The sequence below is a fragment of the Amycolatopsis sp. VC5-11 genome, assembly GCF_037034185.1.
In the GTDB taxonomy this organism is placed as follows: Bacteria; Actinomycetota; Actinomycetes; order Mycobacteriales; family Pseudonocardiaceae; genus Amycolatopsis; species Amycolatopsis nivea.
In genome coordinates, this window is record NZ_JBAGKF010000004.1 from 56,599 (window position 1) to 112,472 (window position 55,874).

Sequence of the window (55,874 nt, forward strand, 5' to 3'; positions counted from 1 at the left end):
GTAGTGGAAGCGGTCCGGGTCGGGCGACGACCAGCCGTCCTCGGTGAACACCATCGCGTCGTTGCCGGGCGAGTCCGGGAACTTGCCGTTCAGCGCAGGCACGTTCTCGCCTTCGTCCGGGACATACGCCGCGAAGTAAGCCAGGGCGTTGACCTGCGGATTGTCCTTCGCTGCACCGGAAATCACCGCGCCGCCGTAGGAATGGCCGGCCAGCACGACCGGCCCGTCGAAGGCGGCGGCTTCCCGGCGAACCTCGGCGATGTCGTCCGCGAGCGAGGTCATCGGCAGGTGCGCGGCACGGACCCGGTGTCCTTGCCGGTGCAGCGCGGGGATCACCTCCAGCCACGCCGACCCGTCGCTCCAAGCGCCGTGAACCAGAACGATTTCCGCCATGAATGCCTCCCCTTCGTCTGAAGACAAGCCAACCACGGGCGGTGTCCGGGGATTCCCGGTCCCCGCGGAAAAAGGAGGATTCCGACCTCAACCCGGGCCCGAACGGCGCTATCCGACTCGGAGGCCTTGACAGCGAAGCGGCGGCCGGGACGCACCCGGCCGCCGCTCGCTCAGCTGTGCGTCAGCCGACCGGCGAGTGGTCGTAAATCCGCTGCTGCGGTCCGGAGACCGCGCTGAGCCCGTTGGCCCACAACCGCTGCACGCGGGAGGCTTCCTGGGAATTCGGGTTGGCGTTGTGGCAGGACGGGCCGGGGCCGCCGCCCGACATCAGTTCGGAGCACGGGCCCGAGTAGTGGTCCGGCAGGCCGAGCGCGTGGCCGGTCTCGTGCGCGGTGATCCTCGTGTTGTCGTATTGGCGGGCCTGGGTGTAGTCGATGAAGATGGTGCCGTGGCCGTGCCCGTCGGTCTGCGCGTACGAGCCGCGCGGGTCGTTGCCCTCGACGTACCGCAGCGTGGCCCCGGACGAACGCTCGACCAGCTTCACGTTGGTGACCGCGCGGTTCCAGTTCGCCGCGCCCGCGTTGATCGCGGCCCGGAACGACGGTGCGCCGGACGTCGAGTAGTAGACCGTGGCGGACGCGACGGCGGAAGGAGCCGGAGCGGCGACCGCCACGGCGCCCGAAAGCGGGGCGGCGGCCAGCGCGAGCGCCACCGCGCCGGACAGCACGAACTTCCTGGACATAAGAAAGCTCCTGGGGGGGATCGGGGAGTTTTGCCGGGTTTGCGCGCGCTCAACCCAAAGTAGGCAGAAGCTCCCGGTCTGTGACCCCCCATTCGTACGGTCCGGCAACTGGTGATTTCCCAACACTAACGACGGGTTGACAATCCGGTCACCACGGCTGCATCTCGTCGTCGTCCTCGCCGGCGGCGCGCCTGCGGTGCGGACCGGACGTCGGCCGGGGCGGTTCGGGCGCGGCCGGGGGCGGCGGCGGGGTGGTGCCGGGAGGCGGCACCGGCGGACGGCTGTGCGTCGCGCCGCCCGGTGGCGGCATCGGGCGTCCGTAGGCCGCGCTGCCCGGCGGGGTGGTGCTGCCCGGCGGAGGTCCCGCGTAACGGGCGGGCGGTTCGGGCCGCGGCGGCTCGGCCGGAGGTTCCGGCTCTTCCTCGGGCTCCGGCAGGTACGACTTGACCACGTTCATCATCTCGCTGTCGCCGGCGATCGGCTCGAACGCGTCGATGACGTCGCGCGACACCTGGCGCTGCGCCTTCCCGTAGGCGTCCATGATCGCCGCGGTCAGCCGGGCGCCGCCGTGCCGCAGGGCGCGGTCGTCGATCTCGAGGTTCTTGAGTGCGCCGTTCGGGGTCACCGCGACCGACACCAGCCCGTCGCCCGACTTGGCGCGGCCCTCCGCGGTGCTCAAGGTTTCCTGCAGGGCAACGCTTTTCGCCTGCATCTCGTCAATCCGCCGCTGGAAGTCGTCCAGCCACCCCTGATCGTCCACCGGCGAACGCTATCGGCCGCCCGCGCCCAGCCGGTGAACCTCGGATGGCTGACGGGCTACGAAACGACCGACATCCGCGGCGGGCCGGAGCGGTGCGGGGCAGCGCGAGCGGTAACAATGGGCAAGTGTCCGAAGAAGTCCAGGCCCGCACGCGCAACCGCTGGGGCGAGGGCGAGCGGCTGCGCGGGGAAATCCTCGCCGCGGCCAGCAGGCTCCTGTCGGAACTCGACGGCGAGGACGCGCTCACCATCCGCGGCGTCGCCCGCGCCGTCGGCATCGCCCCGGCCAGCATCTACCAGCACTTCAGCGACCGGGCCGCGCTCGTCACCGGACTCGCCGAGCACGAGTTCGGCCGCCTGCGGCTCGCGATGGAAGCCGCCGAATCCCAGGTTCCCGCCGACGACGCGGTGGGCAGGCTGCGTGCGCTGCTGCACGCGTACTGCCGGTTCGCGATGGACAACCCCGGCCATTACCGGCTGATGACCGCCAACGGGTCGAGCCGCACCTCGCCGGACGTCCGGCCGCACGGTCCGACGATCGATTTCGTCGACCAGATCAGCGCCGCGTTCGCCCGCTGCGCCGAGGCCGGGGCCGCGCTCCGGGTGCCCGCCGACCGGGCCGGGGTGATCGCGTTCGTCGGCGCGCACGGCCGCGTCGCGCTGTTCCATTCGTCCGGGAGGCAGCCGGGCGAGGACGCCGTGGTGAGCTTCGCCGACGAGCTGCTGGCGCTCATTTTCGCTTGAGCCACGGGCGGTTTCGCCCGCTTTCCCCCTCTTGTCCACGGCCATCCCGGTGATCTTTGGACCCGAGTCTGGGCAATTGTTCACGAAGTCGCCTAACATCTGTTCGGTAAGTATCCGAACACTCGTTTGGTGACTTTTCCAGGAGGCTGTGATGGCCGACGCCCGGCCCGTAGAGCAGTTCCCGATGTCGCGCGGGCGCTGCCCGTTCGACCCGCCGCCCGATCTCGACCGCAAGCTGCGCGACGAACCGGTGTCGCGCGTGCGGATCTGGGACGGCAGCGAACCGTGGCTGTTCACCCGCTACGAAGACGTCCGCGCGATGCTCACCGACCCGCGGGTGAGCGCCGATCCCGGCCGCGCCGGCTATCCGTCGCAGACGCCGGGCCTCAAGGTGCGGCGCAGCCGGTTCAAGTCGTTCATCGGCATGGACGATCCGGAGCACGCCGCCCAGCGACGGCTGCTCACCGGCGATTTCATGGTGAAGAAGGTCCAGCGGATGCGGCCGCGGATCCAGCAGATCGTCGACGAGCTGCTCGACGAGATGCTGGCCGGTCCGAAGCCCGCCGACCTCGTGCAGGCGTTCGCGCTGCCGGTGCCTTCGCTGGTGATCTGCGAGCTGCTCGGCGTGCCGTACGAGGATCGCGATTTCTTCCACCGCTGCAGCAAGATACTGGTCTCGCGGGAAGCGACCGCGGAACAGTCGCTCGCCACGGCCGAGGAACTGCTCGACTACCTCGGGCGGCTGGTGGAGAAGAAGATCGACGACCCGGCCGACGACGTGTTCAGCCGCCTCGCGACCGGTCAGGTCGCCACCGGCGCGATGACCGTCCGGGAAGCGGCTTCGATGGGGCAGCTGCTGCTGGTCGCCGGGCACGAGACCACGGCGAACATGATCGCGCTCGGCACGGTCGCGCTGCTGGAGAACCCGGACCAGCTCGCCGCGGTCCGCGACGGCGACGACGCCTTGCTGGCCAACGCGGTCGAGGAGCTGCTGCGCTACCTGACGATCGTCCACTCCGGACGCCGGCGCGTCGCGCTCGAAGACCTGGAGATCGGCGGGCAGACCGTGCGCGAGGGCGAGGGCATGGTCGCGGCCACCGATATCGCCAACCGCGACGCGACGCAGTTCCCCGAGCCGGACAAGCTCGACGTCACCCGCAAGGCACGCCACCACGTCGCGTTCGGCTACGGCGTGCACCAATGCCTCGGCCAGCCGCTCGCGCGGGTCGAACTGCAGGTGGCCTACCGGACGCTTTACCGGCGGATTCCGACGCTCCGGCTGGCGAAGCCGCTGGAGGAGCTGAAGTTCAAGCACGACATGGTCGTCTACGGGGTGCACGAACTCCCCGTGACCTGGTGAAAGGAGCCGCGAGATGAAGGTGGTCGTGGACCAGTCCCGCTGTGTCGGGGCCGGGCAGTGCGTGCTCGTCGCGCCCGAGGTGTTCGACCAGCGCGACGACGACGGGATCGTGGTGCTGCTGCAGGAAAACCCGCCCGCGGAACTGCATGCGCAGGCCAAGGAAGCGGCGCAGCTCTGCCCGGCGCTCGCGATCGAGGTGGACGGCTGAGCTAGCGGCCCCGGCGGTCCTTTATCCTGTAAGGGGAAAGGGGTCGCCGGTGGTCGTGTTCGCGGGGCAGGGCGACGCCCGCCGTTCGATGGAGCTGCTGTGGCGCGCGGGCAGCGAACCGCGCAGCGCGCCGGGGCCGAAACCCGCGCTGAGCGTGGATCTCATCGTGAACGCGGCGATCGAGCTCGCGGACGCCGAGGGCATGGCGGCGTTGTCGATGCGCGCGGTCGGGGAGCGGCTCGGGCGCACGGCGATGGCGCTGTACACGTACGTGCCGAGCAAGACCGAGCTGATCGACTTGATGTGCGACCAGGTGTTCGGCGATCTGCGCGACGACCACGAGCTGTCCGGCGGCTGGCGGCCCGCGTTGCTCGAACTGGCCGGCGACCTGTGGGACTTCCATCTGCGTCACCCGTGGCTGCTGCAGGTGTCCTACGCGCGGCCGGTGCTCGGTCCGGGGGAGTTCCGGATGCAGGAAACGGTGCTGCGGGTGCTGTTCGCGACCGGTCTGCCCGCCGGCCAGGTGCGGCGGCTGGTGGGCGCACTGCTCAACGTCGTGCGCGGCGCGGTGCAGATCGCCGCCGAATCGCGGTTGGCGCTGAAGGAAACCGGACTGTCCGATGAGGACTGGTGGCGTGCGCGGACGTCCGCGCTCGGCGAGCTGGCCCCGGATCTGGCGGAGCGGTACCCGAACGTCGCGCGGCTGGGCGAGGAAGGGGCGCCGCCACCGCCCGCCGGAGTGTCCTATTTGGAGCACGAAGCCCGGCTGAGCTTCGATGCCGGCGTGGCGGTGCTGGCGGACGGGATCGAGGCGGCTATCGCTTGCGCGCCTCGATCAGATACCGAGTAGTCGTCGCGACGAACGGGCCCTTCTGAAGTTCCTCGTGCAGCTCGCGCAGGCGCGGCAGGTATTCGTCCACAGTGAATCCCGGCACCATCCAGATCACCTTGCGCAGGAAGTAAATCACCGCGCCGATGTCGTGGAATTCAGTGCGGAGTTCCTCGAAGCGCAGGTCCACTACCTCGAGCCCGGCCCGCTCCGCTGCGGCTTTGGCGTGGTCTGGATGGCGGCCGTTGCGTACTTCCGGCGGCTGCGGTCCGAGGAAGTACTCGACCAGCTCGAACACGCTCCACGGCCCGACCTGTTGCGACAGATAGCGGCCGCCGGGCTTGAGGACGCGCTTGATCTCGTCCCACCACACCGTGACCGGGTGCCTGCTGACGACCATTTCGAATGTGTTGTCCTGAAACGGAAGCGGCGGCTCGTCCGTGTCCGCGACGACGGTCGCGCCGCGGGGTTCCAGCAACGCGGCCGCCTTCTCGAGATTCGGCGGCCACGATTCGGTGGCGACGGTGAGCGGGGGCAGGACCGGCACGCCGGCCAGCACTTCGCCGCCGCCGGTCTGGATGTCCACAACGGACTGGACGTCCCGCAGTCGTTCGCCGAGCAGCCGCTGATATCCCCAGGACGGCCGCTGCTCGCTGGCCCGGCCGTCGAGCCAGGAGAAATCCCAGCCGTCGACCGACACCGACGCGGCCTCGTCCACCAGTTCGTCGAAGGTGCGCATCCGGTGATCGTCACAAATTCGGCGCGGGCGAGCCACTCGATTTTTGCCGCTGCCCGCTGAAGAACTCCCGCGCCGACGGGGGCGCCCACAGCAGGGCAACGATGACGAGCTGCACCGCGCCGACGACCGGGACGACCGCGTGGAACATCGGCGAGGACGACCAGGAGAAGGCGCTGAACACCACGGACAGCAGCTGGGAGACCGTCGTGAGACGGCGGGTCCACCGTCGCGCGGTGGCCAGCTTCCAGACCAGCAGCGCGCACAGCACCAGCAGGACGCCGTGGAACAGCGCGCCGGAAACCACCGCGACATCGACGGACCGGTCGATCTCGGCCGCGGCGAACTCGGGGTGCTGGGACGCGATCTGCGTGCGCAAGGTGCCCCGGCTCGACCACATCACCACGGGCACTACCAGATGACTGATCGCCACGACGGCCAGCAGCACCCGCGCCCACTGCACTGGCGTCGGCACTGGTCGCTGCCGGATCACTGCTCCTCCTCGCTTTCCCGCACGTGCCGCGTGCGGCGCCAGCGAGGACCGGTTCCGGGCGGGCTCGTGACCGTGCCGCCGCGTTCCGCCCACGCCTGGTTGAGCCGGGTGACCAGCTCCAGCGCGGTGGTCACGTCCCGGTCCGGCCAGTCGGCGATGACCTCCGAGAAGACGGCGGCGCCCGCCTCGATCGTGGTGGCGATCTCGGCGCGGCCCTCGTCGGTCTGCCGGACGAGGAACGTGCGGGAATCGCTGGGATCGGGCTCCGCGACGACCTGTCCCGCTCGCTCCAGCGCGGCGATGTGGCGGCTGGTCGCCGAGGCGGTGAGCCCGAGTTCGGCGGCGATCGCGGCGGGCCGGACGGGTTCCCGGGCGGCGACGGTCCCGAGCACCTGGATCCGGGTCAGGTCCAGGCGCCGGGAGAGCTGGCGGTGGCCCCGGTCGATGAGTTCCATGACCGCGCGGGCCAGGTCCGCAGAGTCGTTTCGTTGCGACACGAAACGACTTTACCAGAACGCGGCGGTCTACCTCCGCTGCGGAGCTGGCGGCACGGGTTTGGCGGCGACCACCGCGGCCAGCGGAACGACGACCAGGCCGCGTTTGGTCTCGACGGTGCAGGTGTCGGCGTCGCGGGCACGCAACGGACCGAGGGCGTCGGTGAACCCGCCCTCGATCCGGTATCGCACGACAACCCGCGTGCCCAGCGGGAGTTCCGTCAGCGGAGTCACTGCGCGAGGTGCGCGTTCAGCTCGTCGTCGCTCGGCTCGACGAGGTGGCTGCCGTCCGCGAAGACGATGGTCGGGATGCGGCGAGCGCCGTCCTGCAGTTCGCGTACGCGGGCTTCTGCGGCGGGGTCGGCCTCGACGTCCACGTAGTCGTACTCGACGCCCTTCGCGTCGAGCAGCGCGCGGCTGCGTTTGACGTCCGGGCACCAGCTCGCGCCGTAGACGATCGGGTTGCTCATGACACTACCTCCGAGGGGACGACAGCGGGTTTGTCTTCGGCCGCACCGGGTTCCGGGTGGCCGAGGAAGGTGAGCCAGTCGCGGAACACGCGGTGCACGGCTTCCGCGCCGACGGGTTCGCCGGGTGCCGGGAATTCTCGCGGATGCAGCAGGAAGCCGCGTTGCTGCGGTCCGCCGAGCCCGCCGTGCGAGCCGACGTGCCGTTCGAACGGCGAGGACTGGTCGGAGTCCGCGTCGTACCGGCTGTTGATCATGATGTCCGCGCAATGCGGGAAACTGTCGACGCGCTGGACCAGCTCGGCGGCGTACGGACCGTAGTCGGCCAGCGGGTCTTCGCCGATCACGATCCCGGTGGCCAGCCGCTTCAATCCGTCGCGGCCGAGCACCACCGGACCGAATTCGCGGCTGCGGACCAGCAGGAACCCGACGCCGTCGTGGTCGACCAGCGTCGGCAGCAGGTCCGGGTACTCGCGTTCGATCGTCTCCAGTTCGACCCTGCCCTCGTGCTCGGTGAACGACACCATCGCCAGATGCCCGGACACGACCGCGACGACCCCGGGAGCCACCCGCGTGACCTGCCCCGGCGAGCCAGTCGCGGTGCGCGGCCGGTTGTCGGATCCTTCCGCGCCTTCGACCCGGGCCCGCAACCGTCGCGCGATCAGGCCGCCGGTCGCGGTCGCTTCGGCGAGTGCCGCGTTGACCTGCCAGCTTTCCGCCTGTCGCCGCTTTCCTTGCTCGGCAACGGGTTCGCCGCCGCAGAGCCGTCCGACGAGCGCCTCAATGGTTTCGCCGAACCGGTCGACGAACGCCTGGCCTTGGGTTTGCCCGTGGTCGGACAGCCCGACGATGTGGTACTTCCGCGGCGAGAGCCGACCGGCCCGCAGCAGCCGCGCGAACTGCTGGTCGATCGACCGCAGCACCTCCAGCGTGTCGAACCGTTCGATGCCGGAGTGGTGCGCGACCTCGTCGTAGCCGAGGAAATCGGCGTACACCACCGGCCGTCCGGCGAGCATGTCGCCGATGATCGCGGACACCACGACGTCGCGCGCGATCACCGTCGTGCCCGGCCGGGCGAGCGGGTAGACGCCGCCGCGCGGAATCCGCGGCAGCACTCCCGCGCGCCGCTGTTTGGCCGCCGCGGACAGTTCGCGGACGACGTCGGCGAGCGCGACCCCGAAGGTGCGCAACACGTTGACCGGATTGGCGAAGTAGGCACGGTACCCAGCGCCGACCCGGTCCCGGCGACGCTTGCGCGGCGTGAGCACCGGCACCGAACTCATGGTCAGGCTGACGTGCGGGGCGTCGCCGGAGAAGAGGTTGCCGTGGCTCGCGCCGCCGATCGACAGCAGGCCGCGCCCGTCGCTGTGCCGCCGCTCGATCTCCGCCGCGTCGGACGGATGCGCGCACGCCATGACGTGGTCGCGGTCCTTTTCGTACCAGCGGAAACCGAGGATGTCGTGGTTGGAACCGTGCAGGATCCCGCAGACGCTCGCGCCGGTCTGCGAACTCCAGTCGGTGTGCCAGCGGGTGAGCGAATGCGTGCCCTCGGACAGCCACTTGGCGAAGGTCGGCATGTCCCCGTCCCGCACGGCGCGGCGGACGGTGTCGTAACCGAGCCCGTCGATCTGCAGGAAGACCACGCCGGGCGGTTGGTCGGCGAAATCGGTGCGGTGCTTCGCTTTCCGCCGGCGGCGAGCGGCGCGCCGGAAGAAGATCTCGTCCTCGTCGACGGCCAGCACGCTGGAGATCACCGCGCCCACCGCGGACATCGCGACGGTGATGACGACCGCCGTCGAGAACCCGTGCAGCTCAACGCCGGGTACGGCCTGGAGGATCGCCAGTGCCGCGGCGCTGAGCAGGATGTACGTGCCGACGCCGAGGGTGAAGTACGCGATCGGCCACGCCACCCGCACCACGAGCGGCCACACCACGGAGACGAGCAGGCCGAGGATCAGCGCGCACACCGTCGGCTGCCACCACGACTGCATCGTGAAGCCGTCGAGCCACGCGTCGAGCAGCCGCAACGCGCCGGTGACCGCCACCCAGACCAGCAGGACCCGCGCGACGACCCGGCCGCCGCGCAGCAACCGGCCCTTCGCCGGAGCAGGTGTCGTCATCGATGTCCTCCCGTCTGATGGGCCGCCCGTTTCTTGGAGATCAGCGTGGTCAGCACGGTCACCAGCAGCACCAGGACGGTCGCGAGCAGTGTCGCGATCAGCGGCGAGTCGAAGATGCCGCCGCTGAGGATGCCCAGCAGCGAGTACGCCACCGCCCACAGCACGCAGGCCAGCAGGCCGGACGGGAGGAACTTGCGCCAGGGATAGCCGAGCGTGCCCGCGGCGAGCAGCACCGGGATGCGTCCGGCGGGCACCAGGCGGCCGATCACCACGAGCTGCCAGCCGCGTCTCGCGAACTGTTCGCGGCCTTTCGCGAGGCGTTCGGCCTGTTGTCGTCGTTCGACGAAGCGCAGGAGAGGTTCACTGCCGAATCTCGGGACGGCGAAGGTGATCACGTCGCCCAGGTACGCGCCCGCGACCGCCAGCAGGATCACCAGCGGGAGCGAGAGGTGGTCGGTGGTCATCGCGACCGCGGCCGCCGCGCCGACGAGCGCGCCGGTCGGGACGATGGGGATCACGGAGCCGAGCAGTACTCCGCCGAACAGCGCCGGGTAGCCGATCGCTGACGGGTCTGTCCAATTCACCCGCGCTCCTCGCGAGTGGGGAGCAGGACGTCGGAGCCGGGGCGGGTGTGCAGGACCTCGGTGTCCAGGCCCAGACAGCGGACGTGGTGCGCGAACGTGCGCGGGGGTTCCACGAGGAGCTGGCGCATCTTGGCGGTGCGGTGGATGCCGGGGACCGCGAGCGTGCCCCAGTGGACCGGGACCGCCGTGCGGGCCTGGAGGAGAGCGGCGGCTTCGGCGGCTCGTTCCGGGGTGAGGTGGCCTGGGCCGAGGTTCGGGCCCCAGCCCCAGACGGGGAGGAGAGCTACGTCTACCGGGCCCAGGTCGGCCATGCCGGGGAAGAGGTCGGTGTCGCCTGCGGAGTAGATCCGCTGGTTGTCGGCCTCGAGGAGGTGACCGAGGGCGGGGCTTTGCGGGCCGTGGGTGAGGCGAGGGCCCCAGCGGTGGCCGGAGTGGACCGCTTCGGTGGCGGTGATGTTCATCGGGCCGCTGGCGATGGTTTGGCCTGGGGAGAGTTCTTCCACCTCGGTGAAGCCTCGTTTGGCCAGCCAGGAGCCCGCGCCTCGGGGGACGACGATTCTCGTGTGCTTGCCGAGGAGTTTCAGGGAGGGCAGGTGGAGGTGGTCGCCGTGGAGGTGGGAGATGAGGACGACGTCTACTGCGGTCCAGGAGGAGACGTCGGGTTTGGGGGCTACTCGGGTTAGCGGGCCTACCCAGCGGGTGAGGACTGGGTCGGTGAGGGCGACCTGGCCGGCTAGTTCCACGCGGGTGGACGCGTGGCCTAGGAAGTGGAGGTTCGGGCTGGTCACGGGTTCGAGTATTGCTGGATGTGCGGCTGGATGCTCGGTGGAGTGGTGGGGGGCACCCTTTGGGGCTGTTGGTTTGTTTGGCGGCTCGTCGCCTGGCGGCGACATTGCTTGGTGGTTGCGTGGGGCACCCCGAAGCTTGATTGTGCTGACGGGCGGTGGGTGCCTTGTCAAGGCGGGAAAGATGCCTTGACAAGCACCCACCGCCCGCAGATGCGCTTCGTATCGGGGTGCGGGGGAGGGGCTGGGTGTCTCGCTCGTTGGGTGCATCGGCTGCGGTTGGGTGTCTCGATGGTTGGGTGCGCCGGGTGGGGTTGGGTGCCTTGATGGTTGGGTGCGCCGGGTGGGGTTGGGTGCCTTGATGGTTGGGTGCGCCGGGTGCGGGTGGGCTGGGTGTCTCGATAGCGGGCGCACCGGCTGCGGCTGGGTTCTTCGATGCATGGGTGCATCGGTGCGGCTGGGTGGGGGTGGGGGCTTGCGCCCCAATGTGGCATTGGGTGCGTCAGATGCACCCAATGTGGCGTTCGGTGCGTCAGATGCACCCAATGCCGCATTGGGGCGCATCCCGGCGGGCGGTGGGCTAGTCGTGGGTCGTGAGGGGAACCCTCACGGAATCAGAGTTCCTCTGGGTTCCCCTCACGTACCTTGTCAGTGTGGGGTTGGGCTGGATGGGGCGGGGATGTGCAGGGATTTGGTGCCTAAGCCCGTTGCGTTCAGGTGGAAGCGGGGGGTGGCGCCGAGCGGGACGTGGGGGGTGCCGGTGCAGCCTGGGTGTTGCATGGGGTTAGCAGCGGGTGGGATCGGTTCGGCGGTGAGCTGTGCGGCGCGGACTCGGTCCAGTTCTTCGTCTGTGTACCGGGCGGATTCGTGGTGCCAGTTCGCGATGCCGGTCATCAGGTTTTTCAACAGGTCCGCGTAAGCGGTGAGTGTGTCTCGTGCTTTTGTGTCCAGGCCGTAGTCGGCGAAGAGGCCTGGCAGGCCTACGTCTGCTGCGTGGCGGAACTCGGCGAGTCTGGCTTCCGCCAGATCGGCGACGATGCGGATGGCTCGGTCTTGCTCGACGTCCAGGAAGGACCGTACTACCAGCACTGCGTTGTGCAGGCCGCCTTCGTACTCGATTTCCTTGCGGTAGGAGAACAAATCGTTGATCAGCCAGGCGTAGTCGGCGGCGGAGTCTTCCAGTGCTTCGATGACTCGGTTCCGGTGGATTTCCTCGGGGACGGTGCGGCTGTCGGTCAGCCTGCTGATGCTCACCACCAGGTCGGAACCGAAGGTGCGGCGGCGCATCTCGACGTAGTCGATGGGGTCGGGGATGCGGTTTTGGGCTTGCGTGGCTGCTTCCCATACCCAGGCGTCGATCATGGACTCGACCGTGGTGCGGAAGGTTTCGCGTTCCGTGGGGCTCAGGGGGCCGGTGGTGCGTTGCCAGAGGTCCGCTAGACCGGTTTCCAGCGCGGTTTGCGGTGAGGGAGGGGGCTCGCCGTTGGTGGGCATGAAGAGTTTGAGGCGTTCGGTGGTCAGTCTGGTGGCGGACAGGTCAGGCGAGAGGACTTCTGTGTAGTAGTCGTCGGCGTAGGTGCCCCAGGTGAGCCAGTCATTGGTGAGGGAGACCTGTTCCGGAGGCGCGTCGGGGCAGATGCCTGCGGTGGCCAGGGGCACGTCGGACGCGCGCAGGCGGGCGGTGTCCCAGACTCCCTCGGACAGGAGGCCTATGCGGCGTGGCCAATCGGCGATTTTCTTGCGTTCCGCGGAGAGGTGCGGGCTGAGTCGCAGGGGGAAGGGCAGGGGCAAGGCGGGCAGAGTGACTGGGCCTAGTTGTTCGTGAGGGTGGTGCGCGAAAGATCGTGCGCGTTGCGGGGCGGTGGTGGCGACGGAGCGGAAGATGCGGGCGGCGGAGGTGCCCAGTCCGGAAGGGCCGCCTAGCAACTCTGGGCCGCCTCGGGCTTCTAGGGCGCCTTCGTTCATGTAGCGGCTCGAGCGCAGATGCCATTCGTGTCCGCCGGATTGCCAGTCTTGCAGGCCTTTGACGTACGCGAAGGTTTCGGCTCGTCCGGCTGGTTCTACGCCCTGTTCGTCGAAGAGGGCGGGGACTTCGGTGAGGGCGGTGTGCTCGAATTGGTGCAAGCGCGAGGTTAGCAAGTCGTTCACCGCGTCCGCGGCTTCTTGGGTGGTGCAGCCCAGGAATTTTTCGAAGACCAGGACGCTGTTGGAAAGTTCGCCTTCGTCCTCGACTTCGCGCTGGTAGGAGAAGAGGTCGTTGCGGAGGTGGACGGCGTCGGCGAAGCAGTCGCGCAGGACTTCCATCGGGCGTTTCGCCGCGATTTCGTCCGGGACCTCGGCGTTCAGGGAGTGTTCGATCAGGTTCGCCGACCAGGGGGCGCCGCCGACTTTGCGGCGCATGGCGACGTATTCGATCGGGTTCGCGACCCGGCTTTCGTTGATGTTGGCCAGTTCCCAGAGGGATTCGTCGAGGAGGTTGCGGGTGCTTTCGCGGAAGCGTCGCCGCCAGGCCGCGGACCGGTGCGGGACAGTGCGGTTCCACAGATCGGTCAGGCCGCGTTCGACGGGGTTTTCCGGGGTTTCGGTGATTTCGCCTTCGGCGGGCATGAAACGAGCGATCCGGTCCAGATAACCGCGGGCGTGTTCGATGTCGCCGGTGCGTTTGAACAGTTCCAGGAAATGGTCGTCGAAATAGAATACCCAGACGTACCAATCCGTGACGAGGTCGAGTTCCTGCGGGGCGGCGTCGGGATGGGTGTAGGAACACAAGAGCGCGTAATCGTGGGAGTCGAGGTCGTGCTCGTTCCAGATGACGGTGCCGTGCTGGGGCACGTCGATCATGTCCATCGTGTACGCCCACGCCTTGCTGTGCTTCCGCGCGCCGTCCAGGTGCGGGTTCAGCCGGGCCGGGTACGACAGATAGAACTCGGGCAGGACGAACGGCTGCACGCGGGCTCCCCTCGCGGTCGCGGGTACCGACACCACGAGGCAAACAGACCGCACCGGCGCGGCGGAAGGCCCGCCACTCCGGCGAACCGGCCGGTCGCCCGGGCGGCCTAGCGGGGGCTGGCGCGGGATCGCCCCTGTGTGCTGTCGCGTCGCTCGTCGGTGCGGGGCGCGCCGACATCCGGGTAGGGACGCGGTAACCGGTGCGAACGACTGCGCGGGCGGCCCGAACAGCTTATTGCAACGTGTGCAAACTGGAGTATTCTCAGTTTTTCACACGATGGCAAAGCGGCCCGGATCCCCGTGGCGGCCCTCTTCGAGACGACTCGGCGCGGCGGCGAGAGAGGCCGCACGCGTGGGCCGTCGTGCCCAGGGGCCGCGGCGCTGTCCCGTCCTAGGAGTGACGCTCATGTCGCCTGGTCCCCTGGCTTCTCGTTCTGGTCCACGACGGTGCGGCGCGCTGGTCGCGGCCGTAGTGCTCGTCGCGGCCGCGCTCCCGCAAGGCGTCGCCGTCGCGGCGACGACCTCCGGCGGAGTGCTTTACCGGCCCAGCACCGCGAGTGGTTCCACCGAAGACGCGAGCTACCCGCGGGTCATCCGCCTCGAACACAACGGCGGCGCCAACGGCACGCTGCTCGCGACGTTCTCTCATTCCGGCACCGGCGTCGGAAAGGCGAACTTCCCGATCTACCGCTCGACCGACAACGGCGTGACGTGGACTTCCTCGCCGATCAGCACGGTCACCGACACCCAGCACGGCTGGGATCTCGACGGCCCGACGCTCTACGAACTGCCGCGCGCCCAAGGATCGCTGCCCGCCGGCACGCTGCTCGCCGCGGGCACCGCGTGGAACCACGGCGACTACACGCAGCAGGCGGTGGAAGTGTTCGCGTCCACCGACCAGGGAGCGAGCTGGACCTACCGCAGTTCGTGCGCGGCCGAGTCCGGCATGGCCAACACGATCGGACACGGCATCTGGGAGCCGGAGTTCGAGACCACCAGCCACGGTCTCGTCTGCTACTTCTCCGACGAACGCCCGTCCTCGAACGGATACGCCCAGGTGCTCGCGCACACCGTCTCCGCCGACGGCGGCCTGACCTGGGGCAGCGAGGTCTACGACGTCGCGGTGCAAAACGGTGTCGACCGGCCGGGGATGGCCACCGTGGTCCCGCTGCCCAACGGCTCCTACGCGATGACCTACGAGGACTGCAAAGCCGGTGCCGACCCGGATCAGGCCTGCGACGTCTACCTCAAGACCTCCGCGGACGCCGAATCGTGGAACCCCGGCAGCCTCGGCACCCGGATCGAGACCGCCGACCACCGCTTCCTGCTGCACACGCCGTACCTGACGTGGTCGCCCGCCGGCGGCGCGAACGGAACCCTCGTCGCGTCCGGACAGCGGGTCGTCGCGGGCACCGACGGATCGCTGGCCGTCCAGCCAGAAGACGGGCACGTGCTGTTCGTGAACCGGAACCTCGGATCCGGTGCCTGGCAGGAGATCACGACGCCGGTGACCACCGCTCCGACCGGCGGCTACGACGCGGGCGAGACGGCGTGCGCCGGGTACAGCTCCCCGTTGCTCGGCGCGTCGTCCGGCAACACCTTCCTGATGCTCGCGGGCACACACCTGTCCACCGGCAAATGCGAAACCGCCTTCGGCACGGCGACGCTGCCGAACGCGCAGGGCCAGATCACCGGCCCCGCGGGCAAATGCGTTGACGTGAACACCAACACGTCCGTCAACGGCAACGCGGTGCAGCTCTACACCTGCGGCATCGCGACCGGTCAGCAGTGGTCACTGGAAACCGACGGCACGATCCGCGCCTTCGACAAATGCCTCAACATCGTCGGCGGCAGCACTGCCAACTTCGCCAAGGTAGAGCTGCGCGACTGCCTTGGCACGCCTGCACAGCAGTGGCAGGCCCGCGCGGACGGATCGATCTACAACCCGCCATCGGGTCGCTGCCTGGACGATCCGCAGGCACAGACGGCGGACGGCACGCAACTGCAGATCTATGACTGCAATGGGCTGTTCACTCAGTCCTGGCACGTTCCTGCTTGAGCGGAAAGGGCGGTCAGCTCAAGCTGGCCGCCCTTTCCCACGAACGGTCACTCCCGCGCGCCGCGCCGGTTCAATTCCTCCACCACGGCCGCGTCCACGAAGGTCCGCGCTGCTGTCCCGCTTTCGGTCTCCAGCCACAGGTGCAGCCGCGCCGGGCCGCCCGGTGCGGGGACGGTCAGCGGGAACGCGTCGCTGAGCCGGAACGGTTTCGCTTGCGCGGAAACGGAATTCATCGACTCCGGGAGAGTTCGCGAGCCAGCGGCTCCCCACCCCGCGTGCAGTGTTCCCGCGATCGGTTCCGTTCCGGTGTGCGACACGTGCACGTCCAAAGTCAGCGGTTCCGCGGGAACCGGCAGGTCCGCGCCCGCGTGCGCCGGGACCAGGTCGACTACCAGCGTCGTCGGCGCGAACGCGTCGGCCGGGTCGAGCCCGCCCCAGTCCTTGGGCCGCCGGTGTGCGTCCAGCAGGCCCGCCATTTCGTGTTCCACATCGGTCAGTTCGGTGTAGATGTACCCGGAAAACCGGTCGTGCCTGCGGATTTCCTGCGTCTGCCAGCGCACGTGCCACGCTCGTTCCAGGCTGGTAAACCCCGCGCCGTATTCGCTGTTCAGCACCGGCACTCCGGAACGCGGGAAGCTGGCCGAGCCGTAGAACGATTTGTCGACAAGGAAGTCCGCCCGGAGCTTGACCTCGAAGGACTCCCGTTCGCCGGACGCGAGCGCGGCGAGGTTGTCCGCCCAGCGGCGCGGGTCTTCGTCGTAGTAGTGCCAGTCGACCAGATCCGTCTTCACGTGCGCCCAGCCGGAGTTCTCCACGATCGGGCGGGTGTCGTCGAGCGAGCGCAGGAGGTCGTAAGCGTGCGTTGCCGCGGCGGCGCGCTCGGGGCTGCCCGGGATGTCCCAGTCCAGGCCCCATTCTTCGTTGTACAGCCCCCAGATGACGATCGAGGGATGGTTGCCGTCGCGGCGGACGAGGCCCGGCAGCTGTGCCTCGAAAGCAGCGGCTGCGGCCGGGCTGAACCTGCTGGGGGCGGGCGGTTCGGCCCACACCAGCATCCCCATCCGGTCCGCGTGGTGCAGCCAGCGCGGCTCCTCGGGCTTGAGATGCTTGCGCACCAGGGAAAAACCGAGTTCCCGGGCCAGTTCGAGGTCGCGGACCAGCGCTTCGTCGTCCGGTGCGGTGAGCCCGCTCTCCGGCCAATATCCCTGGTCGAGCACCCCGCGCACGTACAGCCGTTCTCCGTTGAGATACAACGCTTCGCCGCGGGTTTCGATCCGGCGCAGCCCACCGGTCACGGTCAGCCGGTCGGCGTCGTCGCCCTCGCCGACGGTCAGCGCGATGGAGTACAGATGCGGTGATTCCGGGCTCCACAGCTGAGGGTCGGAAACGTCCAGCCGTCCGGACAACCGACCGTCGCGCACCGGGAGGACGGTCTCGCGGCCTTCGAGTTGAGCGACCACGACCGCAGTCTCCGGAGCGTCGCCAGCGAGGTCGCCGGTGATGTCGAAGCCGGTCAGCGAATCGCTGCGCACGGAAACTTCGGCGGCGTACGTGCGCCCGCGGGCCTCCAGCCAGACGCTCTGCCAGATCCCGGACGTCGGCGTGAACGAAACGCCGTCGTAGTCGTCCCGCGGGATCGAACGCTGTTTGCCGTGCGGGATTTCGCGTTTGTCCGCCGGTGCCTCGACTTCCACGGTCAGCTCGGCGGGGCGGCCGGGTTCGAGCACGTCGGTGACGTCGAACTCGAACGAGCTGTACCCGCCGACGTGCGAGCCGATGGGCACGCCGTCGATCGAGACGGCCGCCCGGTGATGCACGGCGCCGAAACACAGCACCACGCGGCGTCCGCTCCACTCCGGCGGAACCGTGACCGTACGGGCATAGACCGCGCGCGGCAGCCAGGTCCGCTGCACGCCGGAAGCAGCGGTCTCCCAGGCGAACGGAACGATGATCGACTCGGGAGCCCCGTCGTCGGCGATGAACCGCCAACGGCCGTTGAGGCTCAGCCACCGCGCCGACCGGTCCCGGTCGGGGCGCGGGTACCCGGGCCGGGGAACCGCCTCTTCGCTGCGCGGGTCGGCGGCGTTCTCGGCAATCGTCATGTGTGTCAGCCCTTTACGCTTCCGGCGAGGATGCCGTTGATGAAATGCTTCTGCAGCACGATGAACAGGATCAGGAGCGGAACGAGCGCGATCGACGCGGCGGCGAGCAGTTCGCCGGTGACGGTCGCGTAATCCGAGCCCACGCGGTTGCCCGAGATGTTCTGGGCGAGCGTCGAGAGAACGACCTGGAGGGTGGCCATCCGGCTGGAGCTGGCCGCCACCACCGGCCAGACGAAATCGTTGTAGATGTTCATGATCGTCAGCACGCCCAGTCCGGCCAGCCCCGGCCGGATCGCCGGGACGACCACGCGCCAGAAGATGCCGAACTCGCCGCAGCCGTCCACCCTGGCCGCGTCGAGCAGTTCGTCCGGCACCGCCGCGATCACCTGGCGCATCCAGAAAATCGCGAACGCGTCGACCGAACCGGGCAGGATCAGCGCCTGGTAGGTGTTGACCCAGCCGAGTTCCTTCATCTCCAGCAGCAGCGGGATGACGAGCACGATCGTCGGCAGCATCAAGGTGAGCAGCACCGCGCCGAAGATCAGGTTCCGGCCCGCGAACCGGTACTTCGCGAACGCGTAGGCCGCCAGCGGCGCGCAGAACATCGTGATCGCGCCCTTCGCCGCGAGCACGACGGCGGTGTTGAGAAAGCCGCTGCCGATCGGGACGTCCTGGAACATCCCGCGGAAATTGGCGAGGGTGAACGTCGCCGGGTCGAATCCGAGCGGATTCCGGATGATCTCGCCCGCCGGTTTGAACGAGGACAGGATCGCCCACACCACCGGTGCGAGCAGCGCGACGGTGAGCACGAGCAGGAACGCGTGCGAGGCGAGCAGCGGGCGGGCGGACTTCCGCCGCTCCCGGACGTCGAGGGTGGTCATGTCAGTCCTCCGCTCGCAGCAGCCGCACGAAAAGCAGCGACACCGCCATCACGATGATCACCAGGAGGAACGAGTTCGCCGCCCCGGTGCCGAGATCCGCGTGGGTGATGTGGTTGTAGAGGTAGAGCCCGGCGGTGGTGGTCGACGTGTACGGCCCGCCCTGCGTCACCACGTACGGCTCGGCGAACATCTGGAACACCGCCAGCGTCTGCAGCACGACGCTGAACATCAGCGACCGGCGCAGCAGCGGAACGGTGATCGACCACAGCTGCCGTATCCGGCCCGCCCCGTCGAGCGAGGCCGCTTCGTACAGTCCCCGGTCGATCTGCTGGAGTCCAGAAAGGACGATCAGCACGACGAACCCGGTGGTCTTCCAGAGAAACAGCAACGCCAGCGTCGGCTTCGCCCATCCGCTCGTGACGAGCCAGCCGACCGGCGGCAGCCCGACCGCGCCGAGCACCGCGTTCACCGCGCCGTTGTTCTGGTCGAACAGCACGATCCAGATCTGCGCGACCGCGACCAGCGGGGTCACGAACGGCACGACGAACGCCACGCGGTAGAACCCGCGCAGCCGTTTGATCGCGTTGAGCAGCACCGCCACGAGCACCGCCAGCACGATCTGCGCCGGGACGATCAGCAGCCACAGCACCCCGGAGTTGCCCAGCGACGACCAGAAGCCGTTGCTGGTCAGCAGATATCGGTAGTTGTCGAAACCGATCCAGTGCGCGGCGCCGGAGCCGTGCCAGTCAGTGAAGCTCAGGCGCAGCGTGAAGAACAACGGGTAGACGCTGAAAGCCAGGAACACCAGCACGAACGGCAGTACGAACAGGTAGGGGGCGAAGCGGCGGCGCCACGTGAAAGCGCGCCGCCGCGGTTTTCCTGCCCGCGGTCCGACGGACGGAGACGGTTCCCGGAAAACCTTCGCCTCGGCGGTAACGGAGCGAGTGGTCATTTGCGGTCGATCAGGTTGGTCTGGATGTCTTTGCTCGCCTTGTCGATCACCTGCTGCGGAGTCAGGGCGCCGTCCAGCATCTTCTGCAGATCAGTGCCGAGGTAGTCGACCGCGCCCGACCACCAGGCCGGGATCGGCGCTCCGCCGGGGATTTCCCGGCCGGCTTCGACGGCGGTCTTCCAGACGTCCTGGCCGCCCATCGCGTCGATCGGCCGGAACAGCGGCTTCGCCGGATCGGCCGCGGGCAGGTAGGCGGGCACCGACGTGTTCAGTCCGCCCGGATAGACCGCATTCGGGCCGTAGACCGCGGTGTAGCCCGCCTGGTCGAACATCAGGAAGCGGTAGAACAGCCAGGACAGCTTCGGGTTCTTGGCGTCCTTGGGGATGACGAACGACGAACCGCCCATCGCACCGCTGCGTGCGCCGCCGGCGTTCCACGCGGGCAACGGCATCGCCCGCCAATCGCCCTTCGTCGCGGTCAATTGCTGCTGCGGGGCGAAGTCGAACCAGATCGCCCACGGGTAGAAGACCTCGTCGCCGGAGTCCAGCGCGCTCACGTCGCTGGGCTTGAGGTACTCCGCGCGGGTGCCGAGCCCTTCCTTGCGCACGGTGTCGAGCCAGGTCAGGATCTGGTGGTACGGCGCGGAATTCAGCCGCAGCTTGCCGTCCGGGCCGGCGAGGCCGGTGCCGAACTGGCTGGCGAACATCTCGAGCTGGAGCTGGCTGTTGAAGGCGTTCTGTTCCAGGTGGATCGGCTTCGCGCCCGGCTTGAACTGCTGGTACTTCTTCGCCGCGGTGAGCAGATCGGCGTAGGTCTTGATGCCGTTCGGGTCGATCCCGGCGGCGCTCAGCGCTTTCGCGTTGTAGAACAGCAGCCCGGGGTCGAGGTCGAAAGGAACGCCGTAGATGCCGCCGTTGACGGTGTTGACGTCGACCTTCTGCTTGGCGATGTCCTTGGTGTAGGGCGCGAGCACGTCCTTGAGATTCCAGAGATGGCTGACGTAGCCGCCGACCTTGGCGTCGTCGAGGAAGACCCCGTCGGGCACGTCGGTGCCGGTGATCAGCGTGTTCTGGAGCTTGCCGTCGATGTCGACGGCCTCGTGCTTGACCGTGACGCCGGGATATTTCGCGGTGAACTTCTTGATCGCGGCGTCGAAGACCTTGTACAGGTCGCCCGAGCGGTCCCAGATCGTGATTTCGCCTTTGGGCGCGTCTTCGGACGGCGCCTGCAGCACGGCGTTGTCCGCCGCCGAACCGCCGGAGCTGATGTCCGGGCCGCAGCCGGTCAGCCCGGCGGTGAGCAGGGCCGCGGCGGCGACGGCGCCGGCCCGGCGGGCAAGGAGGCGGGCTGTCCGTCCGCTCCGTCGGAGAGTGGGGTTCATGGCACTCCTTTGTGCGGGACGGTGGCAACGCGGCGAGGCGCGCCGCGGATTTGCCAACGTAGGCAAACTGTACGACATGCTTGCACACGTTGCAAAAGGTAGGATGACTTTCCGGGCGGAAGGAGTTTTATGGCGGCGACGTTGCGGGACGTGGCGGACCGGGCGCGGGTTTCCGTGCGGACGGTGTCGAACGTCGTCAGCGGGTACGAGCACGTCAGCGAGAAGATGCGCCAGCGCGTGCTGAGTGCCATCGACGAACTCGGCTACATCCCGAATCCGGTCGCCCGCACGCTGCGCACCGGCAAGACCGGCTTGCTCTCGCTGGTGGTGCCCGAGATCGACGTGCCGTACTTCAGCCAGCTCGCCCGCGAGGTCATCGACGCCGCCGCGAGCCTCGGTTTCCAGGTGATGATCGACCAGACCGGGCACGACCACGAGCGGGAACGCCAGCTGCTGCGCGGCGGGGGCAGGCGGAACCTGTTCGACGGCATGCTGTTCGCGCCGCTCGCGACCAGCGAGGAACTGCGCGACGTGGACCCGGCCCGCTCGTCGCCGCTGATCCTTCTCGGCGAGCACGTCTTCGACAACCGCTTCGACCACGTGGCGATCGACAACGTCGTCGCGGCGCACGACGCGACGACGCATCTGCTCGACCGCGGCCGTACGCGCATCGCGGCGATCGGTGCCCAGCCGAAGGAGACGTACTCGACGCCGTTGCAGCGCACCGAGGGATTCCGCAAAGCGCTCGACGAGCACGGACTTGAGCCGGTGAACGCGTTGCAGGCCACCGCAGCCCATTACGGACGGGCCGACGGATACGCGGCTACGGCGTCGCTGCTTCGCGAATCCCCTTGCCCGGACGCGATTTTCTGCTATTCCGACCTGCTCGCGATGGGCGCGATCCGAGCGGTGTTCGACGCGGGTCTGCGGGTCCCGGAGGACGTCGCGATCATCGGCATCGACGATATCGAGGAGGGCCGCTATTCCCGCCCGTCGTTGAGCACCGTCTCGCTGGACACTCCGTTCATCGCCCGGACCGCGGTGTCCCGCCTCGCCGCCCGGATCGAGAACCCGGAGCTGCCTGCCGAGGAGTTCGTCGCGCCGCACACGGTGCTTGCCAGGGAGAGCACGGAATCGGGCCTCGCCGGCGGTGGTGTGTGAAGATGCGGGAATGAGCGAAGAGACCAGCGTTTCCCGCAACGACAGCGAAAACCGCTACGAAGTGTATGCGGACGGCAAGCTCGCCGGCTTCGCCGAGTTCACCCCGAAGGACACCGAAACCGTCTTCACGCACACGGAGATCGGTGACGAGTTCGGCGGCCGCGGGCTCGGCAAGGTGCTGGCGAAGGCCGCGCTGGACGATGTCGTCGCGCGGGGCGGCGTGATCGTGCCGGTGTGCCCGTTCATCGCCGGGTATCTGCGCAAGAACGAGGGCTACGCCGAGCACGTCCGGTGGCCCGGACAGCATTGATCCAGGTCGCGACGCAGGTCAGCGGCGCCGTTCGGGGTATTCCAGGTGGCCCGAACGGCGCAGTGGTGTCCGATTGGTCCGCATTTTTTGGTTATTAACCAACCTTCGTCGGTTTCGCGTTGGTTGCCGGGCAACAAAAGTGTGGGGCGTCCCACCGGTCGGTTCAGCCCACCTGGAGGAAGATCCATGACTTCCCGGAAGACGCTCGTCGCGGGATTCACCGCACTGTCGGCCGCGGCCTTGACCGCGGGCATGTGCGTGAACGCCGCCTCGGCAAGCCCGATGGCGTTCGCCCAGATGCAGGCACAGGCGATCACCCAGGCGACGCAGGTCGCCGACACGCTCGGCGCCGGAAACGGCGGCATCTACCTCGAACGCGGCAAGGCGGTCCTGAACGTCACCGACGCCGCGGCGCAGGAGAAGGCCAAGGCCGCGGGCTTCGCGACGAAGCTCGTCAAGCACAGCTTCACCGCCCTCACCGGCGCGAAGAACCAGATGGACACCGTCAAGAACGTGCCGCAGACGTCGTGGGGCATCGACACCAAGACCAACCAGGTCGTGGTGAAGATCTACGACTCGGCGTCCCAGGCCACGAAGGACAAGGTCGCGGCGGCCGCGGCGAAGCTGGGCGACGCGGCGCGCGTCGAGCACCGCTCGGGCAAGCTGGCCACCTACATCGCGGACGGCGACTCGATCAACAACGGCCAGTTCACCTGCTCCCTCGGCTTCAACGTGACCAAGGGCGGCCAGCCGTACATGCTGACCGCCGGCCACTGCACCAACGAGGGCGGCACCTGGTCCGGCGGCGACGTTTCCGGCGCGCAGGTCGTCGAAAGCGACTGCCCCGGAGCCGACTCCGGCCTGCTGACCCGCCCGAACGGCTCCGGTCCCGGCGCGATCAACACCGGCCAGCAGATCACCAGCGCCGGCACGCCGACCGTCGGCGAGCAGATCCAGAAGATGGGCCAGACGACCGGCGGCGGCAGCGGCGAGGTCACCTCGGTGGACGAGTCGGTCAACTTCGACGTCGGCGTCCTGAACCACGAGTTCGGCACCACCGCCCACACCGACCACGGCGACTCGGGCGGCCCGGCGTACGACGGCGAGAAGGGCCTCGGCACCCTCTCCGGCGGCGACACCCAGACCAGCTACTTCTACCCGCTGACTCTGGAACTGCAGTCCTACGGCCTCGAGCTCGCCTGAGGTTTATCGGTTCCACGGCCCGCCGTCCCCCTTCCGGGGCGGCGGGCTTCTTTCTGTGCGGCGGTTTTTGTCGTACCCGGGGCTTAGAGTTTTCCGCATGAAGCCGAACCCGGCCCGAAACCTTTGGACCGCCATAGAACCCCTCCACGCAGTCGTCTACTTTGCCCCGGAACCCGCCGCGGCGGCTAAGGACATCGGCTTGCGCGGTTGGTGGATGGGCTACTTCGCGGGCCGGGCGGCGCCACTCGGTCCGATCGGCCCGGAACCGGTCACGTCGATGTTCTTCGGGTTCGCGCCGCGGATGGTCGAGCGAGCGCTGCCGGACGCGTGGACGTTCGCTTCTCCCGCCGATGTTGTGCGCACGCGGGTGGAAGCGGTCGAAGCGACGTTGACGCGACTCCTCGGTCCGTCCACTGTGGACGAACTGGTCACGCTGCTGGAACAAGCCGTCACCGCCTGCCAATTCGATGCCCGGCCACTCGCCGCGGCCTGGTCCGCGGTGCCTCGTCCAGACCGGCCGCTGGCCCGGTTGTGGCTCGCTACTGCCGTCCTGCGCGAACACCGGGGCGACGGCCACGTCCTGGCTGCAGTCGCCTCCGGGCTGACCGGGCTGGAAACCACCCTCACCCACATCGCCACCGGAGCCACCAGCCGCGAGCAAGTCCAGCGCGCCCGAGGGTGGACCGACGAGGAATGGTCCGAGGCAACGGCAAACCTGGTCGATCACGGTCTGCTCGACGCTGGCGGGTTGACCCCAGCGGGTGCGGAAGTCCGCCGGACCATCGAGGAAACCACCGACCGCCTGGCCGCTGCTCCGCTCGAAGCCTTGGGTCCGGAAGGCGTCGACCGGCTGCTGGACCTGGCAATCCCGTTGAGCCGACGGATCATCGACAACGGAGGTGTGCCTATTCCGAATCCGATGGGTGCGGAACGTCCCTGAGAACGGTGTCGATTTCCCGGTTCCCCGCTCGACGCATTGGTGACAGGCACGAGAAGGGAGCCCGGAAGGTGCTGCTCGAAGACAAAAACGCGGTTGTGTACGGCGCTGGCGGAGGAATCGGCGGTGCGTTCGCGCGAGCGTTCGCGGAGGAAGGCGCGCGGGTCTTCCTGGCCGGACGTACTCGCGAGAAGCTGGACCGAGTCGCCGGGGAGATCCGCGCTGCTGGCGGGCGCGCCGACGTCGCCGTAGTCGACGCGCTCGACGAGAAATCTGTCGACGCGCATGCCGACGCAGTGGTCGAGGCTGCGGGCAGTCTCGACATCTCGGTGAACGTGATCAGCCACGGCGACGTCCAGGGGACTCCGATGGTCGAGATGTCGTTGGCCGACTACGAACAACCGGTAGTCAACGGCGTGCGCACCACCTTCCTGACGATGCGCGCTGCGGGTCGACACATGAAACGCCAAGGCAACGGCGTAGTCCTCCTCTTCGGCGGCGACGGCGACCCGGTGCGCAACCACGCGGTCGGAGGTCTGCAGGTCGGCTTCGCCGCGCTGGAAGCGATGCGTCGACAACTCGCCGCCGAACTCGGCCGGTACGGCGTGCGCACGGTGACCCTTCGGACCGGCGGTGTCCCGGAAACGATCCCCGCGGACTTCCCCGGTGCCGAGGAACTGAGTGCGGAACTCGCCGAACCGACCATGCTCGGCCGCACCGCAACGCTGGCCGATGTCGGTGCGGTAGCGGCGTTTGTCGCGTCCGATCGCGCCCGCACGATGACGGCCGCGACGGTGAACGTCAGCTGTGGTGCGCTGGTGGATTAGGCCGGTTCGACACGGGCGGTTGCCGTGGTCGAGGGTCAACTCTTGGCGCGCGCGGAGATCTGCTGGACGGCCCAGCTGTTGCCGTCGGGGTCGGCGAAGTGGATGAACCCGATGTTGTCGAGGTCTTCGAGCGCGCCGGTGCCCGGGTCTGAGCCGTAGACCTGGAGTTCGCCGACGTCGACGCCGCGTGCGACCAGCTCCTCGCGAGCCTTCCGGACGTCGGCGACGACGAGCTGCAGACCCTTCAGCGAACCCGGCGGCATGTCCGGGACCATGCCCTTGCCCAGCACGATCGAACAGCCGGATCCGGGCGGCGTCAGCTGCACCAGGCGCTGGCCCGGTCCGGGGTTGATGTCGTGGTCGAGGCGGAAGCCGACCTGGTCGACGTAGAACGCTTTCGCCCGGTCCACATCGGTTACTGGAACGACGACGACCTCGAGAGTCCAGTCCATGAGACGAGTTTTAGCGGTGGCCTGAGCAGGCGGTCAAGCGCTGGCCAGCTCGACGCGGTTGCGGCCCGCCTGCTTGGCGCGGTACAGCGCGGCGTCGGCGGCCACCAGCACGTCGTCGACGCTGGCGAGGTGCTTCGCCGGGTACAGCGCGCAGCCGATCGAGACGGTCAGGTCGCTGATCACCGAATCCTGGTCCGGCAGCGCGACGACCACCTGCGGGATCCGCCGCCGGATGCGGTCGGCGATGTGGCCGAGGTGTTCGGCGCTCGGGATGTCCGGCAGCGCGATCGCGAACTCCTCGCCGCCCCAGCGGCCGCACACGTCCTGCTCGCGGACCTCGTCGCGCAGCGAGAGGGCGATCTCCCGCAGCACCAGGTCGCCGGTGGGGTGGCCGTAGGTGTCGTTGATCGCCTTGAAGTGGTCGAGGTCCAGCAGCAGCACGCCGACGCTGTCCTGGTTCGCCCGCGCGCGTTCGAGGTAGCGCTCGGCGACCGTGCGCCACCAGCGTTTGGTGGCGAGCCCGGTGGTGACGTCGGTGCGCGCGTCGCGCTGGAACTGGGTGAGCAGCAGCCCGCGGTGCAACGCCACGAGCGCGATCACGACGCCCGCCAGGATCAGCGGGTTGGCCAGCAGCAGGAGCGCAGCGGTGACCAGGCCGAGGCCGATCGCGCCGGCTTCGAGGAGCTGGTCGCCGAAACCGGAGAACAGGTCGGCGAACGACCGTGGCGGGCTCGACAGCGCGATCGCGACCATGACGAGCGCGGTGTTGATCGCCCAGCGCAGCCCGGCGGCGAGAACGAAGACGATCAGGTCGACCAGGCCGGGCCCGAAGCCGTGGGCGAGCACTCCCGGGTACTCGTGCATCCCGAGCGCGAGCACCGCGACGGCGGCTTGCGTCCCGCACAGGACGGACGCGCAGGAGAAAATCCAGCGGTGCGGCAGGACCGGCCGTTCGCGCGGCCAGATCCGCCACCAGGCGACGGCGTAGGTGAGCACGACCATCGCCGACGCGAGGATCGCCGGCAGCGCCACTACGGCGGCGATGCTCCACACAGCCTTGGTGTCGACGTACGCGACGGTGGGTGCTCGGCTGTACTCGCGCTGCCGTTCGATGTGCCGGGTCGCCTCGATCGCGAGCGCCGCGCACACGGCGAGAACCCCGAAGCGGACCAGGTCGATCTGACGCACCGGCGCGAGCCACGCGGTGGCGAGGGTGGTGCCCACCGCCACGACGTTCACCAGCAGCACATACATGCGGACGTGAGAGGGCAGCCGCCATAGGCGCCAGTCTGTGAACCACCCGGCAACTCGTCCGCGCACTCTTCACCTCACCCGATTGGCTTCTACGGTAAACGACGAGGCGCGTTGTGTGCTGCCTGTCGTCCGGACTCTGGGAAGCCCCGGGGCGATTTCGCCCGGTCAGCCCAGCGCCAGACGGCCGGCGAGGGGAGGTGGCCACTGTGAGTAGTGACCAGCTGCTCCGAATCCGGGCCGGACCAGGGGATCCACGAGGGTCCCATTTGAGTCCCCATGGCCACATTCGGTGACCAGCCGACCGGCGATGACGTGCGAAAACCGCCGAAGGCGCGACTCTGAAACGGAGGTGACAACAGTGCGCGACAACAACTGGACGGCTCTTCGGTGACCTCGGTCTCCCTCGCGGTCTCGACTCGAGGTCGAGACTTCGGTCTTCGCAGATGAGAGGAGGTGCCCACAGTGCGGGACAACAACTGGTGAATGGGGCGGAGAAGGGAATCCGGGATGCGGAAAGGAGGGCTCTCGATGCGCGACAACAACTGGACTCGGTGAGACGGCTGAAATCCCTGCACGAAATGTGCGCGGAGGAGGTGAACAACTGCCATGCGCGACAACAACTGGACCCGCTGAATCCCTCGACCACCGACCGCCTAGCCACGAAAGGAGCCACCGCCGTGCGTGACAACAACTGGATTCGCTGAGTCCCGCCGACCATCGCCCGTCGAGCCGCGAAGGGAGCCGCCCGCGATGCGTGACAACAACTGGACCCGCTGAGCCCCGCAACACCGACCGCCCAACCGCGAAAGGAACCGCCCCCGTGCGCGACAACAACTGGTCCCACTGACCCCCGCAACCACCGCCCGTCGAGCCAAGAAGGGAGCCGCCCGCGATGCACGACAACAACTGGACCCGCTGAATCTCGCGACCACCGACCGCCCGACCGCGAAAGGAGCCGCCCCCATGCGTGACAACAACTGGTCCCGCTGACCCCCGCAACCACCGCCCCTCAAGCCAAGAAAGGAGCCCCGCCGTGCGCGACAACAACTGGACCCGCTGAACCGCCCCCAGCCCGCCCTACGAGGAGGTGAGAGGGCATGCGTGACAACAACTGGACGTGACCGAAGCCAGTCCCGCGGCGCGCCCGTCCTGCGGATTACGGCGCGGGAGGTGGGGTGGCCCCGTCGAGGGGAGTTCGGCGGGGCCGCACCGCGCGGTCCGCTCGCACCGCCCGCGTCCAGGCGATCCCGGCCAGAGCGGCGCACCCCGCCCCGGCGACGGCGGCGATCGCGACCACCGTCGTCGGCGCGAAGGCCAGTGCCAGCGCGCCCGCGGCCGCGATCGTCAGGCCTTGCGCCGCCCGCAACGCCGCGATCGCGACCCCGATCACCTGGCCGCGCTGTTCCGGCGGCGCGGCGAGGCTGTACTGCACCTGGGTGATCAAGTCGTGCGCGGAGAACATCCCGGACACCGTCCAGACCGCGACGACCACCGGCAACGCGGGCGTCCAGCCGGTCGGCAGCAGGACGAGACTGCTCGCCACCGCGAGCGGGCCCAGCCACCGCACCTGCCGTGCCCGCGGCAACCGGCTGATCAGCAGCGCGCCGAGCAGCGTCCCGACCGGGTTCGCGACCAGCAGCCAGCCGAGCACGCCCGTGCCGCCGAGTTGCGCGGCCACGGGCACCGCCAATCCCTCCGGCACCACGTAAAACCCGCAGCAGCACGCGATCGCCAGCAGCGACCGCAGTTTCCGGTCCCGCGCGACGAGCCGGCAACCAGCCTTCAGCGACGCCCATTGCGGCGCGTGCGCGGTCACCTTCGAAACCGGGTACAGCCGCAAGCCCCAGCGCAGCGCGGCTGCCGACACCGCGAACGTCACCGCGTCCGCCCACAGCGCGCCCGAAACCCCGAGCCACGCGACCACCGCGGCGCCCGCGCCGAAGCCGATCACCAGCGCGGCCTGGTACGTCGAGGAGAGAATCGCTTGACCGGTCGCCAGTTTCTCCTCGCCCAGCATGTCCGGCAGGACCGCTTGCCGAGCCGCCTGAAACGGTCCGGCCGCGAGTTGCACGATCACGAGCAGTCCCGCGGCGACCGGCCAGGGCATGCCGGGGATCGCCATCAACGCGACCAGCAATGCGCGCACGACATCCGCGACCACGAGCACGGTCCGGCGCGGGAACCGGTCGGCGAGCCCGCCGAGCGCACCGCCGAGGAGGTCCGGCAAATAGGTGAGCGCGTACGTCCCGGCGGCCCAACCCGCGGACGCCGTTCGGTTGAACACCAACACAGTCAGCGCGACTCGTGCTAGTTGATCACCTGCCACCGACAATACGTGCGCGAGCCAGAGCGCACGAAATTCGCCCATCCGGAACACACTCCGGAAAGACGGCGCTGTCGTGGTCATGTGCTCACCCTGTCGTGACTCGGCCACCCGGAGCAACCCCGGCCTGGCGCGGGTGGGTCGCGGATCCGGCTCCGGCCGTCCGTGGAAAACTGGGTGATCGCCGTCCGTGGATGATGTCGCACCGAAGGGTTTTCCGTTGACCGAGGAGAGCCGGCAGGTCGCCGGTCGCTACGAGCTCGTCGAACTGATCGGCAGCGGCGCGATGGGGATGGTCTGGCGCGGGGAGGACAAGATCCTCGGCCGCGTCGTCGCGGTGAAGGAACTCCTCATGCCCGTGAACCAGGGCGAGGACAAGGTCGAGGAAGCCCGCAACCGCGCCATGCGCGAGGCCCGCATCGCCGCCCGGCTGCAGCATCCGAACGCCATTTCGGTCTTCAACGTGGTCGAGCACGAGGACCGTCCGTGGCTGATCATGGAGTACCTGCCGTCGCGCAGCCTCGCGGTGAAACTGCGCGAGGACGGCCCGCTGACCGTCGACGAGGCGATCCCGTTCGCGGTGCAGCTGGCGGGCGTGCTCGCCGCCGCGCACCGGGCGGGCATCGTGCACCGCGACGTCAAACCGGGCAACGTCCTGCTCGGCGACGACGGCAGCACGGTCAAGGTGACCGACTTCGGCATTTCCCGCGCGGTCGGCGACGTCACGCTCACCGCGACCGGCGAAATCTCCGGCACGCCCGCGTTCCTCGCGCCCGAGGTCGCCCGCGGCGAGGAAGCGACGTTCGCCTCCGACGTGTTCGCCCTCGGCGCGACGCTGTACATGGCGGTGGAGGGCGACCCGCCGTTCGGCACCGCGGACAACGCGATCGCCTTGCTGTACCGGGTTTCCAGCGGTTCGATCAACCCGCCGAAACAGGCCGGGAAGCTGGAGCCGCTGCTGCTGAAGCTGCTGGAGCTCAAGCCGGAGGACCGGCCGTCGATGGCCGAGGTCGTCACGGAACTGCGCAAACTCGACGGCGGCGTCACCCCGGTCGTGGCGGTCCCGGAACCGCCGACCCTTCCGGACGCCAAACCGCCGGTCGTGCCCACCACGGTCGCGGTTCCGGCCGCGGGCGCCGCCGCGCCGCCCGCGGGTTCGGACCGAAGACGCCGCGGGATGATCTTCGCCGGGGCGGGCGCGCTGCTTGTCGTAATCGCCGTGATCGTCACTGTCGTCCTCACCCGCGACCACGGGGGCGAAAACCCGTCCGCGAACCCGCCGCCCGCCGCCGAGAGTTCCGCGGCTTCCAACGCTCCGGCGACCTCGTCCGCGTCGCAGCCGTCACCGTCGACGCAGCCGTCGGCGCCGTCCTCGTCGAGCAGCCCTCCGTCCTCCAGTTCCGCGGCGAACTCGCCCGAGGCGATGGCTTCCGCGCTGCGTGCCTACTTCTCGTACCTGCCGAGCAATCTGGAAGCCGGCTGGGCGATGATCAGCGACAAGTTCCGTGCCGCGCACAAAAATCAGACTTTCGACGAGTACAAGGCGTGGTGGAGCCGGTTCAGTTCGGTGACCGCGAACGACGTGAAGGTCACCGGTGAGAACACGCTCACCGCGGTGATCACCTATCACCGCGCCGGCGGCGGCCCGACGACCGAGACGCACCGCTACACGATGTCGCAGCGCAACGGCACCTGGCAGATCGACGTGGAGAACTAGCTCTCGAGCAGCAGCGCGATCGCGGCGGCGGGTTCGCGGTCCGGGCCGACTCGCACGGTGCGCAATCCGGCGGACCGGGCGGGTCCGACGTCCGCGCCGACGAACCAGGCGTCGTCCAGCGTGGTCTCGCAGCGTTCGGCGACGAGCCCGTACAGCTTCGGGTCCGATGTGGACAGTCCGTCCGGCCCGGCGAGCGCCCAGCCGTCCACGAGTCCGGCGATTCCGGTGCACAGCAGCGTGGACAGCTGCGGTTCGCCCTCGCCGAGGACGCCGATCCGCCAGCCCGCCGCGCGCAGCCGGGGCAATCCGGCCAGCACGCCTGGCGCGGCCGGGACGAGGGCGGGATGGCGTTCGCGGTAGGCGTCTTCGAGATCGGGTTCTTGCAGGTCGAAGCGCTCGCGAAGGTTTTTGAAGAACGTCGCCCGGTCGGCGCGCCCGCGGTCGTCGGCGGTGATGAGCCACGCGGCGTCCGCGTCGGCGAGCCGGTGTTCCGCGCAGAACTCCCACGCCCAGCGGCGGAATCCCTCCGCGCGATCGACGAGCGTGGTGTCGAGGTCGAACAGGACGAGCCGCACGGGGGAGAGGTTAGCGCGTTCCGTCCGGGCTTCGGGAGATTTTCCTACTCCGTTCGAGTGAACGGATCGCGGTTTTTGTCGGTGTTCGATGCGAACATATGTTCGTGACGAGCGAAGGACCGATCCTCCACGCCGATCTCGACGCGTTCTACGCCTCGGTCGAGCAGCGCGACGATCCCCGGCTGCGCGGCAGGCCGGTGATCGTGGGCGGTGGCGTGGTGCTGGCCGCGAGCTACGAGGCCAAGGCGTTGGGCGTGCGCACCGCGATGGGCGGGGCGCAGGCCAGGCGGTTGTGCCCGCATGCCGTGGTGGTGCCGCCGCGGATGCCGGTCTACAGCGCGGCGAGCAAGGCGGTGTTCGAGGTGTTCCGGCAGACGACGCCGGCGGTGGAAGGAGTGTCGATCGACGAAGCTTTCTTGGACGTCGGCGGTCTGCGGCGGATTGCCGGACGTCCGTCGGAGATCGCGGTACGCCTGCGCGCGGAGGTGCTGGCGCAGGTCGGGCTGCCGATCACGGTAGGGGTGGCGCGCACGAAGTTCCTGGCGAAGGTGGCGAGCGGCGTCGCGAAACCGGACGGTTTGCTGGTGGTGCCGCCAGATCAGGAGCTGGAATTCCTGCACCCGCTGCCGGTGGAGCGGTTGTGGGGAGTGGGAAAGGTGACGTCGGCGAAGCTGCGGGAACGCGGCGTCCGCACCGTGCGCCAGGTCGCCGAACTGCCCGAGGCCGCGCTGGTCTCCATGCTGGGCCCAGGTTCGGGCCGTCACCTGCACGCCTTGGCACACGGCCGCGACCCGCGCGCGGTTCAACCAGGAAAACGTCGCCGCTCAATCGGCTCGCAACGCGCGCTGGGCCGCCGCTCCCGCTCTCCGGCCGAACTGGACGAGATCGTGGTGTCTATTGTGGACCGATTGGCCCGTCGGCTGCGCGGCGCGTCGCGGGTATGCCGGACGGTGGTGCTGCGAATGCGCTTCGCGGACTTCACCCGCGCCACGAGGTCGCACACGCTCGCCGACAGCACCGACCACACGGAAACCCTGCTCTGCGCCGCCCGCGGCCTGCTGTCCGCGGCGCAACCGCTGGTGTACGACCGGGGTTTGACGTTGCTGGGCCTGTCGTTCTCGAACCTCGACAGCCACGGCGCGGTGCAGTTGGCGCTGCCGCTGGATCAACCGTCCAGCCCAGCGCTGTCCGCGGAGGCGACTGCGCTGGACTCAGCAGTGGACGCGCTACGAGACCGCTTCGGCGCGGCCGCGCTGACCCGAGCGGCGCTGCTGAGCCATGAGGCGGGGATGGAGATGCCTATGCTGCCGGACTAATCGAACGCGGTGGTCCCGCGGGTACTTCGCCGTGGGTCCGGACGACTTTGCGCGACAGCACGCTCCGCGTGTGAGAGTGCGGGAGGTCGTTGCCCGGCATCCGGAATGGATGCCTGTGCTGCCGGATCTAGTGAGCGTGGTGATTCCGCGAGGGCTGGTACCCGAACCGGGCGGGTAATCCCGGGACAGCTGGATGCTGGGCGGAATTTTGGCTGGCCGGGATCTGAGTGCGGTGGCTTGCGCCGACCCGATATGGCTGCACTTGGCCGTAGTCGGAGACCGCGCTCCGGGCGGCCGTTCTTCGGATCCGGTATGGACTGGCTCGGTTTCGGCGGCGCCACCGAAACCGGTGCCGAGTCCAGCCGCCGCTCTGCAGCCGCCGGGCCAAGGTGACGCGGCACCTGGAGGAGGTGCTGTGCGGCCTTGGGAGTCCGGTGTTGTGGGTGCTGGGCGGGGCGGCTGCCGGAGGGCGAGGTCCTGTGTGGCTCCGGGGATCCGGTGCTGCGGGTGCTCGGTCAGCGGCTCCTGGAAAACCAGGTGCCGAGTACCACCGGGGAATCCTGTTGCTGCGGGCAGCGAGTGGGGCGACGACTGGACGAACAGGTGCGGCGTGCCCCAGAAACACGAGCAGGTGCGGCGTGCCTCACGAAACCCGGAGCTGCGGCTGCTGGGCCGGTGCGGTTCCGGTGAGCTGATCTTGTTCAGGCTCAACGTCGTTGACCGCAGTCGTCACCCGCGGGCGTCCGTGGTCCGTTCCGGTCATCGCACGCGCGGACGGGGGAGTGCCGAGGCACAATCCCCCGCCCGGCAAGATCCATGCGAGCGACAGGCCGTTCCAGGGCACGGAAACAGGTCTTCGCCCGGAAGCCGCTATTTCAGGTCAGCGAGCAGACCGTCCAGGGCTGTGGCGAGGGCCTCGGCATTGGCTGGCCCGAACCACGTCGTGCGGATTCGTTCGTTGTTTCCCTGAGGTGTCTCGTGGTCGGCGGCAAGCTGATCCAGCGAGCGGCTCTTGTCCTCCAGTGCGCGGCCGACGTTCTGGAAGAGACCGCGCACGTACCGTTCGGCGACCTCGGTCGCGATGCCATGCTCGCCGGCCCAGGCGGTGAGCGTGGCGAGGTAGGCGTAGTGGGCGGTGAGAGTCCCGGTCAGGGCGGAGAAGACGTTGAAGGCGTCCTCGTCCGCGACGGGCAACGACCCGCCCAACTGGTCGAAGAGAGCGTCCACCGCTGGATGCGGAGGTGTGGTCACGGTGACGGACCGGCGAACGCGCACGGCGGGCAGCGGGATGGCGCGGACGATCGGGGCGCCGGTGCCGAGGGTTCGGCGCAGAGCGTCGATGCCGACTCCGGCCATCAGGGTGACCACGACCTTCTCGTCGGCCACCTTGAGCCCGCCTAGCGCTTCGTCGCGGTCTTGGCGGCGCACGGCGATGATCACCAGGTCCGCGCGGTCCACGACCTCCTGGTTGTCGGCGCACACCTGGACGCCCTCGAAACGTTCGGACAGTTCGGCGGCGGTGCGGGCTCCTCGCGGGGAGAGGAAGATTTCCGCTGCCGCACCGTTTTCGTGCCGGATGCCTTCGACGAGAGCCTTGCCGATCTCGCCGACGCCGACGATGCCGATTTTCCGCATGTTGTTGTCCTCCAGGGAATGCTGGGTCATGTCGGTCGCCTGGCGCTCAGTGGCGAGGCGACTGCGAGATGGTCGCGAGGTGATCGTTGTGCTGTCGGCGCAATGACGCTTCGCAGGCACGCCGCGGATCGTCGGGCGAACCGGCGGGCACCAGGTCGTGGCAGCGCGCCGGACACCGGTTTTTGGGCCCAGACAACGATCAGGCAACCCAGACCGAGCCGGGCGTTGTTGTGCACCTGATCCTCCGTCACTTCGCCAAAGCCGCGCCGAGGAACGCGAGGATTTCCGCCTGTGCGGCTTCGGCCTGCGGTTCCACCCCGGGCAACGTGAGGAACGCGTGTTTCGCGCCCGGGTACTCGGAGAGCTGCACGGGGCTTCCGGCCTCGCGCAGCCGCTCGGCGTAGCGGCGGCCGTGGTCGGCGACCGCGTCCTGGGTGGGCACCACCACGAGTGCTGGAGCCAGCCCGCTCAGATCGTTGGTGTGCAACGGGGAGACGGCAGCGGCGTCGGTGCCAGGCGGGATGGCGAGTCGCTGGAAGAGCTTCAACAGCGACAGGGCTGGGCTCGGGCGGTACGCGTACTCGGCGACGGAGGGGTAGTCGAACATCGTGCCGGTCACGTCGGCGACCGGGTTGACCAGCACCTGCGCCTTAAGTTCGAGACCGGCTTCCCTGGCGCGGACGGCAGCTAGTGCGCTGATAAGGGCACCACAGCTCTCGCCGAAAACCGCCACGTGCGCGGGGTCGATGCCCCACTCCGCGGAGTGCCGGACCAGGTGCCAGAGCACATGCCAGCCGTCGTCCGCGGCGTTCGCGAGCGGGCTGTCGGGTGCGAGTAGGCGGTGTTCTACCGAGACGACGACGGCGGGAAGCCGCGCGGTGAGACGGCTGTTGGTCCAGTCGCACTGCGCCGCCGTGCCCACGAAGCCGCCTCCGTGGACATGGACCACCAACGGCAGTGTGGCTTCCAGCCTCGGCCGGTAGACCCGGACCGGCAGGTCGCGGCCGGGCAGAGCGATCTCGCGCCACTCGATCTCGGCATCGGGGCTCGGCTCTCCGATGATCGGGTACGCCGCGCTGGAAGCCCGGAAGCGGTTCTCCGCCTCGCGGTAGACGTGCAGTTCCTCGGGCGTGATCACCGAGTAGTCCGGCTCCGGCGGTCTCGTCGGGGCAGCGGGTTCTCCCATGGTTCCTTCTTTCCTCCCGGCGGAAAGCCGGGTGCGTCGTGGTGTCCCCAGTGACTTGTCCTCATTATGCACACAGTGTGTGCATTGCCAAGTGCATAGGTTATGCTGGGCCGGACGAGAGGGGCCGAGAGATGACCGGTCGCAGGCGATGGTCGACCGACGAGATCCTGGACACCGCGGAAGACCTGCTGCGCACGAGCGACGCGGAGTCGTTCAGCGTGCGAAAACTCGCCGCCGCGCTCGGGACCGATCCCTCCAGCCTTTACCGGCACTTCCGCAACAAGACCGAACTGCTGCGCGCCGTCGCGGACCGGATCCTGCTGGCCGCCATGGACGGCTACCGTCCGGACGGCACTTGGAAGCAGCGCGTCACCGCACTGGCGCTGTGCCTGCGCGAGGCCTTCGGAGAGCAACCTCAACTCGCCACCGTGTGGGGCCGCTACGCGTCCGGCGGCACCGGATCCCGGTTGGTCATGGAGGAATTGCTGCAGGCCCTGCGCGCGGCCGAGGTTCCCGACGAGCAGATCCCGGTGCTGTACCACCGCCTCGTGGTCCTCATCGCCGCCCTGATCGCCGCCGAGGCTGGCGTCAGCAGCATCACCGCCGAGGAGTACGAACAGGGTCTGGAACAGTTCCGCGTCGCAGTGCTCGGCGCTGATCCCGAACGCTTCCCCGCGTTGGCGTTCTTCGCCCGCGAAGTCCGTCCCCTCGGGGCGGATCGCCGCGCGGCGTTTGAAGAAATCGTCGCCGGTCACTTGGCCCAGATTGAGGCTCAGATTCCTTGATGCGCCTGGTCCACTGCGCGCCGAGGCAACATCGCACAATGCGGTAGGACTGCCAGAGGATGTCTACCGCAGGGCGCTGAGCCACGAGATGGCGATGGCTTGCTGGGGTTAAGCGTGGTTCCGCGGTGCGCAGTTCAGAGCCCGGTTGGTCACTGTTCGTACCGGGCTACCGGGAGGGCCTCCCCGAGGCAATGGCGCGCAGTGCGGCAAGGCCTGCACTGACCAGAGGATGCCCGCTGCTGCCACGTCGTACCGCGGTCAGCAATTGCCGGGTAGGAATAGACGTGCCCAGCAAAGGAATCCGCTTAACCGCGTGCTCCGGCAATGGCACGATCCTCGGCATCAGGCACACGCCGAGGCCTTCCGCGACGAGGGCAGAAACTGCGTACCACTCCTTGACCTCATGCACGATCCGAGGCGTGAAACCGGTGGCGGCGCAGGCTGCGGTCACCAAGGGATAAGTGTCGTTGTTGTGTTTCTTGACGATCCACGGCTGATCAGCCGCCTCGGCGAGTTCGATTCCCTTGCGGCGCGCCAGGGGGTGGGTGGCGGCGACGAGCAGGTCTTGGCGGTCGGTCGTCAACGGGGTCTGTTCGAAGCGGGAATCGGTGACCGGCGGTGCTTCCGGGCCGGGCAGGACCAAGGCGATGTCGGCTTCGTCGGCGAGCAGGAGGCGGTAGCAGTCGGCGCTTTCCTCTTCGGTGATTTGCGTTTCTATCAACGGATGCGTCCGGCGCAGGCTGGCGACGGCGGGGGCGGCGAGGGTCGCCAGCGCGGAGGAGACGCCGCACAGGCGCAGTGTGCCGCGGAGTTCAGTGGCCTCCGCGGCGAGTTCCGCGCGGGCTGCTTCCCACTGCAGGCGTAGGGCGTCGGCGTGTCGGAGCACGATGTGTGCGGCGGGGGTCAGTTGCACTCGACGGCCTTGCGGTACCAGGAGTTCCACCTCCAGATCCCGGGCCAGCAAACGCAATTGCTGCGAGACGGCAGAGGGGGTCAGGTGCAGTGCGGCGGCGGTCGCGGTCACGGTTTCGTACTCGGCGAGGGTTCGCAGGACGTGCAACCGGTGGTCAATCATGTAGTCCAGACTAAACGGTTTCGTGCGGAAAGATTCGTTGGACGTGCACGCTTCCAGAGGCAAGCCTGGAGGGATGAGGAATGCGCCTGCGCTGATGGTGGGGAGCGTGCTGAGCGTCCAGTTCGGGCAGGCGTTCGGGAAGCAGCTGTCCGAGGACGTCGGTGCGTCCGGTGTGGTGGCGTTGCGGCTTGGGCTGGCTGCGGCGGCTCTGCTGGTCCTGTACCGGCCTGCGGTGCCGCGCAGTTGGGCGGAAAGGAGGGTGATCCTCGGCTTCGGCACGGCTATCGCGGGGATGAATTTGATCTATCCGGCGCTGACCATCTTGCCGTTGGGGTTGGCGAGTGCGTTGCAGTTGTTGGGGCCGATTTCCTTGGCATTGTTCACTTCGCGACGTCTCCGCGACGTGGCCTGTGCGGTCGTGGCCGGAGTCGGGGTGTGGTTGTTCTACGCTCCGCGCGAGGTCAGTTTTCCGCTCGCCGGCGTGGCTCTCGCGTTGGCTTCTGGCGCGTGCATGGCTGCCTACTTCCTGCTCAGCAAACGCGCCGGCGCAGGCAGTGCGGGAGGGGGTCCGCTTGCGCTGGCGTTGGCGTGGGCTGCTGTGCTTTCGGTGCCGTTGGGGGTGATCGACCAAGGTGCCCGGCTGGTGACGCCTCGGGTGTTGCTGGTCGGCGTCGTGGTGGCCGCGTTATCGGCGGTGGTGCCGTATTCGTTGGAGCTGGCTGCTTTGCGACGGCTGCCTGCCCGTACGGTCGGGGTGCTGGCCAGTCTTGAGCCGGCGAGTGCGGGGCTGGCTGGGGTGCTGGTTCTCGGTGAGCACTTGCGCGCGGTGCAGTGGGTGGCACTCGCCTGTGTGGGGCTCGCGAGCGCGGGGGCGGTGTTGGGGCGGAAGGACGCTACTCAGCGGGTCGGTTGACCAGTGCGGCAATGCCTTCGATCAGGCGGTCCAAGCCGAACGCGTACTCGTGGTCGAGGCTGTACGGAGCCTGGTGCGTTTGCCCGGCGGCGGCGCCGACGCGGTCCGCGACCGGGAAGCGGCGCGGTTCGTAGACCTCCGCCAGTGCGGGGGCGGTCGCGGCCCACCATTGCTGGTCGGTCATCCCGGTTTGCCGCACCACGCGGGCGGCTTCGACCTTGCGGCGCGCCAGGCCTTCCACATGGGTGGTCACCAGGGTGATCGTCGAGTCCATTTCGAGGTCCGACAGGCCGATGCCGTCGACGACCGCCAGTTCCAGGTCGTACTTCGCGATCGCGTTGGGGCCGAGCGTCGGACGGCCGGTGAAGACTTGCAGCAGCCACGGATGCCGCAGGTGCATCGCCCAGTTGACAGCGGCGACGCGGCGGAGGCCGTCGCGCCAGTCGTCGGCGTCTATTTCGGACAGCTCGGCTACCGCCTCGCCGTACACCGCGTCGACCATCGCTTCGACCAACTCCGCGCGCGACGAAACGTAGGTGTAGAGCGACATCGTCCCGACGCCCAGCGATTCGGCGACCCGGCGCATCGACAGCGTCGTCAGGTCCTGTTCGGTGTCCGCGACCTCGACCGCGGCGTCGACGATCCGGGCCGGAGTCAGTCCGTGCTTCGGGCCGCGCTTCGGCAGCTGGCGGGTGCCCCACAGCAGCGCGATCGTCGCGGCGGGGTCGCCGGGGTTGCCGTCAGTCGTCACGTGACCAGCATAGGAACTTAACTCCGTAGGCAATACGGAGTGTTGTGCTAGCCTTCTTCGTATGGCATACGGAGTAGATGGCCTGCTGGCGCGCGGGGTGCAGAAGCGGTACGGCGAACGGGCCGCGCTGGACGGGTTTGACCTGCGGGTTGAGCCGGGAACGGTGTGCGGACTGCTCGGTCCCAACGGTGCGGGCAAGACGACCGCGGTCCGGATTCTGACCACGTTGCTGCGGCCGGACGCGGGGGAGGTGCGGGTGGCCGGTTTCGACGCGGTCGCCGAGCCGGACGAGGTGCGGCGGCGGATCGGGCTGGTCGGGCAGAACGCCTCGGTCGACGAGATCCTGACCGGCAGGCAGAACCTCGAACTGTTCGGCAGGCTCGGCGGACTGCCCTCGCGGGCGGCCCGGATGCGAGCGACGGAGCTGCTGGACCGGTTCGGTCTCGCCGAAGCCGCGGGCCGGTCCGTCTCCGGCTACTCCGGCGGCATGCGGCGCAAGCTGGACCTGGCTGCCGGGCTCCTGCTGAACCCGGCGGTGCTGTTCCTCGACGAGCCGACGACCGGGCTCGACCCGGCTGCCCGCATCGACGTCTGGGCGGACGTCCGCGCGCTGGCGGGCACCGGCACCACGGTGCTGCTGACCACGCAGTACCTGGAGGAGGCCGATCAGCTCGCCGACCGGATCGCGGTCCTCGACGCCGGCCGGGTCGTCGCCGCGGGCACGCCGGACGAGCTGAAGGCGAAGGTCGGGCCGGACCGGGTCGAGACGGTCGTCCGGAAGCCGACGCTCGACGAGGTTTTCCTGCTCCTGACCGGCAATGCAACAGAGGAGGCGCGATGACTGTCCCCGCATCCGCGCGCGTGTCCTGGCCGACGCACACCGCCGTCCTGACCCGGCGGATCCTGGTGCACTGGAAGCAACGGCCGGTCTCGATCGCGGTCACGCTGCTGTTCCCGGTCCTGATCGTAGTGATGTTCGGCCAGCTTTTCGGCGGCGCGATGGACATCCGGGACGGCGCGTACATCGACTTCCTCATCCCCGGCATGCTCGCGATGACCATGCTGTTCGGGCTGGAATCCACCGTGCTCGCGGTGACTTCCGACGCCGCGAAGGGCGTCACCGAGCGGATCCGCGCGATGCCGGTCAGCGGGCTCGCCGTGCTGACCGGACGCTGTCTCGCCGACTTGATCAGCGCGGTCGCCGGGCTCGTCGTGATGATGGGAGCGGGGCTGGCGCTGGGCTGGCGGCCGCACCAGGCGTCCGTGCTGGGCGCGGTCGGGCTGTTGTTGTGGCTGCGGTTCGCCTTCGTCTGGATCGGGATCTACCTCGGACTGCTGCTGAAGACCCCGGAGTCGGCGGTTTCGGTGCAGGTGCTGGTGTGGCCGGTCGGATTCCTGTCCGGCGTTTTCGTTTCCCCGGACACCATGCCTGCCTGGCTGAGCGCGGTCGCGACCTGGAATCCGCTCACCGCAACGGCTTCCGCGGTGCGCGAGCTGGCGGGCAATCCGGCGTGGGCGGCGAATGGCTGGGCGGCGGAGCATTCCGTGCTGCTCGCGATGGCGTGGCCCGCGGTGCTGACGGCGGTCTTCCTGCCGCTCGCCACCCGGCAGTACCGGATGCTCGGGCGGTGAAAAACAGCCGGGCGGCAAGGGAAATCCCCTGCCGCCCGGCTGCACCCCGAGAGGAAAAATCAGGCGCGTGCCTTCGCGTGCGTCCGCCCGCGCAGGTCGAGTTCGATTTCCTCCAGCGACCGCCCCTTGGTTTCCGGGACGAGCCACTTCGTGAGGAAGAACAGGACCACGTTGATGCCCGCGAACAGGAACATCGAGCCGCCGAGGCCGAGTGCGCCCGGGTCGGAGATGATCGGGAACACGGCGCTGATGATGCCGGTCGCGGCCCACAGCACGACGCTGCTCACGCCCATGCCCGCGGCGCGCACCTTCAGCGGGAACACCTCGGCCATCATGACCCACACGACCGCGCCCCAGCCGAGTTCGTAGCCGACCAGGTAGAGCACCATCGCGACGAGCATCAGGATGCCCTTGGTCGCGGTGTCGTGGACTTCCAGCACGATGAACCCCGCCCCGACCAGGGTGATCACCATCAGCACGTTGCCGATCAGCAGCAGCGGCTTGCGGCCCCACCGGTCGACCACGAACACGACCCACGCGGTGAACAGGAACTTGGTCACGCCGAGCAGCACGCCGGACAGCAGGGCCGCCTGGGTCGCGAAACCGAGACCGATCAGCATCGTCGGGAAGTACGCGTTCACCGCGTTCACGCCGCTGAACTGCTGGCCGATCGCGAGCAGCAGGGCCACCACGAGCATCGGCCGGACGGTCGGCGTCAGCAGGTCGCGGAGCCGGGTCTTCGCCGATTCCGAGTCGAGCCGGATCACCTCGCGGATCGTGCCGATCTCCTCGTCGACGTTCACGCCGCCGCCGTGCGAGCTGAGCAGGACCGCCCGGGCCTGCTCCTCCTGGCCGTTCGCGACGAGCCAGCGCGGCGTTTCGGGCAGGAACACCAGGCCCGCCAGCAGGATCACCGCGGGCACGATCGCGCCGGCGAACATCAGCCGCCAGTTGCCCGAGCTGCCGAGCCCGTAGCTGACCAGGAACGCGATCAGGATGCCGAGCACGATGAAGATCTGGTTGAGCGCGCCCATCGCCCCGCGCAGCCGGGCCGGGGCGAGTTCCGACAGGTACGTCGGGACCGTCGAGGACGAAAGCCCGATGCCGACGCCGATCACCAGCCGGGAAATGATCAGCAACGCGAACGTCGGCGAAAACGTGGCCGCGAGCGTGCCGATGATGACGACGACCGCGGCCACCATGATCGTGCGGCGGCGGCCGAGCCTTTCGTTGAGCCGGGAGGAGAAACTCGCGCCGACGATCGCACCGATCGAAATGCTCGCGGTGATGACGCCTTTGTCCCAGCCGGACAGGCCCCAGAGTTTCCCGATGAACGGCAACACCCCGGAAATGACGCCGAGGTCGTAACCGAACAGGATGCCGCCGAGGGCACCGAAGAAGTACAGCGTCGTTCTGCCGATGGGCCGCCGCGCCGCGGCTGTCTGTGTCATTGCCGAGCCGTCTCTTTCCGGGATGGCCGGCCGGTCCTGGTCCGCTGCCCGCGAGGTCAGCGCCGTCCTGGCCGGACGAATGGGGGTCGAGGGGACAAGGACTGCCGGACTGGTCCAGCACTGCGGAACGGCCGGATCCGCCGTCGCGCAGCGCCTTTCCACGCTGTTCGCCTGCCCGGCTCGCTCCCGTTCGAACTTCGCCGTACACAGTCACACGCTGGTCACCGGCGGGCAAGACGCGGGCTGATAACTATTCAGTCACGTGACTAGCGTTCACATATGTGGACACGGTAAGCGGGCGTTTTCGCAGGTCAACGCGGTGGCAGGGAGATCTTGCCAAGAGTTTCCGCGAACGTCGAACTGTGGGGAACCGGCTGCCGGGGACGTCCGTCGTACCGGGCGTCCGGTCGCCGCGGTGGGGGAGATGCGCATGGGAACGGGTTTCGAGGTCGCTCCGAGGGAGGTCGTGACCGCGGCCGGACGGGCGCACCAGGCGGCGGCGACCGTGCGGACGGTCGACCTCGCGGGCGCGCTCGCCGGGGTCGGGCTGTCCGGCGGCACGAGCGTGGCGGCGGCGGATCGGCTGTCCGATACCTGGGGCCGCGTCGTTCCGAAGTGGACCGCCGACACCGAGGCGTATGCGGAGAACCTCGACCAGGCCGCGGCCGGCTACCGCGACAGCGACCAGAACGCGGCCGGCGAGATCGCGGCGGCGGGCCGATGATCACCTGGGGAGACGTCCGGCGCTGGAACCCGGCTGACCTCGCCGCGGCGGTCGACGCGCTCGGCGTCCGGGCCGCGCGGCTCACCGCGGCGAACGACGACGCCGACGCCATGACGAAGTTCGGTGCCTGGCAAGGCGACGCGGCAGACGCGGCGACCGCCAAAGGCACTGCGCTCACGGCGGAATTGCGGCAGCTGACCACCGACGTGTCGGCGGTCCGGCGCGGGGTGCACGACGCGCAGCTGGCGGTCGAGCGGATCAGCTCGGCGGTGCGCGACGTCGACGATTTCGCCTCGCGCAACGGAATGCGGATCGACGACGGCGGCGGAGTCAGCGGAGAACCCGAGCGGCAAGCCGAGGTCGCCGATCGCGTCGGCCAGATTCTCCGCGACGCCACCGCGGTCGACGCGGACCTCACCGTCGTGCTCGATCGCGCGGCGAAGGGCGAAAGCGGCGGGACGGGCGTCGTCGCGCTGGCGATGGCGCCCAGCAGCCAGCCGAAACCGAACGGCACCCCGGCGGAGAACCGGGCGTGGTGGGACAGTCTGTCCGACTCCGCGCAGTCCTCGATCCTGCGCGACAACCCGGACCTGATCCGCAACCTCGACGGCATCCCGGTGGTCGATCGCGACGCGGCGAATCGTGTTGTGCTGCAACAGGAAATCGACAAGCGCAAGGGCGACGACGCGCAACTTCGCGGCCTCACCGCGATCCGCGACCGGCTCGCGGCGACCGGTGACGGCAAACCGCCCGCCTTCCTGATCTCGCTCGACGTCAGCGGCGACGGCACCGCGGTGGTCGCGGCCGGAAACCCGGACACCGCGGCGAATGTCGCGACCTACGTGCCCGGCACCGGCAGCGAACTGGCCAAGATCGGCGGCGACCTCGGCCGGTCGGACAAGATGTGGCAGTCGGCGACGATGGCGGGCTCGCCGTCGACCTCGGTGATCACCTGGGTCGGCTACGACGCGCCGGACGAGCTCGTGAACGCCGCCAGCGAGAAATACGCCGACGGCGGCAAAGAGGCGTTGTCGAAATTCGAGGACGGACTGCGGGCATCGCACGAAGGCGCGCCGTCGCACAACACCGTGCTGGGCCACAGCTATGGCACGACGGTGATAGGCCACGCGGCTCGCGACGGCGGCCTCAATGCCGACGACCTGATCTTCGCCGGCAGCCCCGGTGTCGGCGTCGAGCACGCGAACCAACTGCACCTCGACGGCGTCCCGCAGGATCAAGTCGCCCAGCACGTGCACTCGACGGTCGCGGAACACGACCTCATCAAGATCACCAACATCGGCGTCGGCGGCCATGACCCGCTCGGTCCGAGCCCGACCGGCGACGGATTCGGCGGCCAGGTCTTCGAGTCCGCGCCGGGCGACAAGGGCCCGTGGTACGAGGGCGGCCTGTCCGGGGCCGCGCACAGCCAATACTGGGAGGACAACAACCCGTCGCTGCGCAGCTTCGGCCGGATCATCGCCGGACTGCCCGCGTGACGGCGCGCCGCACCGCGCTGGCCTGCCTCGCCGCCCTTCCTCTCGTAGCCTGCTCCCCAGGAGGTGAAGCCATGACCACCACGATCACCGAAACCGAAGCCCGCGACCGGGTCGAGGGCTATGTGCGCGCCGTGTTCGCGGTGCTGCCCGCGCCGGCCGCGCGGGAACTGTTCTCCCGCAACCGGTCCGAATGCACCGACCCGACCGACAACGGTCCGGCGGGGCGGTACGAAATCTCCGCCACCTACGAGGTGACCGGCCTCGAACCGGACACCTTCACCGCGCAGTTCGACGCCGTCGTGGATTGGTGGCAGGGGCACGGCTTCACGGTGCTGACCGACCGGCGGCCGACCGACCAGTACGTCTTCGCCCGCAACGAGCGGGACGGCTTCGACATGTCGTTGCAGGCAAACGAACTCGGGAAGCTTTACCTCGGCGCGACGTCGCCGTGCGTCTGGCCGAAGGGCACTCCCGAGGCCGCGCCCGAAGCGGTCGTAGAAGAAGAGGAAGTCGCGGAAGCTCCGGAGCCCGAGCGTCCGCGACCGCGCCGCGCGCCGGTGGACGACGAGGACTTCGGCCAGACGTCCTGGTCGGACGGAGGCGCCGCGTTCTGATCACTCGCGGGTAGAGTGGACTCGCAGGTCCAATCAGGAGGCAGGCGATGACGCTCACGCGCAAGGGCGAGGCCACGCGACAGCGGATCGTGGAGGGCGCGGCCGAGGTGATCCGCGAGCGCGGCGTGCTCGCGACGACGCTCGACGACGTCCGCGCGCAGACCAGGACCAGCAAAAGCCAGCTGTTCCACTACTTCCCGGACGGCAAGGAACAACTGCTGCTGGCGGTCGCGCGCTGGGAGGCGGACCGGGTGCTGGAGGTGCAGCAGCCGTCGCTCGGCGCGCTGCGCACCTGGGACGACTTCCGGACCTGGCAGCAGGTGGTGCTCGGGCACTACACCGAGCAGGGCAGGCATTGCCCGCTGAACGTGGTGATGTCGCAGATCGGCCGCAACACGCCGGGCGCGCAGGCGGTGGTGACGCAGCTGATAGAGCGCTGGCTGTGCGAGCTGACCGCGGGGATCGAGAACCTGCGGGCGGCGGGGGAGACGCGGCCAGGGCTGGATCCGAAGCGGGCCGCGTCGGCGCTGCTGGCCGGGGTGCAAGGCGGGGTGCTGATGCTGCTGACCACGGGGGAGCCGCAACACCTCGAAGCCGCGCTCGAAGTCGGTATCGCCGGGTTGCGCGCCGCTTAGCCGAAGTACGTGAAGGGCTCCTTGCGGGAATCGGATTCCGGCAAGGAGCCCTTCACGGACAGCTGGGGTGGTTCAGGCGTTCTTGATCGCGGAGATCTCGAACTCGAGGGTGATCTTGTCCGAGACCAGCACGCCGCCGGTCTCGAGCGCGGCGTTGAAGGTGACGCCGTAGTCGCTGCGGTTGATCGAGGTCGAGCCCTCGAAGCCGACGCGGTCGTTGCCGAACGGGTCCTTCGCCGAGCCGCCGAACTCGAACGGGATGGTGACCTGCTTGGTGACGTCCTTGACGGTCAGGTCGCCGGTCACGTCGAAGGTGTCCTCGCCGGTCTGCGCGATCCCGGTGGAGGTGAAGGTGATGGTCGGGAACTGGTCGCAGGACAGGAAGTCGTTGTTGCGCAGGTGACCGTCGCGGTCGGCGTTGCGGGTGTCGACGCTCTTCGTCTGGATGGTGACGTTCGCGCTCGAGTTGGCCGGGTTCTCGCCGTCCAGGGTGAACGAGCCCTCGAACTCGTTGAAGGAGCCGCGGACCTTGGTGACCATGGCGTGGCGGGCGACGAAGCCGATCCGGCTGTGCGAGCCGTCGATCGTGTAGGTGCCGGTCAGGTGGGAGTAGGTGGTCGCGCTGGTCATGAGTTCCGTTCCTTCGGGTCCTTGGTTGAGTGTTCAACTAGCACTGTAGCCCACAATAACTGATTGCGCGAGCAAGTGTCGGATATACTCCTCGTCTGTGGTGAACAGAACCCCGCTGACCAGCGAAGAAGAGGCAGTGTGGCGTCCGTTGATGCGGGTCGTCACAGTGCTGCCGAGGGCTCTCGAGGACCAGTTCGCGCACGACACCGGCGTCTCGCTGACGGATTACACCGTGCTCGTGTCGCTCTCGGAAGCGCCCGAAGGCAGGCTGCGGCTCACCGATCTGGCGGAGTCCGCGGCGCTGTCGCTGAGCCGGATCAGCCGGGTCGTCGAGGCCATGGTGCGCCGCGGCCTGGTCCAGAAGGTGAAATGCCCGCAGGACCGCCGGGCCGCGCACGCGACGCTCACCGAACTGGGGCGGGCGAAGCTCGCCGCCGCGTACCCCGGGCATCTTGAGCGCGTGCGCTCGTACCTGTTCGACCACCTCTCGCCCGAGGAGGTCCGCGCCGCGGGCCCGATCCTCGCCCGGCTGGCCGCCGCGCTGGAGCCGCCGGACTGTCCCGCCTGCCCGGACGATCAGACCTGACTCCGCGACGAAAGGGTTCCGATGCCCGACCAGGGTGAGTTCAAGCGCGACACGAACTACATCTCCGACCGCATCACCGCCGACGGCCGCGACGGCTGGCCGGTGGAGCCGGGCCGCTACCGCCTGGTGATCGCGCGCGCGTGCCCGTGGGCGAACCGCGCGTCGATCGTGCGCAGGCTGCTCGGCCTCGAAGAGGTGCTGTCGATGGGCCTGTGCGGTCCGACGCACGACGAGCGCAGCTGGACTTTCGACCTCGACCCCGGCGGCCGCGACCCGGTGCTCGGCATCGAACGGCTGCAGGAGGCGTTTTTCGCGCGGTATCCGGACTATCCGCGCGGGATCACCGTTCCGTCCATTGTGGATGTCCCAAGTGGACGGGTGGTGACGAACGACTTCAAGCAGATCACCGTCGATCTGTCGCTGGAATGGGGCGCCTACCATCGCGACGGCGCGCCCGAGCTGTATCCGGAACGGCTGCGCGACGAGATCGAGGACGTCGCGGAGAAGGTCTTCCGGGATGTGAACAACGGCGTGTACAAAGCGGGTTTCGCCACTTCGCAGGAGGCGTACGAAGAGGCGTACCGCGCGTTGTTCTCCCGGCTGGACTGGCTGTCCGAGCGGCTGTCCGGCCAGCGATACCTGGTGGGCGACACGATCACCGAGGCGGACGTGCGGCTGTTCACGACGCTGGTCCGCTTCGACGCGGTGTACCACGGGCATTTCAAGTGCAACCGGCAGAAGCTCGCGGAGATGCCGGTGCTGTGGGCGTACGCGCGGGATCTGTTCCAGACGCCCGGTTTCGGGGACACGATCGATTTCGGGCAGATCAAGGAGCATTACTACGTGGTGCACCGGAACGTGAACCCGACCGGGATCGTGCCGCTGGGGCCGGACCTGTCGGGATGGCTGACGCCGCACGGGCGGGAGGAGCTGGGCGGGCGTCCGTTCGGCGACGGGACGCCGCCCGGGCCGCCGCCGGCGGGGGAGCGGGTGCCTGAACTGGGGTCGTGAGATCCGCGAGTCAGTCCGCGTTTTGCCGACTCCGGTAGGCCGCGACGCTGGCCCGGTGCGCGCAATTCCGGGTGCAGTACTGCTTCGAGCCGTTGCGCGACAGGTCGACGAAAGTAGCTCGGCAGTTCAGTCCTGCGCAGACGCCGAGGCGCGACGGACCGTGGGTGGCGATCACGGACGCCAGTGCGCTGAGCGTGGCCGCCGCTAGATGTGCTGAGCAGCGGTCGGTGTCGGAAGTCGCCTCGGTCCACCAGCGGTCGTCCTCATGCCGCAGTTCCGGGGTGGCTCGGCTGTCCCGTAGCCCGGCATTGATCAGGGCCGCGGCTTCGACCGCGTCGGTGCTCGCTCGTTCCAGCACGGCGCGCACGGTCTCGCGCAATTCGCGGACTTCTGCCAGGTCAGCGCGGGTGAGACGGCGTGAAGGCGCGGCCGCGGGATGGCCGGCGAGAAAGTCCCGCAGCTGCTCCACGGTCTCGAGCGCGTCCTCTCCCTTGACCGGCCGCAAAGTGTTGGCGAGGTCGACGGCCGTCTGCACGTGATACGCATCCAGCATTTGACGTGTCTCCTCGTGTCTTCGTACTGTGACACCCATGGGTGCGTTCGCGTGTCACAGGATACCTGCGGCGGAAGCTACGAGCGCGGACGGGCGGCGGCTGGGGCTGACGCTGGGGATGCTGGTGCTGCCGATGTACGTGGCGCTGGGCGCGCCGTCGGTGGCGCTGCCTGCCATCGGCCGCGCGCTCGCGGTGCCGTTCGGGGCCACGGCCTGGATTCTCGCCGCGTGGTCGCTGACCTCCGCGCTCGCGATGCCGGTCGCGGGCCGGTTGATGGCCCGGTGGAGTCCGCTGCGGGTGCTCGTCGCCGGAGTCGTGGTGCTCGCCGCGGGTTCGGTGCTCGCCGGGGTGGGTCCGACGCTGCCGGTGGTGATCGCCGGTCGGCTGATCGGCGGCGCGGGGGCGGGTGCGACCGTGATCGCCGTCTTCGCCGCGGCCACTGCTCTTCCTGAGCGGGAACGGATTCGCGCGCTGGGAATCATCGCGGCAGCCAGCGCGACGGCGTCGGCGTGCGGAACCCTGCTGGGCGGGGCAGTCACTGCATGGCTGGGGTGGCGTGCCGTGCTCGCGCTCCCGGCCCTCGCGCTGCCCTTGCTGCTGGTTGTGGTGGCGCGCAGGTACACGTTCACGCGGACCGACGGCGGTAAGCCGGACGGGCGGCTCGACGTTGTCGGCGCGGCCGTGCTCTCGGTGCTCGCTGGCTCCTTGATCGCGTTGCTGCAAGCGCGTTCGGTCGGCCTGCCCGCTCCGGTCACTGTCATCGTGGCTGTCGCCGGTGTGCTCGCCGCAGCGGGACTGTGGCGGCGCGTGCGGCGCATGCCCGACGGGTTCGTGCCTCGCCGGGTGATCGCAGCACACGGCTTCCTGCCAGCCGGTCTCATCGGCGGGACGGTCTTCGCCGGTTACTACGGGGTGCTGTTCGTCGCCCCGTCCCTGATCGAACAGGCCACCGGCGGCGGTGCCCTTGAAGCAGGCGCGATCTTGGTCCCGGCCGCCGCCTGCTCGGTGCTGGCCGGGCGACTGGTCGGTGCCGTGCACGACCGGTTCACCAGTTGGCAGGTGGCGACCGGACTCGCGGGACTCACTGTCGTCGGGGTCCTCGTGGTCGCGGTCTTCGACGGGCCGGTCGCGGTGGTCATCGGCGCGGCGCTGACCGTGTGCGGGTTCGCCGGTTCCCAGGCGGTACTTGTCGGCCTCGCGCCGGAACTGGTCGCCGCGGATGATCGCGACACCGCACAGGGCCTGTTCAACTTCATGACCGCTTTGGGCGGCGGAATCGGTCCGGCCGTGGTCGCGGGTCTGTCCGGCCTCGTGCCGATGCCGGCGGCCCTCGCGCTGCTCGCGGCCCTCCCGCTGGCCGGAGTCGTTCTCAGCCTGTACCGGAAAGGAGCCCGCCGTGGCCGCCGAGCCATTCAAGGTCAGCGTCAGTGAAGCCGAGATCGCGGATCTGCGTCAACGATTGCGCCGGACGCGATGGCCCGAGCCCGAGCCGGTGGACGACTGGTCGCAGGGGTTGCCGCTGGCTTATGCGCAGGAACTGTGCCGCAGTTGGGCGGAGGACTACGACTTCGGGTTCGCCGAGCGGCTGAACGCTTTCCCGCAGTACCGCGAGACGATCGACGGGCTGGGCATCCACTTCCTGCACGTCCGCTCGCCGGAGCCGGACGCGTTCCCGCTCGTGCTCACCCACGGATGGCCGGGTTCGGTGCTGGAGTTCCTGGATGTCCTCGGCCCGCTGACTGATCCGCGCGCACACGGCGGGGATCCGGCGGACGCGTTCCACGTGGTCGCGCCGTCGTTGCCCGGGTACGGCTGGAGTGACAAGCCGTCGAGGACCGGTTGGGGCGTCACCCGAATCGCGCGCGCCTGGGACACGTTGATGGTCTCGCTGGGCTACGAACGGTACGGCGCGCAGGGCGGCGACTGGGGTTCAGCAGTGTCCGGCGCGCTGGGCGAGGTGGCACCTGAGCGGGTTGCAGGCGTCCACCTGAACCTGGGGTCCGTGGCGGCGGGCACGTTCGATGACCCGACACCCGCGGAGCTGGCGAATCTTGAGGCAGAGAAGGAATTCCAGCGCACTGGCCGCGGGTACTCGGCGCTCCAGGCGACCCGGCCGCAGACCCTCGGCTACGGCCTCACCGACTCCCCGGCGGGTCAAGCCGCCTGGATCGCCGAGAAGTTCTGGGCCTGGACGGACAACGACGGCCACCCCGAGGACGCGTTGTCGCGGCAGAAGATCCTCGACGAAATCTCGGTTTACTGGTTCACCGCGTCGGCCACGTCGTCGGCGCGGCTGTACTGGGAGAGCTTCGCCCACTTCCGGGACAAGGTCACCGCGCCGTCCGGACTGTCGGTCTATCCGCGCGACATAACGCGTCCGTCGCGGCGCGAGGCCGAACTGCGGTTCACCGACCTGCGCTGGTTCGAGGAACTGCCGCGTGGCGGTCACTTCGCCGCGCTGGAGCAGCCGGAATCGCTGGTCGAGCAGGTGCGGGGGTTCTTCCGTCTCTTCCGCTGACCGTCCGTTATTCGCGCCCGGGCAGCGGAAGGTCGTGTGCTTTGCGGAAGTCGTTCAGCGCGGCCCATGCGAGGTGCGGATCCAGCGCGAGACGGCGTCGAGCGACGGCCAGTTCGTGCAGGCTCGGCGTGAGGCGGGACTGGGTGAGCGCGTCGGTGAACACGTCCATAACGGTGGCGCAGAAGAGGACGAACGCGCTGCTGTGCAACCGCAATCGGTTGACCGCGTCGGCGAGGTCCGGGGTCGCGCCTTCGTGCAATTCGGCGGCGAGTTCGGCGAGTTCCACCGCTTCGCGGGTGTCGGGGATGCGGAGGAGTTTCGGCCACAGTTCGGTCAGCTCCGGCGTCTGCGCGAGCCCTCGAGCTTGTCCGGTGAAACCGCTCGCTTTGGCGGTCAGGTCGGCGCGGACCAGGATGCCGGTGACCGTCGACAGCGACGGTTCGTAGTGCTCGATCGTCACGTCCACCATGTCGATCGTGGTGCGGCGCAGGTCGCGGGGAAGGCCGCCGGAGAGGCAGTGGCCGAGGTAGCAGAACTGCTCCGGGACGCCGGGCAGCCGTTGCGCGATCCACAGCCTGCTTTCGTCCAGCGTGAACGATTCCAGGCGCACCACCTCGGAAAACGCGCTGTCGAACGCGTCGCGCACGGCCAGTCCGCGTTGCTCGAAGCTGAGCACCGCGTCGTCGGACACCGCCACGAAGTACAGGCAGCCGGGCACGCCGAAGATGCCCTTGATGTCGTTCACCAACTGCTGGGCCTTGTCCTGCTCGCCGATCTTGTCGAGTTCGTCGATGGCGACCACGACCCGGTCGGTGATTCCCTCCTCGCGCAAGGAGTCGGCGGTCAGCTGGGCGAACGCGCGGAACTCGTCGACGACCTCCGGATGCGTCAACTGCTGTTCGGCCCGTTGCGTGGTGCGGGTGCGGCCCAGCTCGCCGCCGGCCGGGACGGCGAGCTTGCCGGACCAGCCGGTGGTGTAGGTCAGGAGGTACTGGATCCGGAGCAGCTGCCGCCGTGCTTCGGCTTCGAGGGCGCGCGGTCCGGCGGACGATTTCCGGCGCAGGAAGAGGATTACCGCGGCGATCGCGGTCGCGAGAAGTTTCCACAGCCAGCGGAGCACGAGGACCGCGACCACGGCCAGGGCGATTCGGTTGCTCACTGGCTGGTTAGTCCACAGTGGACCGAGCAGATTCGGGAACCGCACTGTGCTGACGGTCTGCCACAGGTCGGCGGGGAACCGGGTGAATTTTCCGTTCCACAGCAGACCGCCGATCGCCCAGCCGAGCGCGGCCGAGAGGACGAGGTCGGCCGATCCGCGCCAGAGCCGGCGGGCCCACCACCGCAAGCCGAGTTCCGGACCCAGCGTCTGCCGGATCCGGGCGAGGACAGCGTGGCACAGCAGTTTGTGCAGGTGCAGCACGAAATCGCGGGCGTCGTAGGTGGCCGGGGCGGAGGCGACCACGACCAGTGGCGCGGGGTTTTCGCTGCCGTGCAGCAGCCCTCGCTGCATGGAACGGATTGCGGTGGTTTTGCCGGACCCGCGTTGTCCGCCGAGCGCGACCGCGCCGGAACCCGCGCGTTCGAGGACGCGCCGGATCCGTTTCGCCGCGGCGGTCGGCACGATCCGGCTGCTGTCCTCCTCGCCGAGGTCGTGCTGCTGGTCGAAAACCAGCGTCGTGCCGAAATGCAGCCGCCGGTGCGCGGAAATGACGTCGCGGACCTCGGGCAGCACGATCTCGCGCGCGGCGAACGAACGCCGCGGCCCGAGACCGAGTTGCTCCTCGTGGAACTGCATGGCGTCCGGACTCATCCACTCGCGCAACGCGGTGACTTTGCGGACCGCGAGCACGCCGGTGGCGAACAGGACGCACGGCATCATGACGCCGGCGAAAACCCGGAAGAACAGGGGAAGCTGACTCCACGCTGCGCTCATCAAGCTGAGGTAGACGAGCCCGAGCAGCACCGCGACGACCAGCCAGACCACCTCGCCCGGAGACACCGCCCGGTTTCGCGGCCGGAACCCGCGGTCGCCTTCGGCCATGACCTGGTCCTGCAGCGTGCGGATCTTGGCGAGCAGTGTCTCGTTGCGGAACAGTTCCTCGCGGACGACTTCGGTGCGCAGTGATTCGCGGGCGAGCAGGCGGGTGACTTCGTGGGAGCTGAGCGTTTCGTCGATGAGGGAGGCGAGTGCGGCTTGGGCGGTCCAGGAGTCGAAGTCTTCGAGGTCTTCTTCCTCGAGGAGATGGGGGTCGGTCCGCTCGCCGGTCACCGGCGGATGATGCCATATGCGGTGCTTCGGGCAGGGTGGTTTCGGTGACTGTTAGCGCTAAGCGAGCAGCCGCAGTGCGTCTCGGGAGGCGGCGTCGCGCGGGGTGTAGGCCTCGAGCCGGTGGTCGGGGCTGTCGGGTTGGAGCCAGACCTGGTAGTCGACGTCCACGTGGCCCAGCGTCGGGTGGCGCAGGTTCATCGGTCCGCTCGTGCAGTCCGCGACGTCGCCGGTTGCCCACAGTTCGGCGAATTCCGGGCTGCCCATCGCGAGTTCGCCGATCAGCTCCGCGAGCCGGGCGTCGGTCGGGTGCCGGCCGGAGGTCAGGCGCAGGTAGCCGATGTGGATGCGGGCGAGGTCGGACCAGTTGCGGTAGAGGTCGCGGTGCAGCGGGTCGAGGAAGAACATCCGCGGGATCGACGGCCGGGTTTCGGGGGAGTCCGGCGCGGTGTAGTCGACGTGTTCGGCCAGCAGCAGGTGGCCGGTGCGGTTCCAGCCCAGTACGTCGCCGCGGCGGCCGAGGATGATTGCCGGGACGCTGTCGCTCAGTGCGTGCAACAGGGTCGCGACCCGCGGGTCCAGCGTTTCCGGCGCGGGGCGCACCAGGCGGGAGATGCCGGGGCGTTGCGCGAGGTTGTGCAGGTGGCTCGATTCGGCGTCGTCGAGGCCGAGCACCCGTGCCAGCGCGTCGAGCACTTGCGGCGACGCGGTGCCGGACTGGTCCTGCTCCAATCGCGTGTAGTAGCCGACGCTGACGCCCGCCAGTTGGGCGAGTTCCTCCCGGCGCAGTCCGGGCACCCGGCGGAGCGTGCCGTACGTCCGCAGCCCGGCGGCCTCCGGCGGCACGCGGTCGCGGCGGGTTTTGAGGAACACGCCGAGGGTTTCGGTCTGCATGACCTCGATGGTAGGCAGCCGCGCGCGTCGCTGCCTGCACCTGCGAGGGGTACTCATCGCAGGTGCAGGCCGAGGCGGTCCGCGCGTTCCCAGGATCGGGGGCATGACGGAAACTCGCCGCGCCTGGCTCGGGCTGCTCGTGGTGCTCGGACCGGTCCTGCTGGTCTCGATGGACGGTTCGATCCTGTTCCTGGCCATGCCGACCATCACGCACGCCCTCGCCCCGACGCCGGACCAAGCCCTGTGGATCCTCGACAGCTACGGCTTCGCGGTCGGCTCGCTGCTCATCGCGTTCGGCAGCCTCGGCGACCGGTACGGGCGGCTCAAACTGCTGATGATCGGCGCCGCGGTGTTCGGGGCGGGTTCGGCGGGCGCCGCGTTCGCGACCGGGCCGGAATGGCTCATCGGCTGCCGCGTGCTGATGGGGCTCGGCGGCGCGACGTTGCTGCCGTCGGGGCTCGCGGTGCTCAGCGAGGTGTTCCCCGAGCCGCGGCGGCGGGCCCGCGCGATCGGGATTTTCGCTGCGACGTTCGCCGCCGGCTTCGCGATCGGGCCGATCCTCGGCGGGGTGCTGCTGAGCCGGTTCGGGTGGGGGTCGGTGTTTCTGGTCAACCTGCCGGTGGTCGCGGTTTTCCTCGCTGCCGCGCCCGTGGTGCTCCGGGAGGTCAAGACGACCCGGCCAGGCAAGGTCGATCTGCTCAGCATCGTCTTGTCCGCGGGCGGTCTGCTGCTGACGGTCTACGCGGTCAAGAACTTCGCTGCCTACGGTCTGTCCTGGTCGGCGATCGCCGGGGTGTTCGGAGCGGCGTTGCTCACGTGGTTTCTGCGGCGGCAGCGGAAGTTGGAGTACCCGCTCCTCGACGTGACCTTGTTCCGTGAGAAGGTCTTCACCGTCGCGGTGATCACCGGAGTGTTGTCGCTGTTCGCCTGGTCAGCTGCGGCATTTCTGACCGGGGTGTACCTCCAGTCGGTGCTGGGCGTGTCCGTGCTCGCCGCCGCGTTGCTCGCGCTTCCGGGCGCTGCCGCGCTTACCGCGGTTTGTGTCCTCACCCCGGCGTTCTCCCTGAAGATCGGGAACCGGGCGGCCTTGGTGACGTGTCATTTCGCGATGGCGCTCGGATTGGCGTTGCTGCTGGCGACCACTGCCACCGGCGGAATCGGCTGGTTCATCGCCTCCTCGGTGGTGGCCGGAGTCGGCTACGGGATCTCGTTCTCTCTCGTCGCGGACACCGCGGTCGGCGCGGTCCCGGCTGACCGCGCGGGCTCGGCGGGTGCGATCGCGGAGACGTCCAACGAGATCGGCAACGCGCTGGGCATCGCGGTGCTCGGTTCGGTCGCGGCGTTCGTCGTCCGGTCGGAGGGGACCGCGGAGGCGCACGTGACTGGGTTGCATGTCGCCATGGG

General features: G+C 68.9%; 54 protein-coding genes (2 of these 54 only partly in view). 25 read left to right on the forward strand and 29 right to left on the reverse strand.

Annotated features, from left to right (window positions below; all coding sequences use genetic code 11):
- From WA670_RS15085 to WA670_RS15095, 3 genes are all read right to left on the reverse strand, one after another.
- On the reverse strand, positions 1-393 hold the 5' portion of the coding sequence (locus tag WA670_RS15085) for an alpha/beta fold hydrolase (RefSeq protein ID WP_336158050.1). Its footprint begins 291 nt before the window's first position; 393 of the gene's 684 nt are visible here — the first part of the coding sequence; it begins with the start codon at positions 391-393; its stop codon lies beyond the left edge, outside the window.
- Between the two features lie 181 nt (positions 394-574).
- The gene (locus WA670_RS15090) at positions 575-1,135 is read right to left on the reverse strand and encodes a snapalysin family zinc-dependent metalloprotease (protein WP_037818340.1); all 561 of its coding nucleotides are present in this window, start codon (positions 1,133-1,135) and stop codon (positions 575-577) included.
- 148 nt (positions 1,136-1,283) lie between these two features.
- Positions 1,284-1,895 (reverse strand): YbaB/EbfC family nucleoid-associated protein, encoded by a 612-nt coding sequence (locus WA670_RS15095; RefSeq protein WP_275294226.1) that lies wholly within the window; start codon positions 1,893-1,895, stop codon positions 1,284-1,286.
- Positions 1,896-2,020: 125 nt separating this feature from the next.
- On the opposite strand from WA670_RS15095, the gene WA670_RS15100 reads away from it, so the two are divergent.
- The 4 genes from WA670_RS15100 to WA670_RS15115 all read left to right on the forward strand — a co-directional run bounded on the left by WA670_RS15100 (position 2,021) and on the right by WA670_RS15115 (position 5,056).
- Complete coding sequence (locus tag WA670_RS15100; protein WP_107051187.1) at positions 2,021-2,638, forward strand: TetR/AcrR family transcriptional regulator; 618 nt, start codon at positions 2,021-2,023, stop codon at positions 2,636-2,638.
- 151 nt (positions 2,639-2,789) lie between these two features.
- Positions 2,790-3,998, forward strand: coding sequence for a cytochrome P450 (locus WA670_RS15105; RefSeq protein ID WP_275294225.1), 1,209 nt, complete (start codon positions 2,790-2,792; stop codon positions 3,996-3,998).
- Between the two features lie 13 nt (positions 3,999-4,011).
- Positions 4,012-4,206, forward strand: coding sequence for a ferredoxin (locus WA670_RS15110; RefSeq protein ID WP_336158051.1), 195 nt, complete (start codon positions 4,012-4,014; stop codon positions 4,204-4,206).
- Positions 4,207-4,255: 49 nt separating this feature from the next.
- Entirely contained in the window at positions 4,256-5,056 is an 801-nt protein-coding gene (locus tag WA670_RS15115; RefSeq protein WP_238608133.1) for a TetR/AcrR family transcriptional regulator, read from the forward strand.
- Here WA670_RS15115 and WA670_RS15120 read toward each other — a convergent pair.
- The 9 genes from WA670_RS15120 to WA670_RS15160 form a co-directional block, all read right to left on the reverse strand.
- On the reverse strand, positions 5,022-5,774 hold the full coding sequence (locus tag WA670_RS15120; protein WP_037818345.1) for a class I SAM-dependent methyltransferase: 753 nt from the start codon (positions 5,772-5,774) through the stop codon (positions 5,022-5,024). The two genes, WA670_RS15115 and WA670_RS15120, sit on opposite strands and share 35 nt — an antisense overlap.
- 10 nt (positions 5,775-5,784) lie before the next feature.
- Positions 5,785-6,264 (reverse strand): hypothetical protein, encoded by a 480-nt coding sequence (locus WA670_RS15125; RefSeq protein ID WP_336158052.1) that lies wholly within the window; start codon positions 6,262-6,264, stop codon positions 5,785-5,787.
- Positions 6,261-6,761: a MarR family winged helix-turn-helix transcriptional regulator gene (locus WA670_RS15130; protein ID WP_336158053.1), complete on the reverse strand. Its 501-nt coding sequence runs from the start codon at positions 6,759-6,761 to the stop codon at positions 6,261-6,263. Before WA670_RS15130 ends, WA670_RS15125 begins: the two co-directional genes overlap by 4 nt.
- A gap of 27 nt (positions 6,762-6,788) precedes the next feature.
- Entirely contained in the window at positions 6,789-6,992 is a 204-nt protein-coding gene (locus WA670_RS15135) for a putative acetyltransferase (protein WP_037818347.1), read from the reverse strand.
- A complete protein-coding gene (locus WA670_RS15140) occupies positions 6,989-7,228 on the reverse strand; it encodes a glutaredoxin family protein (RefSeq protein WP_037818348.1) in 240 nt (79 codons plus the stop codon). The genes WA670_RS15135 and WA670_RS15140 overlap by 4 nt, the downstream gene beginning before the upstream one ends.
- Positions 7,225-9,345, reverse strand: a complete 2,121-nt coding sequence (locus WA670_RS15145; protein ID WP_238608130.1) for a phage holin family protein — start codon at positions 9,343-9,345, stop codon at positions 7,225-7,227. The genes WA670_RS15140 and WA670_RS15145 overlap by 4 nt, the downstream gene beginning before the upstream one ends.
- Complete coding sequence (locus tag WA670_RS15150) at positions 9,342-9,929, reverse strand: DedA family protein (protein ID WP_037818351.1); 588 nt, start codon at positions 9,927-9,929, stop codon at positions 9,342-9,344. Before WA670_RS15150 ends, WA670_RS15145 begins: the two co-directional genes overlap by 4 nt.
- Entirely contained in the window at positions 9,926-10,717 is a 792-nt protein-coding gene (locus tag WA670_RS15155) for an MBL fold metallo-hydrolase (RefSeq protein ID WP_336158054.1), read from the reverse strand. The genes WA670_RS15150 and WA670_RS15155 overlap by 4 nt, the downstream gene beginning before the upstream one ends.
- Before the next feature lie 645 nt (positions 10,718-11,362).
- The gene (locus tag WA670_RS15160) at positions 11,363-13,663 is read right to left on the reverse strand and encodes a terpene synthase family protein (protein ID WP_336158055.1); all 2,301 of its coding nucleotides are present in this window, start codon (positions 13,661-13,663) and stop codon (positions 11,363-11,365) included.
- 406 nt (positions 13,664-14,069) lie between these two features.
- Here WA670_RS15160 and WA670_RS15165 point away from each other — a divergent pair, with 406 nt between their 5' ends.
- Positions 14,070-15,722 carry a ricin-type beta-trefoil lectin domain protein gene (locus WA670_RS15165; RefSeq protein WP_336158056.1) on the forward strand — a complete coding sequence of 551 codons (1,653 nt, stop codon included), beginning with the start codon at positions 14,070-14,072 and terminating at the stop codon, positions 15,720-15,722.
- A gap of 47 nt (positions 15,723-15,769) precedes the next feature.
- Here the strand turns inward: WA670_RS15165 and WA670_RS15170 are convergent, their stop codons facing one another.
- From WA670_RS15170 to WA670_RS15185, 4 genes are read right to left on the reverse strand one after another with little or no spacing between them, the layout of a single operon-like run.
- On the reverse strand, positions 15,770-17,824 hold the full coding sequence (locus WA670_RS15170) for a glycoside hydrolase family 2 protein (protein WP_336158057.1): 2,055 nt from the start codon (positions 17,822-17,824) through the stop codon (positions 15,770-15,772).
- 5 nt (positions 17,825-17,829) lie between these two features.
- Positions 17,830-18,705 carry a carbohydrate ABC transporter permease gene (locus tag WA670_RS15175; protein ID WP_336158058.1) on the reverse strand — a complete coding sequence of 292 codons (876 nt, stop codon included), beginning with the start codon at positions 18,703-18,705 and terminating at the stop codon, positions 17,830-17,832.
- Between the two features lies 1 nt (position 18,706).
- Complete coding sequence (locus tag WA670_RS15180; protein WP_336158059.1) at positions 18,707-19,657, reverse strand: carbohydrate ABC transporter permease; 951 nt, start codon at positions 19,655-19,657, stop codon at positions 18,707-18,709.
- Positions 19,654-21,039, reverse strand: coding sequence for an ABC transporter substrate-binding protein (locus WA670_RS15185; protein ID WP_336158060.1), 1,386 nt, complete (start codon positions 21,037-21,039; stop codon positions 19,654-19,656). The genes WA670_RS15180 and WA670_RS15185 overlap by 4 nt, the downstream gene beginning before the upstream one ends.
- Positions 21,040-21,168: 129 nt before the next feature.
- On the opposite strand from WA670_RS15185, the gene WA670_RS15190 reads away from it, so the two are divergent.
- From WA670_RS15190 to WA670_RS15210, 5 genes are all read left to right on the forward strand, one after another.
- Positions 21,169-22,200 carry a LacI family DNA-binding transcriptional regulator gene (locus tag WA670_RS15190; RefSeq protein WP_336158061.1) on the forward strand — a complete coding sequence of 344 codons (1,032 nt, stop codon included), beginning with the start codon at positions 21,169-21,171 and terminating at the stop codon, positions 22,198-22,200.
- A gap of 10 nt (positions 22,201-22,210) precedes the next feature.
- A complete protein-coding gene (locus WA670_RS15195) occupies positions 22,211-22,510 on the forward strand; it encodes a GNAT family N-acetyltransferase (RefSeq protein WP_238608122.1) in 300 nt (99 codons plus the stop codon).
- A gap of 186 nt (positions 22,511-22,696) precedes the next feature.
- Entirely contained in the window at positions 22,697-23,713 is a 1,017-nt protein-coding gene (locus tag WA670_RS15200) for a S1 family peptidase (RefSeq protein ID WP_043839525.1), read from the forward strand.
- Positions 23,714-23,810: 97 nt separating this feature from the next.
- Entirely contained in the window at positions 23,811-24,653 is an 843-nt protein-coding gene (locus tag WA670_RS15205; protein WP_336158062.1) for an SCO6745 family protein, read from the forward strand.
- Positions 24,654-24,721: 68 nt separating this feature from the next.
- Positions 24,722-25,477: an SDR family NAD(P)-dependent oxidoreductase gene (locus WA670_RS15210; RefSeq protein ID WP_336158063.1), complete on the forward strand. Its 756-nt coding sequence runs from the start codon at positions 24,722-24,724 to the stop codon at positions 25,475-25,477.
- A 35-nt stretch (positions 25,478-25,512) separates the two neighbouring features.
- On the opposite strand, the gene WA670_RS15215 is transcribed toward WA670_RS15210, so the two are convergent.
- The 3 genes from WA670_RS15215 to WA670_RS15225 form a co-directional block, all read right to left on the reverse strand.
- Entirely contained in the window at positions 25,513-25,929 is a 417-nt protein-coding gene (locus WA670_RS15215) for a VOC family protein (RefSeq protein WP_134663351.1), read from the reverse strand.
- A 33-nt stretch (positions 25,930-25,962) separates the two neighbouring features.
- The gene (locus tag WA670_RS15220) at positions 25,963-27,249 is read right to left on the reverse strand and encodes a GGDEF domain-containing protein (protein WP_336158064.1); all 1,287 of its coding nucleotides are present in this window, start codon (positions 27,247-27,249) and stop codon (positions 25,963-25,965) included.
- 1,090 nt (positions 27,250-28,339) lie between these two features.
- Entirely contained in the window at positions 28,340-29,590 is a 1,251-nt protein-coding gene (locus WA670_RS15225; RefSeq protein WP_037818365.1) for an MFS transporter, read from the reverse strand.
- 136 nt (positions 29,591-29,726) lie between these two features.
- Between WA670_RS15225 and WA670_RS15230 the strand changes: the two genes are divergently transcribed.
- Entirely contained in the window at positions 29,727-31,223 is a 1,497-nt protein-coding gene (locus WA670_RS15230; RefSeq protein ID WP_336158065.1) for a serine/threonine-protein kinase, read from the forward strand.
- Here the strand turns inward: WA670_RS15230 and WA670_RS15235 are convergent.
- The gene (locus WA670_RS15235; protein WP_134732755.1) at positions 31,220-31,798 is read right to left on the reverse strand and encodes an HAD family hydrolase; all 579 of its coding nucleotides are present in this window, start codon (positions 31,796-31,798) and stop codon (positions 31,220-31,222) included. The two genes, WA670_RS15230 and WA670_RS15235, sit on opposite strands and share 4 nt — an antisense overlap.
- 98 nt (positions 31,799-31,896) lie before the next feature.
- Here WA670_RS15235 and dinB point away from each other — a divergent pair, with 98 nt between their 5' ends.
- The gene (gene dinB, locus WA670_RS15240; protein WP_134663346.1) at positions 31,897-33,114 is read left to right on the forward strand and encodes a DNA polymerase IV; all 1,218 of its coding nucleotides are present in this window, start codon (positions 31,897-31,899) and stop codon (positions 33,112-33,114) included.
- An 870-nt stretch (positions 33,115-33,984) separates the two neighbouring features.
- On the opposite strand, the gene WA670_RS15245 is transcribed toward dinB, so the two are convergent.
- Positions 33,985-34,779, reverse strand: a complete 795-nt coding sequence (locus WA670_RS15245) for an NAD(P)-binding domain-containing protein (RefSeq protein ID WP_336158066.1) — start codon at positions 34,777-34,779, stop codon at positions 33,985-33,987.
- A gap of 217 nt (positions 34,780-34,996) precedes the next feature.
- Positions 34,997-35,935, reverse strand: coding sequence for an alpha/beta hydrolase (locus tag WA670_RS15250; RefSeq protein ID WP_336158067.1), 939 nt, complete (start codon positions 35,933-35,935; stop codon positions 34,997-34,999).
- 131 nt (positions 35,936-36,066) lie between these two features.
- Between WA670_RS15250 and WA670_RS15255 the strand changes: the two genes are divergently transcribed.
- Complete coding sequence (locus tag WA670_RS15255) at positions 36,067-36,720, forward strand: TetR/AcrR family transcriptional regulator (protein ID WP_336158068.1); 654 nt, start codon at positions 36,067-36,069, stop codon at positions 36,718-36,720.
- Positions 36,721-36,886: 166 nt separating this feature from the next.
- Here WA670_RS15255 and WA670_RS15260 read toward each other — a convergent pair whose 3' ends face one another.
- Positions 36,887-37,795, reverse strand: a complete 909-nt coding sequence (locus WA670_RS15260; RefSeq protein WP_336158069.1) for a LysR family transcriptional regulator — start codon at positions 37,793-37,795, stop codon at positions 36,887-36,889.
- A 73-nt stretch (positions 37,796-37,868) separates the two neighbouring features.
- Here WA670_RS15260 and WA670_RS15265 point away from each other — a divergent pair, with 73 nt between their 5' ends.
- Complete coding sequence (locus WA670_RS15265) at positions 37,869-38,708, forward strand: EamA family transporter (protein ID WP_336158070.1); 840 nt, start codon at positions 37,869-37,871, stop codon at positions 38,706-38,708.
- Here the strand turns inward: WA670_RS15265 and WA670_RS15270 are convergent.
- Positions 38,689-39,459, reverse strand: a complete 771-nt coding sequence (locus WA670_RS15270; RefSeq protein ID WP_238608110.1) for a TetR/AcrR family transcriptional regulator — start codon at positions 39,457-39,459, stop codon at positions 38,689-38,691. The two genes, WA670_RS15265 and WA670_RS15270, sit on opposite strands and share 20 nt — an antisense overlap.
- A 61-nt stretch (positions 39,460-39,520) precedes the next feature.
- Here WA670_RS15270 and WA670_RS15275 point away from each other — a divergent pair, with 61 nt between their 5' ends.
- Together WA670_RS15275 and WA670_RS15280 are read left to right on the forward strand one after the other, a co-directional pair.
- On the forward strand, positions 39,521-40,300 hold the full coding sequence (locus WA670_RS15275) for an ATP-binding cassette domain-containing protein (protein ID WP_238608109.1): 780 nt from the start codon (positions 39,521-39,523) through the stop codon (positions 40,298-40,300).
- Complete coding sequence (locus WA670_RS15280) at positions 40,297-41,091, forward strand: ABC transporter permease (protein ID WP_238608108.1); 795 nt, start codon at positions 40,297-40,299, stop codon at positions 41,089-41,091. Before WA670_RS15275 ends, WA670_RS15280 begins: the two co-directional genes overlap by 4 nt.
- Before the next feature lie 59 nt (positions 41,092-41,150).
- On the opposite strand, the gene WA670_RS15285 is transcribed toward WA670_RS15280, so the two are convergent.
- The gene (locus tag WA670_RS15285) at positions 41,151-42,542 is read right to left on the reverse strand and encodes a sugar porter family MFS transporter (RefSeq protein WP_238608107.1); all 1,392 of its coding nucleotides are present in this window, start codon (positions 42,540-42,542) and stop codon (positions 41,151-41,153) included.
- Positions 42,543-42,972: 430 nt separating this feature from the next.
- Between WA670_RS15285 and WA670_RS15290 the strand changes: the two genes are divergently transcribed.
- The 4 genes from WA670_RS15290 (at position 42,973) to WA670_RS15305 (ending at position 46,011) form a co-directional block, all read left to right on the forward strand.
- Positions 42,973-43,266, forward strand: a complete 294-nt coding sequence (locus WA670_RS15290) for a hypothetical protein (protein WP_238608106.1) — start codon at positions 42,973-42,975, stop codon at positions 43,264-43,266.
- Entirely contained in the window at positions 43,263-44,762 is a 1,500-nt protein-coding gene (locus WA670_RS15295) for an alpha/beta hydrolase (protein WP_336158071.1), read from the forward strand. The genes WA670_RS15290 and WA670_RS15295 overlap by 4 nt, the downstream gene beginning before the upstream one ends.
- 71 nt (positions 44,763-44,833) lie before the next feature.
- Positions 44,834-45,376: a hypothetical protein gene (locus tag WA670_RS15300; RefSeq protein WP_037818378.1), complete on the forward strand. Its 543-nt coding sequence runs from the start codon at positions 44,834-44,836 to the stop codon at positions 45,374-45,376.
- Positions 45,377-45,423: 47 nt separating this feature from the next.
- Positions 45,424-46,011 (forward strand): TetR/AcrR family transcriptional regulator, encoded by a 588-nt coding sequence (locus WA670_RS15305; RefSeq protein WP_336158072.1) that lies wholly within the window; start codon positions 45,424-45,426, stop codon positions 46,009-46,011.
- A 72-nt stretch (positions 46,012-46,083) separates the two neighbouring features.
- On the opposite strand, the gene WA670_RS15310 is transcribed toward WA670_RS15305, so the two are convergent.
- The gene (locus WA670_RS15310) at positions 46,084-46,641 is read right to left on the reverse strand and encodes a YceI family protein (protein ID WP_037818380.1); all 558 of its coding nucleotides are present in this window, start codon (positions 46,639-46,641) and stop codon (positions 46,084-46,086) included.
- A gap of 97 nt (positions 46,642-46,738) precedes the next feature.
- Here WA670_RS15310 and WA670_RS15315 point away from each other — a divergent pair, with 97 nt between their 5' ends.
- The gene (locus tag WA670_RS15315; protein WP_134663340.1) at positions 46,739-47,227 is read left to right on the forward strand and encodes a MarR family winged helix-turn-helix transcriptional regulator; all 489 of its coding nucleotides are present in this window, start codon (positions 46,739-46,741) and stop codon (positions 47,225-47,227) included.
- A gap of 21 nt (positions 47,228-47,248) precedes the next feature.
- Complete coding sequence (locus WA670_RS15320; protein WP_134736053.1) at positions 47,249-48,238, forward strand: glutathione S-transferase family protein; 990 nt, start codon at positions 47,249-47,251, stop codon at positions 48,236-48,238.
- Between the two features lie 10 nt (positions 48,239-48,248).
- On the opposite strand, the gene WA670_RS15325 is transcribed toward WA670_RS15320, so the two are convergent.
- Positions 48,249-48,791 carry a CGNR zinc finger domain-containing protein gene (locus tag WA670_RS15325; protein WP_336158073.1) on the reverse strand — a complete coding sequence of 181 codons (543 nt, stop codon included), beginning with the start codon at positions 48,789-48,791 and terminating at the stop codon, positions 48,249-48,251.
- A gap of 37 nt (positions 48,792-48,828) precedes the next feature.
- Here WA670_RS15325 and WA670_RS15330 point away from each other — a divergent pair, with 37 nt between their 5' ends.
- Together WA670_RS15330 and WA670_RS15335 are read left to right on the forward strand one after the other, a co-directional pair.
- Positions 48,829-50,223 carry an MFS transporter gene (locus tag WA670_RS15330; protein WP_238608102.1) on the forward strand — a complete coding sequence of 465 codons (1,395 nt, stop codon included), beginning with the start codon at positions 48,829-48,831 and terminating at the stop codon, positions 50,221-50,223.
- Complete coding sequence (locus tag WA670_RS15335) at positions 50,189-51,310, forward strand: epoxide hydrolase family protein (RefSeq protein ID WP_037818385.1); 1,122 nt, start codon at positions 50,189-50,191, stop codon at positions 51,308-51,310. The genes WA670_RS15330 and WA670_RS15335 overlap by 35 nt, the downstream gene beginning before the upstream one ends.
- Positions 51,311-51,317: 7 nt before the next feature.
- Here the strand turns inward: WA670_RS15335 and WA670_RS15340 are convergent, their stop codons facing one another.
- Complete coding sequence (locus WA670_RS15340; RefSeq protein ID WP_275294200.1) at positions 51,318-53,579, reverse strand: hypothetical protein; 2,262 nt, start codon at positions 53,577-53,579, stop codon at positions 51,318-51,320.
- Between the two features lie 57 nt (positions 53,580-53,636).
- Positions 53,637-54,470 (reverse strand): helix-turn-helix transcriptional regulator, encoded by an 834-nt coding sequence (locus WA670_RS15345; RefSeq protein WP_336158074.1) that lies wholly within the window; start codon positions 54,468-54,470, stop codon positions 53,637-53,639.
- Between the two features lie 103 nt (positions 54,471-54,573).
- Between WA670_RS15345 and WA670_RS15350 the strand changes: the two genes are divergently transcribed.
- Positions 54,574-55,874: the 5' portion of an MFS transporter gene (locus WA670_RS15350; protein ID WP_336158075.1), read on the forward strand. The gene runs 115 nt beyond the window's last position; only the first 1,301 of its 1,416 coding nucleotides appear in the window; its start codon is at positions 54,574-54,576; its stop codon lies off the right edge, out of view.

What these genes read in the sequence shown, in the direction of transcription:
- WA670_RS15170 (WP_336158057.1), bottom strand. Translation starts at nt 17,824, where the DNA reads ATGACGATTGCCGAGAACGCCGCCGACCCGCGCAGCGAAGAGGCGGTT.
- WA670_RS15325 (WP_336158073.1), bottom strand. Translation starts at nt 48,791, where the DNA reads ATGCTGGATGCGTATCACGTGCAGACGGCCGTCGACCTCGCCAACACT.
- WA670_RS15195 (WP_238608122.1), top strand. Translation starts at nt 22,211, where the DNA reads ATGAGCGAAGAGACCAGCGTTTCCCGCAACGACAGCGAAAACCGCTAC.
- WA670_RS15280 (WP_238608108.1), top strand. Translation starts at nt 40,297, where the DNA reads ATGACTGTCCCCGCATCCGCGCGCGTGTCCTGGCCGACGCACACCGCC.
- WA670_RS15250 (WP_336158067.1), bottom strand. Translation starts at nt 35,935, where the DNA reads ATGGGAGAACCCGCTGCCCCGACGAGACCGCCGGAGCCGGACTACTCG.
- WA670_RS15275 (WP_238608109.1), top strand. Translation starts at nt 39,521, where the DNA reads ATGGCATACGGAGTAGATGGCCTGCTGGCGCGCGGGGTGCAGAAGCGG.
- dinB (WP_134663346.1), top strand. Translation starts at nt 31,897, where the DNA reads ATGTTCGTGACGAGCGAAGGACCGATCCTCCACGCCGATCTCGACGCG.
- WA670_RS15300 (WP_037818378.1), top strand. Translation starts at nt 44,834, where the DNA reads ATGACCACCACGATCACCGAAACCGAAGCCCGCGACCGGGTCGAGGGC.
- WA670_RS15185 (WP_336158060.1), bottom strand. Translation starts at nt 21,039, where the DNA reads ATGAACCCCACTCTCCGACGGAGCGGACGGACAGCCCGCCTCCTTGCC.
- WA670_RS15345 (WP_336158074.1), bottom strand. Translation starts at nt 54,470, where the DNA reads ATGCAGACCGAAACCCTCGGCGTGTTCCTCAAAACCCGCCGCGACCGC.
- WA670_RS15295 (WP_336158071.1), top strand. Translation starts at nt 43,263, where the DNA reads ATGATCACCTGGGGAGACGTCCGGCGCTGGAACCCGGCTGACCTCGCC.
- WA670_RS15200 (WP_043839525.1), top strand. Translation starts at nt 22,697, where the DNA reads ATGACTTCCCGGAAGACGCTCGTCGCGGGATTCACCGCACTGTCGGCC.
- WA670_RS15320 (WP_134736053.1), top strand. Translation starts at nt 47,249, where the DNA reads ATGCCCGACCAGGGTGAGTTCAAGCGCGACACGAACTACATCTCCGAC.
- WA670_RS15165 (WP_336158056.1), top strand. Translation starts at nt 14,070, where the DNA reads ATGTCGCCTGGTCCCCTGGCTTCTCGTTCTGGTCCACGACGGTGCGGC.
- WA670_RS15255 (WP_336158068.1), top strand. Translation starts at nt 36,067, where the DNA reads ATGACCGGTCGCAGGCGATGGTCGACCGACGAGATCCTGGACACCGCG.
- WA670_RS15090 (WP_037818340.1), bottom strand. Translation starts at nt 1,135, where the DNA reads ATGTCCAGGAAGTTCGTGCTGTCCGGCGCGGTGGCGCTCGCGCTGGCC.
- WA670_RS15330 (WP_238608102.1), top strand. Translation starts at nt 48,829, where the DNA reads ATGGGTGCGTTCGCGTGTCACAGGATACCTGCGGCGGAAGCTACGAGC.
- WA670_RS15140 (WP_037818348.1), bottom strand. Translation starts at nt 7,228, where the DNA reads ATGAGCAACCCGATCGTCTACGGCGCGAGCTGGTGCCCGGACGTCAAA.
- WA670_RS15180 (WP_336158059.1), bottom strand. Translation starts at nt 19,657, where the DNA reads ATGACCACTCGCTCCGTTACCGCCGAGGCGAAGGTTTTCCGGGAACCG.
- WA670_RS15190 (WP_336158061.1), top strand. Translation starts at nt 21,169, where the DNA reads ATGGCGGCGACGTTGCGGGACGTGGCGGACCGGGCGCGGGTTTCCGTG.
- WA670_RS15145 (WP_238608130.1), bottom strand. Translation starts at nt 9,345, where the DNA reads ATGACGACACCTGCTCCGGCGAAGGGCCGGTTGCTGCGCGGCGGCCGG.
- WA670_RS15225 (WP_037818365.1), bottom strand. Translation starts at nt 29,590, where the DNA reads ATGACCACGACAGCGCCGTCTTTCCGGAGTGTGTTCCGGATGGGCGAA.
- WA670_RS15285 (WP_238608107.1), bottom strand. Translation starts at nt 42,542, where the DNA reads ATGACACAGACAGCCGCGGCGCGGCGGCCCATCGGCAGAACGACGCTG.
- WA670_RS15265 (WP_336158070.1), top strand. Translation starts at nt 37,869, where the DNA reads ATGAGGAATGCGCCTGCGCTGATGGTGGGGAGCGTGCTGAGCGTCCAG.
- WA670_RS15110 (WP_336158051.1), top strand. Translation starts at nt 4,012, where the DNA reads ATGAAGGTGGTCGTGGACCAGTCCCGCTGTGTCGGGGCCGGGCAGTGC.
- WA670_RS15290 (WP_238608106.1), top strand. Translation starts at nt 42,973, where the DNA reads ATGGGAACGGGTTTCGAGGTCGCTCCGAGGGAGGTCGTGACCGCGGCC.
- WA670_RS15120 (WP_037818345.1), bottom strand. Translation starts at nt 5,774, where the DNA reads ATGCGCACCTTCGACGAACTGGTGGACGAGGCCGCGTCGGTGTCGGTC.
- WA670_RS15260 (WP_336158069.1), bottom strand. Translation starts at nt 37,795, where the DNA reads ATGATTGACCACCGGTTGCACGTCCTGCGAACCCTCGCCGAGTACGAA.
- WA670_RS15245 (WP_336158066.1), bottom strand. Translation starts at nt 34,779, where the DNA reads ATGACCCAGCATTCCCTGGAGGACAACAACATGCGGAAAATCGGCATC.
- WA670_RS15175 (WP_336158058.1), bottom strand. Translation starts at nt 18,705, where the DNA reads ATGACCACCCTCGACGTCCGGGAGCGGCGGAAGTCCGCCCGCCCGCTG.
- WA670_RS15305 (WP_336158072.1), top strand. Translation starts at nt 45,424, where the DNA reads ATGACGCTCACGCGCAAGGGCGAGGCCACGCGACAGCGGATCGTGGAG.
- WA670_RS15310 (WP_037818380.1), bottom strand. Translation starts at nt 46,641, where the DNA reads ATGACCAGCGCGACCACCTACTCCCACCTGACCGGCACCTACACGATC.
- WA670_RS15215 (WP_134663351.1), bottom strand. Translation starts at nt 25,929, where the DNA reads ATGGACTGGACTCTCGAGGTCGTCGTCGTTCCAGTAACCGATGTGGAC.
- WA670_RS15205 (WP_336158062.1), top strand. Translation starts at nt 23,811, where the DNA reads ATGAAGCCGAACCCGGCCCGAAACCTTTGGACCGCCATAGAACCCCTC.
- WA670_RS15105 (WP_275294225.1), top strand. Translation starts at nt 2,790, where the DNA reads ATGGCCGACGCCCGGCCCGTAGAGCAGTTCCCGATGTCGCGCGGGCGC.